General features: G+C 69.1%; 54 protein-coding genes and 1 tRNA gene (1 of these 55 only partly in view). 18 read left to right on the forward strand and 37 right to left on the reverse strand.

The features are described 5' to 3' along the window. Positions 1–221: 221 nt before the first annotated feature. From uvrA to Q4I23_RS00465, 5 genes are all read left to right on the forward strand, one after another. Positions 222–3,074 (forward strand): excinuclease ABC subunit UvrA, encoded by a 2,853-nt coding sequence (gene uvrA / locus Q4I23_RS00445; RefSeq protein ID WP_498524962.1) that lies wholly within the window; start codon positions 222–224, stop codon positions 3,072–3,074. A 115-nt stretch (positions 3,075–3,189) separates the two neighbouring features. Continuing rightward, positions 3,190–3,390 carry a hypothetical protein gene (locus Q4I23_RS00450; RefSeq protein WP_454017856.1) on the forward strand — a complete coding sequence of 67 codons (201 nt, stop codon included), beginning with the start codon at positions 3,190–3,192 and terminating at the stop codon, positions 3,388–3,390. A gap of 185 nt (positions 3,391–3,575) precedes the next feature. Then, positions 3,576–4,052 (forward strand): SRPBCC family protein, encoded by a 477-nt coding sequence (locus Q4I23_RS00455; RefSeq protein WP_498524963.1) that lies wholly within the window; start codon positions 3,576–3,578, stop codon positions 4,050–4,052. Positions 4,053–4,194: 142 nt separating this feature from the next. Next, on the forward strand, positions 4,195–5,559 hold the full coding sequence (gene trmFO, locus Q4I23_RS00460) for a methylenetetrahydrofolate--tRNA-(uracil(54)-C(5))-methyltransferase (FADH(2)-oxidizing) TrmFO (protein ID WP_498524964.1): 1,365 nt from the start codon (positions 4,195–4,197) through the stop codon (positions 5,557–5,559). A 137-nt stretch (positions 5,560–5,696) separates the two neighbouring features. After that, positions 5,697–7,757, forward strand: coding sequence for a methyl-accepting chemotaxis protein (locus Q4I23_RS00465; RefSeq protein WP_498524965.1), 2,061 nt, complete (start codon positions 5,697–5,699; stop codon positions 7,755–7,757). Between the two features lie 10 nt (positions 7,758–7,767). Here the strand turns inward: Q4I23_RS00465 and Q4I23_RS00470 are convergent, their stop codons facing one another. Then, complete coding sequence (locus Q4I23_RS00470) at positions 7,768–8,622, reverse strand: phytoene/squalene synthase family protein (protein WP_498524966.1); 855 nt, start codon at positions 8,620–8,622, stop codon at positions 7,768–7,770. A gap of 120 nt (positions 8,623–8,742) precedes the next feature. On the opposite strand from Q4I23_RS00470, the gene Q4I23_RS00475 reads away from it, so the two are divergent. The 4 genes from Q4I23_RS00475 (at position 8,743) to Q4I23_RS00490 (ending at position 12,590) form a co-directional block, all read left to right on the forward strand. Continuing rightward, positions 8,743–9,615, forward strand: a complete 873-nt coding sequence (locus Q4I23_RS00475; protein WP_014197277.1) for a squalene/phytoene synthase family protein — start codon at positions 8,743–8,745, stop codon at positions 9,613–9,615. Positions 9,616–9,654: 39 nt separating this feature from the next. Continuing rightward, the gene (hpnD, locus tag Q4I23_RS00480) at positions 9,655–10,590 is read left to right on the forward strand and encodes a presqualene diphosphate synthase HpnD (protein WP_498524967.1); all 936 of its coding nucleotides are present in this window, start codon (positions 9,655–9,657) and stop codon (positions 10,588–10,590) included. A gap of 9 nt (positions 10,591–10,599) precedes the next feature. Further along, positions 10,600–11,916, forward strand: a complete 1,317-nt coding sequence (gene hpnE / locus Q4I23_RS00485) for a hydroxysqualene dehydroxylase HpnE (RefSeq protein ID WP_498524968.1) — start codon at positions 10,600–10,602, stop codon at positions 11,914–11,916. A 68-nt stretch (positions 11,917–11,984) separates the two neighbouring features. Then, positions 11,985–12,590, forward strand: a complete 606-nt coding sequence (locus Q4I23_RS00490) for a superoxide dismutase (RefSeq protein ID WP_035676248.1) — start codon at positions 11,985–11,987, stop codon at positions 12,588–12,590. Between the two features lie 88 nt (positions 12,591–12,678). On the opposite strand, the gene Q4I23_RS00495 is transcribed toward Q4I23_RS00490, so the two are convergent. The 5 genes from Q4I23_RS00495 to Q4I23_RS00515 all read right to left on the reverse strand — a co-directional run bounded on the left by Q4I23_RS00495 (position 12,679) and on the right by Q4I23_RS00515 (position 16,908). Continuing rightward, positions 12,679–13,056 (reverse strand): Mth938-like domain-containing protein, encoded by a 378-nt coding sequence (locus Q4I23_RS00495; RefSeq protein ID WP_454017850.1) that lies wholly within the window; start codon positions 13,054–13,056, stop codon positions 12,679–12,681. Positions 13,057–13,083: 27 nt separating this feature from the next. Beyond that, positions 13,084–14,037 (reverse strand): protein translocase subunit SecF, encoded by a 954-nt coding sequence (gene secF / locus Q4I23_RS00500; protein ID WP_454017849.1) that lies wholly within the window; start codon positions 14,035–14,037, stop codon positions 13,084–13,086. A 12-nt stretch (positions 14,038–14,049) separates the two neighbouring features. Further along, complete coding sequence (gene secD, locus Q4I23_RS00505) at positions 14,050–15,648, reverse strand: protein translocase subunit SecD (RefSeq protein ID WP_498524969.1); 1,599 nt, start codon at positions 15,646–15,648, stop codon at positions 14,050–14,052. 36 nt (positions 15,649–15,684) lie between these two features. Further along, the gene (gene yajC / locus Q4I23_RS00510; RefSeq protein ID WP_014197284.1) at positions 15,685–16,056 is read right to left on the reverse strand and encodes a preprotein translocase subunit YajC; all 372 of its coding nucleotides are present in this window, start codon (positions 16,054–16,056) and stop codon (positions 15,685–15,687) included. A gap of 111 nt (positions 16,057–16,167) precedes the next feature. After that, positions 16,168–16,908, reverse strand: a complete 741-nt coding sequence (locus Q4I23_RS00515) for a hypothetical protein (RefSeq protein WP_498524970.1) — start codon at positions 16,906–16,908, stop codon at positions 16,168–16,170. Positions 16,909–17,046: 138 nt separating this feature from the next. Between Q4I23_RS00515 and Q4I23_RS00520 the strand changes: the two genes are divergently transcribed. Continuing rightward, positions 17,047–17,904 carry an ATP-binding protein gene (locus tag Q4I23_RS00520; protein WP_014197286.1) on the forward strand — a complete coding sequence of 286 codons (858 nt, stop codon included), beginning with the start codon at positions 17,047–17,049 and terminating at the stop codon, positions 17,902–17,904. Here Q4I23_RS00520 and Q4I23_RS00525 read toward each other — a convergent pair. From Q4I23_RS00525 to serS, 4 genes are read right to left on the reverse strand one after another with little or no spacing between them, the layout of a single operon-like run. Next, positions 17,861–19,141 (reverse strand): peptidoglycan DD-metalloendopeptidase family protein, encoded by a 1,281-nt coding sequence (locus Q4I23_RS00525; RefSeq protein WP_498524971.1) that lies wholly within the window; start codon positions 19,139–19,141, stop codon positions 17,861–17,863. The genes Q4I23_RS00520 and Q4I23_RS00525 overlap by 44 nt on opposite strands. A 26-nt stretch (positions 19,142–19,167) precedes the next feature. Then, a complete protein-coding gene (locus Q4I23_RS00530; RefSeq protein WP_454017845.1) occupies positions 19,168–19,821 on the reverse strand; it encodes a protein-L-isoaspartate(D-aspartate) O-methyltransferase in 654 nt (217 codons plus the stop codon). A 28-nt stretch (positions 19,822–19,849) separates the two neighbouring features. Further along, positions 19,850–20,632, reverse strand: a complete 783-nt coding sequence (surE, locus tag Q4I23_RS00535; protein WP_040134020.1) for a 5'/3'-nucleotidase SurE — start codon at positions 20,630–20,632, stop codon at positions 19,850–19,852. After that, positions 20,632–21,897: a serine--tRNA ligase gene (gene serS, locus Q4I23_RS00540; protein ID WP_498524972.1), complete on the reverse strand. Its 1,266-nt coding sequence runs from the start codon at positions 21,895–21,897 to the stop codon at positions 20,632–20,634. The genes surE and serS overlap by 1 nt, the downstream gene beginning before the upstream one ends. A gap of 128 nt (positions 21,898–22,025) precedes the next feature. Between serS and Q4I23_RS00545 the strand changes: the two genes are divergently transcribed. Beyond that, positions 22,026–23,246: a GGDEF domain-containing protein gene (locus Q4I23_RS00545; protein WP_498524973.1), complete on the forward strand. Its 1,221-nt coding sequence runs from the start codon at positions 22,026–22,028 to the stop codon at positions 23,244–23,246. An 11-nt stretch (positions 23,247–23,257) separates the two neighbouring features. Here the strand turns inward: Q4I23_RS00545 and tatC are convergent, their stop codons facing one another. The 11 genes from tatC to Q4I23_RS00600 form a co-directional block, all read right to left on the reverse strand. Next, a complete protein-coding gene (gene tatC, locus Q4I23_RS00550; protein WP_237906031.1) occupies positions 23,258–24,061 on the reverse strand; it encodes a twin-arginine translocase subunit TatC in 804 nt (267 codons plus the stop codon). 22 nt (positions 24,062–24,083) lie between these two features. Next, on the reverse strand, positions 24,084–24,605 hold the full coding sequence (tatB, locus tag Q4I23_RS00555) for a Sec-independent protein translocase protein TatB (RefSeq protein WP_454017842.1): 522 nt from the start codon (positions 24,603–24,605) through the stop codon (positions 24,084–24,086). Positions 24,606–24,653: 48 nt separating this feature from the next. Continuing rightward, positions 24,654–24,947, reverse strand: coding sequence for a twin-arginine translocase TatA/TatE family subunit (locus tag Q4I23_RS00560; protein ID WP_454017841.1), 294 nt, complete (start codon positions 24,945–24,947; stop codon positions 24,654–24,656). Positions 24,948–25,046: 99 nt separating this feature from the next. Further along, the gene (locus Q4I23_RS00565) at positions 25,047–26,357 is read right to left on the reverse strand and encodes an ABC transporter ATP-binding protein (protein WP_498524974.1); all 1,311 of its coding nucleotides are present in this window, start codon (positions 26,355–26,357) and stop codon (positions 25,047–25,049) included. A gap of 124 nt (positions 26,358–26,481) precedes the next feature. Further along, positions 26,482–27,135 carry an SMC-Scp complex subunit ScpB gene (scpB, locus tag Q4I23_RS00570; RefSeq protein WP_498524975.1) on the reverse strand — a complete coding sequence of 218 codons (654 nt, stop codon included), beginning with the start codon at positions 27,133–27,135 and terminating at the stop codon, positions 26,482–26,484. Beyond that, positions 27,132–27,938 carry a segregation and condensation protein A gene (locus Q4I23_RS00575; protein ID WP_454017838.1) on the reverse strand — a complete coding sequence of 269 codons (807 nt, stop codon included), beginning with the start codon at positions 27,936–27,938 and terminating at the stop codon, positions 27,132–27,134. Before Q4I23_RS00575 ends, scpB begins: the two co-directional genes overlap by 4 nt. A 4-nt stretch (positions 27,939–27,942) precedes the next feature. Continuing rightward, positions 27,943–28,629: a site-2 protease family protein gene (locus Q4I23_RS00580; RefSeq protein WP_109072618.1), complete on the reverse strand. Its 687-nt coding sequence runs from the start codon at positions 28,627–28,629 to the stop codon at positions 27,943–27,945. A 54-nt stretch (positions 28,630–28,683) separates the two neighbouring features. Further along, positions 28,684–29,688, reverse strand: coding sequence for a beta-N-acetylhexosaminidase (nagZ, locus tag Q4I23_RS00585; protein WP_498524976.1), 1,005 nt, complete (start codon positions 29,686–29,688; stop codon positions 28,684–28,686). Positions 29,689–29,749: 61 nt separating this feature from the next. Next, positions 29,750–30,703 (reverse strand): SPOR domain-containing protein, encoded by a 954-nt coding sequence (locus tag Q4I23_RS00590; protein WP_498524977.1) that lies wholly within the window; start codon positions 30,701–30,703, stop codon positions 29,750–29,752. Beyond that, positions 30,700–32,460 (reverse strand): arginine--tRNA ligase, encoded by a 1,761-nt coding sequence (argS, locus tag Q4I23_RS00595; RefSeq protein WP_454017835.1) that lies wholly within the window; start codon positions 32,458–32,460, stop codon positions 30,700–30,702. The genes Q4I23_RS00590 and argS overlap by 4 nt, the downstream gene beginning before the upstream one ends. Positions 32,461–32,491: 31 nt before the next feature. Next, on the reverse strand, positions 32,492–33,691 hold the full coding sequence (locus Q4I23_RS00600; RefSeq protein ID WP_498524978.1) for a deoxyguanosinetriphosphate triphosphohydrolase: 1,200 nt from the start codon (positions 33,689–33,691) through the stop codon (positions 32,492–32,494). 219 nt (positions 33,692–33,910) lie between these two features. Between Q4I23_RS00600 and erpA the strand changes: the two genes are divergently transcribed. From erpA to Q4I23_RS00625, 5 genes are all read left to right on the forward strand, one after another. After that, positions 33,911–34,279, forward strand: coding sequence for an iron-sulfur cluster insertion protein ErpA (erpA, locus tag Q4I23_RS00605; RefSeq protein ID WP_145623718.1), 369 nt, complete (start codon positions 33,911–33,913; stop codon positions 34,277–34,279). A gap of 45 nt (positions 34,280–34,324) precedes the next feature. Next, positions 34,325–35,110: an exodeoxyribonuclease III gene (locus Q4I23_RS00610; protein ID WP_498524979.1), complete on the forward strand. Its 786-nt coding sequence runs from the start codon at positions 34,325–34,327 to the stop codon at positions 35,108–35,110. Positions 35,111–35,183: 73 nt separating this feature from the next. Continuing rightward, positions 35,184–35,756: a hypothetical protein gene (locus Q4I23_RS00615; protein WP_498524980.1), complete on the forward strand. Its 573-nt coding sequence runs from the start codon at positions 35,184–35,186 to the stop codon at positions 35,754–35,756. A 206-nt stretch (positions 35,757–35,962) separates the two neighbouring features. Beyond that, positions 35,963–36,052 (forward strand) — tRNA-Ser (locus Q4I23_RS00620). 143 nt (positions 36,053–36,195) lie between these two features. Continuing rightward, positions 36,196–37,092, forward strand: coding sequence for a diguanylate cyclase (locus Q4I23_RS00625; protein WP_454017831.1), 897 nt, complete (start codon positions 36,196–36,198; stop codon positions 37,090–37,092). Positions 37,093–37,118: 26 nt separating this feature from the next. Here the strand turns inward: Q4I23_RS00625 and leuD are convergent, their stop codons facing one another. The 14 genes from leuD to dcd all read right to left on the reverse strand — a co-directional run bounded on the left by leuD (position 37,119) and on the right by dcd (position 52,423). Continuing rightward, positions 37,119–37,715, reverse strand: a complete 597-nt coding sequence (leuD, locus tag Q4I23_RS00630; RefSeq protein ID WP_498524981.1) for a 3-isopropylmalate dehydratase small subunit — start codon at positions 37,713–37,715, stop codon at positions 37,119–37,121. 2 nt (positions 37,716–37,717) lie between these two features. Further along, positions 37,718–39,139, reverse strand: coding sequence for a 3-isopropylmalate dehydratase large subunit (gene leuC, locus Q4I23_RS00635; protein ID WP_498524982.1), 1,422 nt, complete (start codon positions 39,137–39,139; stop codon positions 37,718–37,720). Beyond that, the gene (locus Q4I23_RS00640) at positions 39,136–40,545 is read right to left on the reverse strand and encodes an FAD-dependent oxidoreductase (protein WP_498524983.1); all 1,410 of its coding nucleotides are present in this window, start codon (positions 40,543–40,545) and stop codon (positions 39,136–39,138) included. The genes leuC and Q4I23_RS00640 overlap by 4 nt, the downstream gene beginning before the upstream one ends. Further along, on the reverse strand, positions 40,542–41,156 hold the full coding sequence (locus tag Q4I23_RS00645; protein WP_498524984.1) for a cysteine hydrolase family protein: 615 nt from the start codon (positions 41,154–41,156) through the stop codon (positions 40,542–40,544). Before Q4I23_RS00645 ends, Q4I23_RS00640 begins: the two co-directional genes overlap by 4 nt. Then, entirely contained in the window at positions 41,153–43,225 is a 2,073-nt protein-coding gene (locus Q4I23_RS00650) for a hydantoinase/oxoprolinase family protein (protein WP_498524985.1), read from the reverse strand. The genes Q4I23_RS00645 and Q4I23_RS00650 overlap by 4 nt, the downstream gene beginning before the upstream one ends. A gap of 19 nt (positions 43,226–43,244) precedes the next feature. Then, a complete protein-coding gene (locus Q4I23_RS00655; RefSeq protein WP_498524986.1) occupies positions 43,245–44,990 on the reverse strand; it encodes a hydantoinase B/oxoprolinase family protein in 1,746 nt (581 codons plus the stop codon). Then, positions 44,987–45,889 carry an isocitrate lyase/PEP mutase family protein gene (locus Q4I23_RS00660; protein WP_498524987.1) on the reverse strand — a complete coding sequence of 301 codons (903 nt, stop codon included), beginning with the start codon at positions 45,887–45,889 and terminating at the stop codon, positions 44,987–44,989. The genes Q4I23_RS00655 and Q4I23_RS00660 overlap by 4 nt, the downstream gene beginning before the upstream one ends. 95 nt (positions 45,890–45,984) lie before the next feature. Beyond that, a complete protein-coding gene (locus Q4I23_RS00665; protein WP_498524988.1) occupies positions 45,985–46,698 on the reverse strand; it encodes an ABC transporter ATP-binding protein in 714 nt (237 codons plus the stop codon). Further along, a complete protein-coding gene (locus Q4I23_RS00670) occupies positions 46,691–47,437 on the reverse strand; it encodes an ABC transporter ATP-binding protein (protein WP_498524989.1) in 747 nt (248 codons plus the stop codon). Before Q4I23_RS00670 ends, Q4I23_RS00665 begins: the two co-directional genes overlap by 8 nt. Further along, the gene (locus Q4I23_RS00675; protein ID WP_498524990.1) at positions 47,424–48,422 is read right to left on the reverse strand and encodes a branched-chain amino acid ABC transporter permease; all 999 of its coding nucleotides are present in this window, start codon (positions 48,420–48,422) and stop codon (positions 47,424–47,426) included. The genes Q4I23_RS00670 and Q4I23_RS00675 overlap by 14 nt, the downstream gene beginning before the upstream one ends. Next, positions 48,419–49,291, reverse strand: coding sequence for a branched-chain amino acid ABC transporter permease (locus tag Q4I23_RS00680; protein WP_498524991.1), 873 nt, complete (start codon positions 49,289–49,291; stop codon positions 48,419–48,421). Before Q4I23_RS00680 ends, Q4I23_RS00675 begins: the two co-directional genes overlap by 4 nt. A 110-nt stretch (positions 49,292–49,401) precedes the next feature. Next, positions 49,402–50,646: an ABC transporter substrate-binding protein gene (locus tag Q4I23_RS00685; protein WP_498524992.1), complete on the reverse strand. Its 1,245-nt coding sequence runs from the start codon at positions 50,644–50,646 to the stop codon at positions 49,402–49,404. Positions 50,647–50,724: 78 nt separating this feature from the next. Beyond that, positions 50,725–51,519 (reverse strand): GntR family transcriptional regulator, encoded by a 795-nt coding sequence (locus Q4I23_RS00690; protein ID WP_498524993.1) that lies wholly within the window; start codon positions 51,517–51,519, stop codon positions 50,725–50,727. A 319-nt stretch (positions 51,520–51,838) separates the two neighbouring features. Then, a complete protein-coding gene (gene dcd / locus Q4I23_RS00695) occupies positions 51,839–52,423 on the reverse strand; it encodes a dCTP deaminase (protein ID WP_040134349.1) in 585 nt (194 codons plus the stop codon). Positions 52,424–52,564: 141 nt separating this feature from the next. On the opposite strand from dcd, the gene Q4I23_RS00700 reads away from it, so the two are divergent. Next, positions 52,565–53,455 carry a hypothetical protein gene (locus tag Q4I23_RS00700; protein WP_498524994.1) on the forward strand — a complete coding sequence of 297 codons (891 nt, stop codon included), beginning with the start codon at positions 52,565–52,567 and terminating at the stop codon, positions 53,453–53,455. A gap of 10 nt (positions 53,456–53,465) precedes the next feature. On the opposite strand, the gene Q4I23_RS00705 is transcribed toward Q4I23_RS00700, so the two are convergent. Continuing rightward, positions 53,466–53,870 (reverse strand): four-helix bundle copper-binding protein, encoded by a 405-nt coding sequence (locus tag Q4I23_RS00705; RefSeq protein WP_498524995.1) that lies wholly within the window; start codon positions 53,868–53,870, stop codon positions 53,466–53,468. A 160-nt stretch (positions 53,871–54,030) separates the two neighbouring features. Here Q4I23_RS00705 and Q4I23_RS00710 point away from each other — a divergent pair, with 160 nt between their 5' ends. Then, complete coding sequence (locus tag Q4I23_RS00710; RefSeq protein WP_498524996.1) at positions 54,031–54,780, forward strand: sulfite exporter TauE/SafE family protein; 750 nt, start codon at positions 54,031–54,033, stop codon at positions 54,778–54,780. Here Q4I23_RS00710 and Q4I23_RS00715 read toward each other — a convergent pair. Beyond that, a protein-coding gene (locus Q4I23_RS00715) for an SDR family oxidoreductase (protein WP_454017814.1) crosses the window boundary here: on the reverse strand, positions 54,770–55,560 show its 3' portion. 250 nt of this gene lie beyond the right edge of the window; only the last 791 of its 1,041 coding nucleotides appear in the window; its start codon lies beyond the right edge, outside the window; it ends in the stop codon at positions 54,770–54,772. The two genes, Q4I23_RS00710 and Q4I23_RS00715, sit on opposite strands and share 11 nt — an antisense overlap.

The raw sequence follows: 55,560 nt of genomic DNA on the forward strand, positions 1-55,560 counted from the left end.
CGAGATAGCTGTTATAGTCTCGTGGGCTCGGAGATGTGTATAAGAGACAGATCGTCTCCCCGGCACGCCCCGGCGTTCCCGCATCCCGCCCCTGCGTCCCACGCGGCCGGAAAGGGACGCGCGCCGGTGGCAAGTCGCCTGCGCGTGGCACATATCTGTCCGGGCTTTCGGAGCTTTTTTGGCGCCTTCCCTTCCCCTCCGGTTTCGGCTAAGAACACTCCATGAACAAGCACATCAGTGTCCGCGGCGCGCGGGAGCACAACCTCAAGAACGTCGATGTCGATCTGCCTCGGGACGAGCTGATCGTCATCACCGGCTTGTCGGGATCGGGCAAGTCATCGCTGGCGTTCGACACGATCTACGCGGAAGGCCAGCGGCGCTACGTCGAGAGCCTGTCGGCCTACGCGCGCCAGTTCCTGGAGCTGATGCAGAAGCCGGACGTCGATTCGATCGAGGGGCTGTCGCCGGCCATCTCCATCGAGCAGAAGACGACCTCGAAGAATCCGCGCTCCACCGTCGGCACGGTGACGGAAATCTACGACTACATGCGCCTGCTGTGGGCGCGGGTCGGCATCCCCTACTCCCCGGCCACCGGCCTGCCCATCGAGAGCCAGACGGTCAGCCAGATGGTCGACCGCATCCTGGCGATGCCGGAGGGCACGCGCCTGCTGCTGCTGGCGCCGATCATCCGCGGCCGCAAGGGCGAGTACAAGAAGGAGATCCAGGACCTCCGCAAGCGCGGCTTTCAGCGCGTGCGCGTCGACGGCACGATGCACGAGATCGACGAGGTTCCGGCGCTCAACAAGAAGCTGAAGCACGACATCGACGTGGTGGTGGACCGCATCGTCGTGCGCGAGGGGCTGGGCAACCGGCTCGCCGATTCGCTGGAGACGGCGCTCGGCCTCGCCGACGGAATCATCTTCGTCGAGAACGCCGAGTCGCACGAGCAGACCGTCTTCTCGCAGAAATTCGCCTGCCCGGTGTCCGGCTTCACCATCCCGGAGATCGAGCCGCGGCTGTTCTCCTTCAACAACCCGTTCGGCGCCTGCCCGGCCTGCGACGGGCTGGGCAGCAAGATCTACTTCGACCCCATGCTGGTCGTCCCGGACGAGCGGCTGTCGCTGAAGAAGGGCGCCATCGCCCCCTGGGCCGGCTCCTCCTCCCAGTATTATGTGCAGACGCTGGAGAGCATCGCCCAGCATTTCGGCGTCGCCATGGACACGCCGTGGGAAAAGCTGCCGGAGAAGGTCCGCCAGACCATCCTCTACGGCTCCGACGGCGCGCCGATCACGATGACCTACGACGACGGGCTGCGCAGCTACCAGACGAACAAGGCCTTCGAGGGCATCGTCAACAACCTGGAGCGCCGTTACCGCGAGACGGAAAGCGCCTACATGCGGGAGGAGCTGTCCAAGTACCAGTCCTCCCAGCCCTGCGAGACCTGCAAGGGCGCCCGCCTGAAGCCGGAGGCGCTGGCCGTCAAGGTGCACGGCCAGCACATCTCCCAGGCGGCGGAGATGTCCATCGCCGACGCGGCGACGTGGTTCAGCACGCTGAACGACCATCTGCGTCCGAAGGACAAGGAGATCGCCTACCGCATCCTCAAGGAGATCAACGAGCGGCTGGGCTTCCTCAACGCCGTGGGGCTGGAATACCTGACGCTCAGCCGCGGTTCCGGATCGCTGTCCGGCGGCGAGAGCCAGCGCATCCGCCTCGCCTCGCAGATCGGGTCCGGCCTGACCGGCGTGCTCTACGTGCTGGACGAACCGTCGATCGGCCTGCACCAGCGCGACAACGACCGGCTGCTGGCGACCCTGAAGCGGCTGCGCGACCTCGGCAACACCGTGATCGTGGTCGAGCATGACGAGGACGCCATCCGCACCGCCGACTATCTGGTGGACATGGGCCCCGGCGCCGGCCAGCACGGCGGCACCGTGATCGCCCAGGGCACCCCGGCGGAGGTCCAGGCCAACCCCGACAGCGTCACCGCCCAGTTCCTCAACGGCACCCGCTTCGTTCCGGTGCCGGACCAGCGCCGCCCCGGCCACAAGGGCCAGTTCCTGGAGGTGAAGGGCGCACGCGCCAACAACCTTCAGAACGTCTCGGCACGCATCCCGATGGGCACCTTCACCTGCGTCACCGGCGTGTCGGGCGGCGGCAAGTCCACCCTGATCATCGAGACGCTCTACAAGGCGGTGGCTCGCAAGCTGATGGGAGCGCGCGAGCATCCGGCGGAGCATGACGAGCTGCTGGGGCTCGAGAATCTCGACAAGGTCATCGACATCGACCAGTCGCCGATCGGCCGCACCCCGCGTTCCAACCCGGCGACCTACACCGGCGCTTTCACCCCGATCCGCGATTGGTTCGCCGGCCTGCCCGAGGCCAAGGCCCGCGGCTACGGCCCTGGACGCTTCTCCTTCAACGTGAAGGGCGGGCGCTGCGAGGCGTGCCAGGGCGACGGCGTCATCAAGATCGAGATGCACTTCCTGCCCGACGTCTACGTCACCTGCGACGTCTGCCACGGCAAGCGCTACAACCGCGAGACGCTGGAAGTCACTTACCGCGACAAGACCATCGCCGACGTGCTCGACATGACGGTCGAGGAGGGCAAGGAGTTCTTCAAGGCGGTGCCCGGCATCCGCGACAAGATGGAGACGCTGGAGCGGGTGGGCCTCGGCTACATCCACATCGGCCAACCGGCCACCACCCTGTCGGGCGGCGAGGCGCAGCGGGTGAAGCTGTCCAAGGAGCTGAGCCGCCGCGCCACCGGCCGTACCCTCTACATCCTCGACGAACCGACCACCGGCCTGCATTTCGCCGACGTGGAAAAGCTGATGGAGGTGCTCCACGCGCTGGTCGATCAGGGCAACACGGTGCTGGTTATCGAGCACAATCTGGAAGTCATCAAGACCGCCGACTGGATCATCGACCTCGGCCCCGAGGGCGGCACCGGCGGCGGCGAGATCGTCGCGGAGGGCACCCCGGAAGACGTGGCGAAGGTCAAGCGGAGTTACACCGGCCAGTATCTGGCCCCCTACCTGAAAGCGAAGCCGAAAAGCCGGAAGAGGGCATGAAGACCGGCCGGGGTTATCCCCGGCCCTTTTCTTTTCGACCAACTTTTGTCTCGGAAACAAACCCGCATCGGGGGCGTTTTCTCTCCATCGTTCGCCAACAGGATGGAGACGGAGTATGTCCAGGACCATGATATCCGGTGTGGCGCTGGCTTTCGGCGCGGCCTTGCTGGTCAGCGCCTGCGGAACCGACGAGTCCACCAGCACCACGACCACCACCACGACCACCTCGCCCGGCTACGGCAACTCCAGCCTGACCACCCCTCCGACCGGCGGCTCGACCACCACCGAGCGCACGACGACGACCAAGAGCGAATAAGGACTTTTCGTTTCGCTCCCAAATGAAACGGCCGGCTCCGCACAGGCGGGGCCGGCCGTTGTCTTGCTGGTCCTTCCCCTGTTCGTTCTACCAACGTACAAGTTTCAAGCCCTCCCCGCTCGGCTAGGATTTCAAGGCGCGCCCAATGAAGCGCGCCGGAACAGCCGAACAACGGAGGGAACCCCATGCGCACCCAGTTCGCGATCACGGCCGCCCTGCTGGCGCTGGCAAGCCCGGCCCTGGCCGTTGAGGTCACGGAATCGGCCACCTTGCCATACCCGGTCGAAAAGGTCTGGGAACAGATCGGACCCTTCTGCAACCTCGGTACCTGGCATCCGGCGGTGGAAAGCTGCACCCTGCGCCGCAAGGACGGCGCGCAGGAACGCGTGCTGGCCCTCAAGGGCGGCGGCGCGATTGAGGAGCGGCTGCTCTCCTCCTCCGCCAGCAGCCACCGCATCCGTTATTCGATCCTGACCAGCCCGCTGCCGGTCAAGGACTACGCGGCCTCCCTGTCGGCCGAGCCGGCGGGCAAGGGCACGCGCGTGGTGTGGAAGGCGCGCTACACCTCCAACGGCGCCAGCGACGAGGAAACGCGCAAGGTGATCTCCGGCATCTTCACCTCTGGCTTCGACGGGCTGAAGCAGAAGCTCGCCGCCCAGTAAGTCACCGCTGTTCGGCGGAGCGACCAGGATCGCCAGACCGCAGGGGCGATCCTGGCCGCGATTCCGCGCCGTGGTCCGGGTTGGCCTTGCCGTGGCGACAGTGACGGTCTACTTGTTCGGCAACTTTGCGAAAGTTGCTGATATGGTCGACACGTCCCTTTTCCCCGTTCACGTCATCGGCGGCGGTCTCGCCGGGTCCGAAGCCGCGTGGCAGCTCGCCCAGCGCGGCGTTCCCGTCGTGCTGCACGAGATGCGGCCCGTCCGCCCGACCGAGGCGCACAGCACCGACCAGCTCGCCGAACTGGTCTGCTCCAACTCCTTCCGATCGGACGACGCGGAGTACAACGCGGTCGGGCTGCTGCACGAGGAGATGCGGCGCTGCGGCTCGCTGATCCTGCGCTGCGCCGACGCTCACAAGGTGCCGGCAGGCGGCGCGCTGGCCATGGACCGCGACGGTTTCGCGGGCGCGGTGACCGAGGCGATCACCAGCCATCCGCTCATCACCGTGGAGCGCGGCGAGGTCGCCGGCCTGCCGCCGGAGGCGTGGGACAGCGTCGTCATAGCCACCGGCCCTCTCACCTCCCCACCGCTGGCCGAGGCGATCCGCAGCTTCACGGGCGAGGAGTCGCTGGCCTTCTTCGACGCCATCGCCCCCATCGTCTATCTGGAGAGCGTGGACCTGTCCAAGGCGTGGTTCCAATCGCGCTACGACAAGCCCGGCCCCGGCGGCACCGGCAAGGACTACATCAACTGCGCCTTCGAGAAGGACGAGTACCGCGCCTTCATCGACGCCCTGCTGACCGGCGAGACGGTCGACTTCAAGGAGTGGGAAAAGAGCACGCCCTACTTCGAAGGCTGCCTGCCCATCGAGGTGATGGCGGAGCGCGGGGTGGACACGTTGCGCTACGGCCCGATGAAGCCGGTCGGCCTGACCAACCCGCACAAGCCGGAACGCCGTCCCTACGCGGTGGTCCAACTCCGCCAGGACAACGCGCTCGGCACGCTCTACAACCTCGTCGGCTTCCAGACCAAGCTGCGCCACGCCGAGCAGGCGCGGATCTTCCGCATGATCCCCGGCCTTGAAAAGGCGGAGTTCGCGCGGCTGGGCGGCCTGCACCGCAACACCTTCCTGAACAGCCCGCGCCTGCTGGACGGCGCGCTGCGGCTGAAGGCGCAGCCGCGCATCCGCTTCGCCGGGCAGGTGACGGGCTGTGAGGGCTATGTGGAAAGCGCCGCCGTCGGCCTGCTCGCCGGTCGCTTCGCCGCCGCCGAGCGGCTGGGCGGCGAGCCGTCCGCCCCGCCGGTTACCACCGCGCTGGGGGCGATCCTCGGCCACATCACCGGCGGCGCCAACGCCGACACCTACCAGCCGATGAACGTCAATTTCGGCCTCTTCCCGCCGGTGGACGAACGCATCCGCGGACGCGACCGCAAACTGGCCTACACCCGCCGCGCGCTGGAGGACCTGGAGGGGTGGCTAAAGGCCGCACCCGCTGTCGCGGTCTAAGGTCCAGCAACTTCAAGAAAATTATCACGGAACGATAATAAAGATCATAAGTAACGCTTAACCAATGCCATGGGACACTTTCTTTCGAATGTGCAAGAAAGTCTTCCAGCAGGATGGTTATGATTAAAACAAAATCATTGGTTGCCAAACAGGTGATCGTCATCGTGACGGTGACGATCATTTCCCTCGCGGTGGGAATTGCGGCCCTGACGACCAAGAGCGGGTCGGACATCGAAACCCTGGCCTTCCAGAGCGGGGAGCAGCTTGGCCACCGCTACGGCGAGATGGTGCACGCCCGGCTGGGCAATGCGATGGAGGCCAGCCGCTTCATCGCGACCTCGCTGGTCGGTCTGAAGGCCGCCGGCCGCACCGACCGGGAGCAGCTCTCCACTTGGCTCAAGAGCATCGCCGACGCCAACCCGGAGTTCCTCGGCGTGTGGGTGGGGATGGAGCCGAATGCCCTGGACGGCCGCGACGCGGAATTCGCCAACAAGCCAGGCTCCGACGCGTCCGGCCGGTTCCTTCCCTACTGGAACCGCGGGTCGGGGGCGGTCGCGCTGGAGTCCCTCGTCGGGTATGACGATCCGGGTTCCGACGGTGCCTATTATCAGATCCCGAAGCGCACCGGGCACGCCATGGTGGTGGAACCCTACAGCTACACCGTCGCCGGCCGGAAGGTGCTGATGATCTCCATGTCCGTTCCGATCGTCGAGAACGGCCATGTCATCGGGGTCGCTGGCGTGGACCTGTCCACCGACGGCATCTGGTCCATGCTGAAGACGGTAAAGCCCTTCGACAGCGGGTCCATTCACCTGATTTCCAACGATGGCGTCTGGGCCGGTCACCCAGACGCCGAACAGATGGGGCAACCGATCGGCAAATTGGACCCGGCGCTTGACGCCGCCAAGCCGGCCATCCGCGCGGGCCGGAGTTTCGAACAGATGTCGGTCGCCGATGGGCAGCCCGTGAAGCAGCTGTTCCTGCCGGTGAAGGTCGCGGGAACGGATACGCCCTGGTCCCTGCTGGTCAACCTGCCGCTCGACAAGATCAACGCCCCGGTCCGGGACCTGCGCAACGCCACCATCGTCGGCGGGCTGGTCCTGCTGGCCGCCCTGGTCGCCGCACTCCTGTTCGCCAGCCGCAGCATCGTCGGCCTGCCGTTGCGTCGTACCATCGCGACACTGGACGCCGTGGTCGCCGGGGAGCGCGGCGTGGTCATCACCGACACAGACCGCACCGACGAAATCGGCGCCATCAACAAGGCCCTGAAGCTCTTCCAAGACAACACCACCCGCATGGCGGAGTTGGAGGAGGAACGCCACCGCGAGGAGCAGCGCGCCGCCGAACGCAGCAAACGCGACCTCGCCGACGTCGCCAGCCGGTTCGAGGCGTCGGTGGGCGGTGTCGTGCGCAACGTGTCGGAACAGGCTGGCGCGATGCGCAGCACCGCGCAGAGTCTGTCGGCCATTGCCGCCCAAACCGACCGTCAGGCCGCCGCCGTCTCCACCGCCGCCGAAGAGGCCAGCCAGAACGTCCAGACGGTGGCCGCCGCCACCGAGGAGCTGAGCTGCTCCATCCGCGAGATCAACGAGCGGATCGGCCGCTCCTCACAGATGGCCACGGAGGCGGTCGCCGAGGTGGAGCGCACCAACAGCACGCTGGAAGGGCTGGCCACAGCCGCGCAGAAGATCGGCGACGTGGTGAACCTGATCCAGGGCATCGCCGGGCAGACCAACCTTCTGGCGCTCAACGCCACCATCGAGGCCGCCCGCGCCGGCGAGGCCGGAAAGGGCTTCGCCGTCGTCGCCAGCGAGGTGAAGAATCTCGCCAACCAGACCGCCAAGGCGACGGAGGATATTTCCCGGCAGATCGCCGACATGCAGACCGTCAGCGGCACGGTGGTCGGCGTGATCCAGGCGGTAGGGCGGAGCATCATCGCCATCAACGAAACGATCACCGCCATCGCCGCCGCCGCGGAGCAGCAGGGCGCCGCCACCCAGGAGATCAGCCGCAACGTCCAGCAGGCGTCGATGGGAACCGCCGCCGTGTCGGTGAACATCGGCGGCGTGACCCAGGCGGCGAGCTCCACCGGCTCGATGGCCGATCAGGCGCTCAACGCCGCCGGCGATCTGTCGCAGGAGGCCGACCAGCTCCGCCAGGAGGTGGAGCGGTTCGTGGCGATGATCCGCGCCGCCTGACCGACAGGGGTCAGAACCGCCCGCGCAACGCCGCCCAGGCCAGCTTAGCATGGCGCAGCGGGTGGGGCATCAGCACGCGCGCGGCGAAGGGGTCGTTGTCCTCCTTCGCCAGCGCGTCCAGATGCAGCCCGGCCAGCACCGCCGGCAGGAGCGCCGGCAGGGCGGCGCGCGGCACGGAGCGGCGCAGCGCGCGGGCCTTCGCCAGATGGTCGCGCGCGGCCTCCGCCACCTCGCGCGCCACGGGGCGCAGCTCGGTGGTGGAGCGCAGCTCGAACAGGTCGCCCTGCTTGGCGCCGTGCGCCGCCATGCGGTCGGCGGGGAGAAGCTGGCGGTGCTGGCGGGCGTGGAAGGGCACCGCCCGGACGATGCCGGCAAGCGCGTAGCCGATCCCGGCCTGACGGCCGGCCTCCGCCGCCTCCGCCCCCTTCGCGCCGAGGATCTCCAGCGCGAGCTGGACCAGCGGCGCCCCGGTGACCTCCGCATAGTTGACGAGGCAGGACAGGTTGGCCGGCGGAGTGTCGTCCAGGTCGGCCTCCCGCGCGTCGATCAGCCGGTCGAACAGGGCGCGGCTCAACCCGCCCTCCCGCACGGCGGCGGCCAGCGGCTCCATGACAGCGTGCTTGGGCACGGCGGCGCCCTCATAGACCTTGTCCAGCCCGTCGCGCCAGAATTGCAGCCGCATCTGGCCCAGCACCGGCTCGGTCACCACCTCGCGGGTCTTGGCGATCTCCAGGTTGAAGGCGTAGAGGGCGAACAGCGATTCGCGGCGCTCCGCCGGGGCGAAGAGGCAGGTCAGGAAGCGGTCGTTGTCATATTTCCGCACCTCCCGTCCGCAATAGGACAGGTCGGGGGTCGCCTTCGCCATGTGATGCCTGTTCTGGAAAAATGGGGGTGGCACAGTTTGGAAGCGGGGCAAAGCCCGCAAGCGCCTTATATTAGGCAGACAGGCTCTCCACACCAGCCCCGACGCGCAGCAGGCGGAACAATGGCCGATTTCAACGTCGCCCCCACCAAGCCCCGCAAACCCAGCCCGGTCGCCCGCAAGGACGCGGACTCGGAGAATTTTCCGGTCGCCTCGCGCCTGCTCCCGAAACATCTCAGGCCGCATGTCATGGCCTTCTACCGGTTCGTCCGGCTGGGCGACGACATCGCCGACGACCCCGATCTCGAACCGGAGACCAAGCTCGCCTATCTGGAGGCGCTGGAACGCTCGCTGACCACCGGGCAGGCCAAGCACGCCTACCTGAAGCCGGCGCTGGATCTGCGCGCCAGCCTGCAGGCGACCGGCGTCAGCGACCGCCACCCCCGGCAGGTGCTGCGCGCCTTCCGGCGCGACGCGGTGGGGGCGCGCTGCCACAGTTGGAGCGACCTGCTGCTCTATTGCCGCTTCTCCGCCAACCCGGTCGGGCGCTACCTGCTGGACCTGCATGGCGAGGGTGTGGCCGCCGGGCCGGCGTCGGACGCGCTGTGCACCGCCCTGCAGGTGCTGAACCACCTCCAGGATTGCCGGGAGGACTGGAGCCAGCTCGGGCGCTGCTACATCCCGTTGGTCTGGTTCGATGATTCGGCGATCAGCGTCGAGCGGCTGGTCGAGACGGAGAGCGACGCCAAGCTGCGCGCCATCTTCGACCGCACGCTGGAGCACACCGACCGGCTGCTGGAGCGCGCCGCCCCCCTGCCCGGCCTGATCCAGCACCGCGGGTTGCGGATGGAGGCATCGGTGATCCTCAGCCTCGCCGAATCGCTGGCGCAGCGACTGCGCAGCCGCGACCCGCTGAAGAAGCGGGTGGTGCTCGGCACGCATCATAAGCTCTTCGCCACCGCACGCGGGCTGGCGCGCGCCATCGGGAGCAAATAGACTCCGGCCTCTTCGACCGACACCACACAGGACCGACGTATGCCGCAGCCATCGCTGGACTCGACGCAGAGCGACACCGCCGGCAGCCCGGCTGCCGCGGCGGCGGCGGTGACCGGACGGTCGGGCAGCACCTTCTACTGGCCGATGCTGCTTCTCCCCCGCTCCAAGCGGGCGGCGATGTTCGCCATCTACGCCTTCTGCCGGCGAATCGACGACATCGCGGACGAGCCCGGCGAGCCCGTGGAGAAGCGTGCGGCGCTCGACGCCTGGAGGACCGAGATCCGCGGCCTCTACGCCGGCGGCGCGCCGTCCAGCTCGCTGGGAGCGGCGTTGAAGGGCGCCATCGAACGCTACGGCCTGCCGCGGGGCGAGTTGGAAGCGTTGATCGACGGCATGGCGATGGACATCCCGGCGGACGACGGCAACGGGACCGGCAGCAGCGGAGGCATGACCGGCCCGGCGCTGCCGACCCTGCGGCTCTATTGCCGCCGCGTCGCCGGAGCGGTGGGCATGCTGGCAATTCGCGTGTTCGACCGGGCCGATGCCTCCACCGAGGCCTTCGCCCTGGCACTGGGCGAGGCGTTGCAGCTGACCAACATCCTGCGCGACCTGACGGAGGACGCGGAGATCGGGCGGCTCTATCTGCCGCGCGAATTGCTCGACGAGGCCGGCATCGGCAGTTCCGACCCCGCCACGGTGCTCGCCCATCCCAACCTGCCGCAGACCTGCGAAGCGCTGGCGGTTCTGGCCGAGGAGCGCTTCGCCGAGGCGCGCCGTGCGCTGGCCGAGGGGCAGTCCGCCGGGCGGCGCGGCTCGCTGTGGGCGGCGGTCGCCATGATGGTGCTGTACCACCGGCTGCTGGTGCGCCTGCGCGCCCGGGGCTGGCGCGATCTCGACCAGCGGGTGCGGGTCGGCAAGCGCGAATGCGCCCTGGTGGCCGTGCGCTGCGCGCTCGGCTATCCGCCCGCCGCCTGACGGGCCGGCTTGGGCACCGTCCACATCGTCGGCGCCGGCCTTGCCGGCCTGTCCGCCGCCGTCCGCCTGACCGAGGCCGGGCGGCGGGTCGTCCTGCATGAGAGCGCGCCGCAAGCCGGGGGACGCTGCCGCTCCTTTTACGACGCCACGCTGGACCGTGTGGTGGACAACGGCAGCCATCTGGCGCTCAGCGGCAACCGCTCCCTGCTCGGCTATCTGGAGCGTGTCGGCGCAAGCGGAGCCCTGACCGAACTGCATCCCGCTGCCTTCCCCTTCCTGGACCTCAACACTGGCGAGCGTTGGTGCCTCCAGCCCGGCGGGCTGTGGCTGTTCGACAAGGCGCGCCGCGTGCCGGGAAGCCGCCCCGCTGATTACCTCGCCGCCCTGCGGACCCTGACCGCCCGCCCCGACGCGGCGGTGGCCGACGCCCTGCCCCCCGACGGAGCGCTGTATGAACGCCTGTGGCGGCCGCTGGCCGTGTCGGTGATGAACGGAGCGCCGGAGCGGGTGTCCGCCCGCCTGTTCGGGGCCGTGCTGCGGGAAACGCTGCTGCGCGGCGAGGCCGCCTGCCGCCCCCTGTTCGCCGAGAAGGGCCTGTCCGCTGCCCTGGTCGATCCGGCGGTGGCATGGCTGACGCGGAACGGCACCGACCTCCGCACCGGCACGCGGGTGGATGGGCTGGAACGCGCGGGCGATCGCATCGCCGCCCTGTCGGTGGATGGGGAGCGCATCGCGCTTGGCGGCGACGATGCCGTGATCCTGGCGGTGCCGGCCTGGATCGCCGGGCGCCTGCTGCCTGAGGCGCTGCCCGCATCCCCCCCCGCCGCCGGGCGTGCCATCGTCAACGCCCACTTCCGCCCGCCCGCCCCGATCGACCTGCCGGGTGGCCTGCCCTTCCTTGGGTTGGTGGGCGGTACGGCGGACTGGCTTTTCCGGCGCGGCGACGTGCTGTCGGTGACGGTCAGCGACGCCGATGCGCTCGCCGCTCAGCCCGCCGAAGCGGTCGCCACCGCCCTCTGGCGCAACGTGGCGACGGCGCTCGGCACACCCGACGCGGCCCTGCCGCCTTTCCGAATCATCAAGGAGCGCCGGGCGACTCCGGACCAGTCTCCTGTCCATGCGGCGAATCGCCCCGGTGCCCAGACAGCTTTGAAAAACCTCGTTCTGGCCGGCGATTGGACGAAGATGGGGCTTCCGGCGACACTCGAAGGTGCGGTGCGCTCCGGGGAGTTCGCCGCACGCGCGGTCCTGAACGCAAGGATTACCACCTTTTCGCGCCTCGGCCTTTTTCCAGCCTTCACTTTGCCGCGCCGCGGGCCTATTTGAGCGGACGGAGGTGCCGTGCCGCAAGGCGCGGGCCGAGATGGGACAATCCAAGAAGAGAGGGTAACTCAATGGCGTTCGAACTGCCGCCGCTCCCGTATGGCTATGATGCTCTGCAGCCGTTCATGTCGTCGGAGACGCTGCACCTGCACCACGACAAGCACCACCAGACCTACGTCACCAACCTGAACAACCTGACGAAGGACAGCCCGCTGGCCGACGCCAGCCTGGAAGACGTCATCAAGCAGAGCTACGGCGACGCCTCCAAGCAGGGCCTGTTCAACAACGCCGGTCAGGTGTGGAACCACACCTTCTACTGGCAGAGCATGAAGAAGAACGGTGGCGGCGCCATCCCGGGCGAGCTTGAGAAGCGCCTGATCGCCGACTTCGGCAGCGTCGACAAGTTCAAGGAAGAGTTCTCGAACGCCGCCATCACCCAGTTCGGCTCGGGCTGGGCGTGGCTGTACCTCGACGGCGGCAAGCTGAAGGTCACCAAGACCTCCAACGCCGACACCCCGCTGGCCCAGGGCCACTTCCCGCTGCTGACCGCCGACGTGTGGGAGCACGCCTACTACGTCGACTACCAGAACCGCCGCGCGGACTTCGTGAAGGCGTTCCTGGAGAGCCTGGTGAACTGGGAGTTCGTGGCCGAGCGCCTGTCGAAGGCCCCGGCCTGATCCCTTACCGGATCGCCAGAACGGAAAAGGCCCCCGATCCGGGGGCCTTTTTTCGTTTGGTGATTCACAGCGGGGGGCGCGAGCCGGATCACACCGGCAGCAGCGCCGCCCCGACCCGCCGGCCCTCGGCCAGCAGGACGTTGTAGGTGCGGCAGGCCGCCCCGGTGTCCATCACCTCCACCACCAGACCGGCGTCGCGCAGGCTCTGGCGCAGGGCCTTGGGCAAAAGCTGCATCCGTGTGCCGGAGCCAAGCAGAAGGAACTCCACCCGCGGCTCCGCTTGGATGACCGGGGCGAAGTCCTCCGCCGTCAGGGCGGCGAAGTCCTGGGGGCGCCAGGGCTCCGTGCGGTCAGGAAGGACCACCACCGCCCCGGTGCGCCATTGCCCGGACACGCAGAACTGCCCGTCCCCGTACCCGTCGATGACCTGACGGTCCGACGGGATGATCGGCGTGATGTCCGCCATCTCTGATCCGCTTCCTATTCTTTCCGGTCAGGGCGTCGGATTGGCGGCCGGGGCCGCGCTTTCCGCCGGCGCGTTGCGGCGCAGCCGGTTCTCGCCCAGGAACAGCAAGATGGGGGCGGCGATGAAGATGGACGAGGAGGTCGCCAGGAAAATGCCGAAGATCAGCACGATGCCGAAGTCCTGCAGCGCCTCGCCACCGAAGAAGGCCAGCGGCAGGATCGACAGCAGCGTCGACATGGAGGTGCCCAGCGTGCGGTTCAGCGTCTCGTTGATCGAGCGATCGATCAGCTCGCGCAGCGGCATCTTCTTGTAGATGCGCAGATTCTCGCGCATGCGGTCATAGACCACGACCTTGTCGTTGGTCGAATAGCCCATGATCGTCAGGATCGCCGCGATGGCCGTCAGGTTGAACTGCATCCCGGTGATCGCGTAGAAGCCGACCACCTTTGTTACGTCCAGCAGCAGCGTCACGATGGCGCCGAATCCGAACTGCCATTCGAAGCGGAACCAGATGTAGACGAGCATCGCCAGCAGCGCGAGGCCGAGCGCCAGCATGCCGTTGAAGAACAACTCGCCGCTGACCGACGCGCCGACCGCTTCGACGCGGCGCACGGTGGTGCCGGGGATCTCCTGGGCGAGCGTGGCCCTTACCTTGTCGGCGGCCACCTGCTGCGCCGCGTCGTCGCCCGGCTGGCGTTCCAGCCGGATCAGCACGTCCTGTGGCGACCCGAACTCCTGCAACGCCACTTGCCCCATGTTGAGCTGACCGAGCGTGTGGCGCAGCGAGGCGAAGTCGGCGGCTTGCGGTGTGCGAGCCTCGATGACGATGCCGCCACGGAAGTCGATGCCGTAGTTCAGGCCGGGATAGAAGAACAGCACCACCGACGCGATCGACAGGAACGCCGACACGATCAGGCCGGCGTGTCGCCCGCGCATGAACTGGATGTTGGTGTTGTCAGGAACCAGACGAAGCCGGAACATGGGAATGACCTCTTACACCGGCAGGGCGGCCGGCCGCGTCTTGCGCAGCCAACTGACCATCATGAGACGCACGAGCACGGTTGCCGTGAACAGCGAAATCAGGATGCCGAAGGTGATGGTGACGGCGAAGCCCTTGATCGCGCCTGTGCCCAGCACGAACAGGATGGCCATCTTGATGGCGGTGGTCAGGTTGGCGTCCACGATGGTGGAATAGGCGCGGCTGAAGCCGGCCTCCACCGAGCCGAAGACACCGCGGCCCTTCTTCGTTTCCTCGCGGATGCGCTCGTTGATCAGGATGTTGGCGTCGACCGCCAGACCGAGCGACAGCAGGACGCCGGCGATGCCCGGCAGCGTCAGCGTCGCCTGGAGCAGCGACAGCGCGGCCAGCGTCAGGACGGTGTTGACCAGCAGGGCGAAGCAGGCAAAGGCCCCGAACAGGCCGTAGGCGGCGATCATGTAGGCGCAGACCAGCACGAAGCCGATGCCCACCGACATTAGGCCGGCGCGGATGGAGTCGGCGCCGAGGTCGGGACCGACCGTGCGCTCCTCGATCACTTTCAGCGGGGCCGGCAGCGCGCCGGCGCGCAGCAGGACGGCGAGGTCGTTGGCGTCGGCGGCGGTGAAGCTGCCGCTGATCTGGCCGCGGCCGCCGGTGATCGGCTCGCGGATCACCGGAGCGCTGATGACCTTGTTGTCGAGCACGATGGCGAAGGGCCGGCCGACGTTGGCGCGGGTCACGTCGGCGAAGCGGCGGGCGCCGATGCTGTCGAATTCGAAATTGACCACCCATTCACCGGTCTGCGGGTTGCTGCCCGCGGTGGCGTTGGTCAGGTTGGCGCCGTCCACCTCGACCTTCTTGCGGATGACGTAGGCGCTCTGCGCCCGCCCGCCTTCCGACGAGGGCAGGATGTCGGTGCCCGGAGGGGCGCGGCCGGCGCTCGGGTCGGCGTTCATGTCGACCAGACGGAAGGTCATCTTCGCGGTGGTGCCGAGAAGCCGCTTCACGCGGTCGGGGTCCTCGACGCCGGGAAGCTGGACCAGGATGCGATCGGCGCCCTGACGGGCGATGGTCGGTTCGTTGACGCCGGTCTCGTCAATGCGGCGCCGCACGATCTCGATCGACTGTTCGATGGCCTGGGTGGCGCGCTCGCGCAGGGCGATCTCGCTGAGCCGGGCGGTGACGCTGCCACCGCCGGAGGTGACCTCCAGGTCGGGCTGGCCGCCGCCGAGCGGTCCGCCACCGATGGTGTTGGCGAGCTGGCGCAGCGCCCGCACCGCCGTGTCGGCCTGCGCCGGGTCGCGGAGCTGCACGGTGATGCCGCGGTCGCCCGGGTTGATCGCCGTATAGCCGACATTGTCGGTGCGCAGCTGGGTGCGCGCCGAATCGACCAAGCCTTCGACGCGGTCACGGATGACCGCGCCCATGTCCACCTCGAGCAGCAGGTGCGACCCGCCGCGCAGGTCGAGGCCGAGGTTGACCCGGTTGTGCGCGTACCAGTTCGGCAGGGCCGACAACGTCTCACGGCTGAGAAAGTTCGGCAGCGTGAGGATGGTCCCGAGCACGCAGATCGCGACGATCAGAAAAATCTTCCAGCGCGGAAAATACAGCATTCGTAAACCAGTCCCGTTCGCTACCGGAGAACCGCGTTACTTGCGGTCCACGACCTTTTCTTCAGCCTTCTCGTCGGCGCTCTTGGCCGGCTCGGACTTCGACAGCACGAGGTTCACGGTGGAGCGCATGACGCGGACGCGGACGTTCTCGGCGATCTCGACCTGAAGCTCGTCGTCCGGGCCGACCTTGGTGATGGTGCCGATGATGCCGCCGCCGGTCACCACGCGGTCACCGCGACGGATGGACTCCAGCATGCCCTTGTGTTCCTTCATCTTCTTCTGCTGCGGACGGATCAGCAGGAAATAGAAGACGACGAAAATCAGAATCAGCGGCAGGAACTGCACGATCATGTCGGCCCCACCGGCGGCGGGCGCGGCGGTCTGTGCATAGGCCGTCGAAACGAACATCTGGAGGCTCCCTGTGGTTTGGTTCCGAAGGCGCAGCGGGCGCTCGCGGACGCGGCGACTATAACGGTCCGGGCCGTCGATGCAATGGAATAGGGGTACGCCCGCCGGGCTTCAAGGGCCGCGGCTGTCCATGACGGCAAAGAGAAGCAGGAAGCGGCGCATGCAGGGCGTCGTCACCGGCTCCACCCCGTGGAAGGAGCGGTCGGACGGCGCGTAGGCCAGCAGATGGTTCGGCAGGAAGGGCGCGGTGCCGGCCAACTCGAAATCCTCGCGGGGGAACCGCTCCGTCGACCGCCCGGCGTTGGCGGCGAAGGACGGATCGCGGGGCCGGTACAGCGCCGTCCCGAGATCGGGGCGGCTGCCGTCCGCCGGCATGTAGAGCAGCATGGACAGGAAGGTGCCGAACACGTCGGTGTGGGGCAGCATGGCGTGGCCCGCATGGTCCTCGATCAGACGCGCGTAGACCATGGCCGGCCGGGCCCCGACCGGCGTCTCCAGCTTGGCGGCGAGCGAGGGGAAGCGCGGGGCGAGCCGGGCCAGGGTCTCCGGCCCGAACAGGGAATCACGGACCTCCCGCCAGACCGCTTCGGCCTCCGGCTCCATCTCCCTCAGATTGCGGTCGGTCAGCACCATCTGGTAGCGCTGGGGAAGGCTGTCCATCTGCAGGAGGGCCAGCGCCTCGAACTTCGGCCATTGGGCGACGGCGCGGGCGTAGAGGTCCGCCGGCAGGGCGTCCGGCACCACCAGATGCGGAAAGGGGTCCTCGCGAAGCGGCGTCTCCTCCAGCCGCCGCAGGACATGTTCGGCGCTCCCCGCCGGCGTCGGGAGATCGGTGGAGCGTTCTGCGTGCATGGCCGGCCCTCGGTTCGCGTTTGAGGAACCATAGCGGCGCGCACGCCTCTCCCGCAAGCGCGCCTCCTTGTCCGGTGCCGGGCCGGCGGGTTAGGGTCGGCGCAACGAAACCGGAAGAAACGCCTGCGAAGGAACACGATGTCGGACGCCCAATTGCTGCCCCTCCTCACCCGCATCGCCGAGGCTCTGGAACGGCTCGCCCCGCCGCCGCCGGGCCGGCTCGACCTCGGCGCCGCCGACGCCTTCGTCTGGCACGCCGATCCCGACCGGCTGGAGCCGGTGCCCACCGTGAACCGGGTTGAGATCGGCCTGCTGCGCGGCGTCGAACGGCAGCGCGACATCCTGCTGGACAACACCACCCGCTTCGCCACCGGCCTGCCCGCCAACAACGCCCTGCTCTGGGGTTCGCGCGGCATGGGCAAAAGCTCGCTGGTCAAGTCGGTGCACGCCGCGGTGGCCCAGGACCATCCCGGCACGCTGGCGCTGGTGGAGATCCACCGCGAGGACATCCCCACCCTGCCCCGCCTGCTCGCCCGGCTGAAGGACGAGCCGCGCCGCTTCATCCTGTTCTGCGACGACCTGTCCTTCGACCACGACGACGCGCATTACAAGTCGCTGAAGGCCGTTCTGGAAGGCGGGATCGAGGGGCGTCCGGAGAATGTGGTGTTCTACGCCACCTCCAACCGCCGCCACCTGATGCCGCGCGACATGATCGAGAACGAGCGCTCCACCGCCATCAACCCGGCGGAGGCGGTCGAGGAGAAGGTGTCGCTGTCCGACCGCTTCGGCCTGTGGCTGGGCTTCCACAACTGCGACCAGCCGACCTACTTCGCGATGATCGAGGGCTACGCCGCCCGCTTCGGGCTGGACATCCCGGCGGAGCAGCTGCGGGCCGAGGCCGTGGAATGGTCGGTGACCCGCGGCAGCCGCTCCGGCCGGGTGGCCTGGCAGTTCATCCAGGACCTGGCTGGCCGTCTGGAGAAGCCCCTTCGCTGACCCGCGGCTCCATGCGGTCGCGCGGATCGACCGCTTGGCTGCCCTTGCGCAGTTCGAAATGAAGCTGCGGGCTCGTCACCGATCCGGTCTGGCCGACCGTGCCGATGGCCTGCCCGCGCTTCACCGCCACACCCCGATCCACGTCGATGCGGTCGAGGTGAGCGTAGGCGGTGATGAAGCCGTCCGAATGCTTCACCAGCAGCAGGTTGCCGAACCCGCGCAGCTCATTGCCGGCGTAGGCAACCACGCCGTTGTCGGCGGCGACCACCGTTGTTCCCTTGCTGGCGGCGATGTTCAAGCCGTCGTTGTGCAGACCGTCCGGCTTCGGCCCGAAGGTCGAGATCACCTTTCCCTTCACCGGCCAGAGCAGGCGCCCGGTGGCGCGTTGCGGCGTCGCCTGCTCCGCGGCCTTTGGCGGCGGGGGCGGAGCGGCGGCGACCTCCTGGGCCGGTGCCGGCGGCGGTGGCGGGACTGGAGCGGCCTCGACGACACGCGGCGCGGCCGCCGGTTCGGGAACGGCGGGCTTCTGGCCAGGCGGACGCAGCGAGGTCGGGGCCTGCCCCGGCTGATAGGCGGGCGCTCCGGCCGCCACCTCCGGCGCGGCGGACGGTTTGGCGCCGGGGACCGGGGCGAGAACGGTTGCGGTCTGCGACGGGGACTCCACCGGAGCCCTCTCCACCGGTGCCGAGGCGCCCGGAGGCGGCAGCTCCGCCGCCTGGATGGACCCGCGCGACACCTGTTTGACCGGCGCCGAGGCCACCACCCCGCCGACCGCGGCCCCTGCGCTTGAGGACGGCGCCTGGGCAACCGCGGTGCCGCCCGGGGCGTCACCACCCGGCAGACGCAGCGGTTGCCCGGCCTGCACCGCGTAGGGCGCGGTCAGGCCGTTGAGGCGGGTCAGCTCGCTCATGTCCGCGCTGAACATGCGGGAGATGCCATAGAGCGTGTCGCCGCGCTGGACGATGTACTGGCGCGACACCGGCAGGACGAGACGCTGGCCCACCTGCAACTGGTAGGGCGGCGACAGGTGGTTGACCTCCAGCAGGTCGCGCAGCGGCACGTTGTAGCGCCGCGACAACGAATAGGCGGAGTCTCCGCGCTGCACGATCACCGCGCCGCCGATGGAATCCGGGGTGCTGGACACCGAGGTGACCGGCGCCAGATCGCCGGTGCGCTGCTGGCAGGCGGCGAGCAGCGGCAGCACCGCCAGCGCCGCGAGGAGGGCGCGTCCTGTCACGCCGAATGGCACGCCGAACGGGCCGGCTATTCCGTTCCTGGGGGAGACGGAGGGTCGGACAGCAACGGTACGAAGCGGACGGGCCACAAGTCCTCCCGTGTAAGACCGGTTTCGGTCCGCCGGATGCGGACGACCCGCTGGCCGCGGTAGTCGCCCCCCAGCGGGATGACCATGACACCACCAACGGCGAGCTGATCCGTCAAGTCCTTTGGCGCATCGGGACCTCCGGCGGCCGTGACCAGTATGCGCTCGAACGGCGCCTGTTCGGGCCAGCCCTTCGTCCCGTCGCCGTGGCGGGTCGTGATGTTGTTCAGGCGCAGCGCCCGGAATCGCCCCTCCGCCTCGGTCAGCAGCGGGCGCAGCCGCTCGACGGTGTAGACCCGTCGGCACAGCCGCGACAAAACAGCCGCCTGATAGCCGGAGCCGGTGCCGATCTCCAGCACCGTCTGCCGTTCCCCCAGCTCCAGCGCCTGGGTCATCAGCGCCACGATCAACGGCTGGCTGATGGTCTGGCCCAGATCGATGGGAAGCGCCGTGTCTTCCCACGCCTGATCCTGGAAGGGATCGGGGACGAAGCGCTCGCGCGGGATTCGCTCGATCGCGGCCAAAACCCGGGTGTCGGTCACGCCGTTGCGGCGCAACGCCATCAGAAGCCGGATCTTGCGTGCCTCGACCGTCACACCCTACCCATTCACCTCGGAAACCGGATTACTCGAACGCGTGTCGCAAGGTCTGGAGCGTCGGCGTGTGCGTCAGATCCAGATAGACCGGCGTCACCGAAATGCCCCCGTGGAAGACCACATGGATGTCGGTGTCCGGCGCCACGTCGGCCTCGCCGCGCAGGGTCCCGATCCAGATATAGGGTTTGCCGCGCGGATCGACACGCTCCACCAGCTCGTCGCCGATCTTGCGCTTGCCGTGGCGGACGACCTGGATGCCGGTGACCCGGTCCGCCGGACAGGCCGGGAAGTTCACGTTGAGCAGGACGTATTTCGGCCAGGGCGTGGAGACGGCCTTGCGGATCACCTCCGCCCCCCAGCGCTCCGCCGCCGACCAGTCGATCTGGGCACGGTTCTCGTAGTGCTGGCTGAGCGCAATGGCCGGGACGCCCAGCAGGGTCGCCTCCATGGCCGCCGCGATGGTGCCCGAATAGGTCACGTCCTCGCCGATGTTGGAGCCCTGGTTGACGCCGGACAGGACCAGCGTCGGACGGGCGTCCTTCATGATGTGGTTGACGGCCAGCAGGACGCAGTCGGTCGGCGTGCCGTCCACCGTGTAGCGCCGCTCGTCCAGCTGGCGCAGGCGCAGAGGCCGGTTGATGGTCAGCGAGTGGCTGGCCGCCGACTGCTCCATCTCCGGCGCCACCACCCACACGTCGTCGGAGATGGAGCGGGCGATGGCCTCCAGAACTTTCAGGCCCGGCGCGTGGATGCCGTCGTCGTTGGTGACGAGGATGCGTGCGTTCGACAGGTCGAGCGGGAGATCGAACATCAGGCGGTGATCCTTTCCAGCCCGCGCATGTAGGGCCGGAGCGCTTCGGGAACCAGGATGGAGCCGTCGGGCTGCTGATAATTCTCCAGCACCGCGATCAGGCAGCGCCCGACCGCCACGCCCGAGCCGTTCAGCGTGTGGACGAACTGCGTCTGCTTCTCGCCCTTCGACCGGCAGCGGGCCTTCATGCGGCGGGCCTGGAAGTCGCCGCAGTTCGAGCAGCTCGAAATCTCGCGGTACATGTTCTGGCCGGGCAGCCAGACCTCGATGTCGAAGGTCTTGCGCGCCGAAAAGCCCATGTCGCCGGTGCACAGAGTCACCACGCGGTAGGGCAGCCCCAGCCGCTGCAGGATGGTCTCGGCGCATTGGGTCATGCGCAGGTGCTCCGCTTCCGACTGGTCCGGAGCGGTGACGCTGACCATCTCCACCTTCCAGAACTGGTGCTGGCGGATCATGCCGCGGGTGTCGCGCCCGGCCGACCCGGCCTCGGCGCGGAAGCAGGGGGTTAGCGCGGTGTAGCGGTGGGGCAGTTCCTCCGTCGCCACGATCTGGTCGTTGACGAGGTTGGTCAGCGGCACTTCCGAAGTCGGGATCAGATAGTGATCGCCCGTGCGGAACAGGTCCTCCTCGAACTTCGGAAGCTGGCCGGTGCCGAACAGGGCGTTGTCGCGGACCATCAGCGGCGGCGCGATCTCGGTGTAGCCGTGCTCGCCGGTGTGGATGTCCAGCATGAAGTCGGCGAGCGCGCGCTCCAGCCGGGCCAGCCCGCCCTTCAGGACGGTGAAGCGGGCGCCCGACATGCGCGACGCCGCCTCGAAATCCATCAGGCCCAGCGCCTCGCCCAGCTCGAAATGCTGCTTGGCGTCGGCGATGGCCTTCGGCTCGCCCCAGCGGCGGATTTCGACGTTGGCGGTCTCGTCCGGGCCTTCCGGCACGTCGTCGGCGGGCAGGTTCGGGATGGAGGCGAGCAGGCCGTCCAGTTCGGCGCCCAGCGCCTTCTCCTCCTCCTCGACCTGGGGCAGCCGCTCCTTGAGCTGCGCCATCTCGTCCATCAGCGGCTGGGCGTCGCGGCCCTCCCGCTTGGCGAGGCCGATCTCCTTCGCCGCCTCGTTGCGGCGCGCCTGCATTTCCTGCAACTGGGTCTGCGCGGCGCGGCGGCGCGAATCGAGGTCCAGCACCGTTGGCGACATCGCCTCAAGGCCCCGGCGGGCGAGGCCGCGGTCGAAGGATTCGGGGTTCTCACGGATGGCGCGAAGGTCGTGCATGGCTCACGGCGATACGGAATGGGTGGGAGGCTGGTTATAGTCCGCCGCCGGGTGAAGGTCCAGAGGCGGAGCCCCGCCGATGGGAAAGACCATGAAATGATTGGTGTCCTATACTTATCGGTGGCGCCGTGAACACGAATGCGTGCAGAACCCCGGAATCGACCGCTGCCCTCCCCACTCCGGACATGATCCTCGACACCCGCACCCTCGTCATCGTCCTGGTGGGCATCGGCGTTCTGCTGTCCATCGCCGCCTTCCTGACCTGGAGGGCGCACCGCCACATCACCGCGCTGGCCTATTGGGCTGGTGGCGCCTTGGCCGGGGCCGCCGGAATGGCGCTCGTCATGCTTTACGGGGTCTGGCCACCCGCCCTGGTAATCCCACTGAGCAACGCCCTGGTGGCCGTCACCTATCTTCTGAACTGGTTCGGCGTGCGCAGCTTCGCCGGACGGCAGATCCCGTGGAGGATCGGGCTGGCGCTGCTCGCCGCGCTGACCGCCGGCAACGTGTGGTTCGTGGTGATGACCAACGACGTGGCCGCGCGTGTCCTGGTCGGGTCCGCCGGGATCACCGGCCTGTCGCTGCTGGCGGCGCTGGAATTGTGGCGGATGGGACCGTCGGACCGGCCGAGGCGGGCGCAGCGGGTCACAGCCCTAGTGTTCCTGTTCCACGCCCTGTTCGTTGCCGGACGTGCCGTCCTGACGGCGGTTGGCGGGCCTGTGGACGGCATTCTGATGCCAAGTCTGGTGCAGAGCGCCGGGTTCCTTGAGGCCATCCTTGCCGTTACGGGCTGGGGCTTCGGCTTCCTCGCCATGACCAGCGAAAAGCTTCAGGACGATCTGGACCGCATCGGCACCATCGACCCGCTGACCGGCGCCTACAACCGCCGGGCCTTCCTGAAGCACGCCGAGCGGGAGTTGCTGCGGGCGCAGCGGAACGGGGCGCCGCTCACCCTGCTGCTTCTCGACCTCGACCGTTTCAAGCGGGTCAACGACACCTTCGGCCATCTGGCCGGGGACGCGCTTCTCCGCCGCTTTTCCGAGATCGTCGCGGCAAGGCTGCGCCGCACCGACCTGTTCGGGCGCTATGGCGGGGAGGAATTCTGCGTGCTGCTTCCCGACACCGACCGCAGTGGGGCGGCGGCGTTGGCGGAGGCGTTGCGGCGCGACGTGGCGGCGCGGCCGCTGCCCTTCCAGGGCCACGAGATCCCCGCCAGCGTCAGCATCGGCATCGCCGCCTGCCGCAACGGCAAGGATCTCGACGCGGCGCTGGCGGCCGCCGACCTGGCCCTCTATCGGGCCAAGCGGAACGGCCGCAATCAGGTGATGGTCGAAGAAGCGACGGCATAAGGAGAAAGACCTTACGCCTGCTCCGCTTCCGTCTCGTCGGCGTCGCCGCGCGTCTTCTCGATGCGGCGGCCGATCAGGATCGACACCTCGTAGAGCGCCAGCAGCGGGATGGCGAGGCCGACTTGGCTGATGACGTCCGGCGGGGTCAGGATCGCCGCTACGATGAACACGAACACGATGGCGTAGCGCCGCTTGGCGGCCAGAGTCTCCGTCGTCAGCAGCCCGGCGCGGATCAGCAGGGTCAACAGGACCGGAAGCTGAAAGGCCAGACCGAAGGCGAAGATCAGGTGCATCACGAGGCCAAGATACTCGCTGACGCGGGCCTCGAACTCGATCGGGAGGGCGCCGGCGTCCATGCCCGGGTGGAACTCGAACCCCAGGAAGAAGCGCCAAGCCAGCGGGAAGATGAAGTAGTAGACCATCGCCCCGCCCAGGAAGAACAGGATCGGGGTGGCCACCAGGAAGGGCAGGAAAGCCTTGCGCTCGTGCTTGTAGAGGCCGGGCGCGACGAACATCCAGATCTGGCTGGCGACGATGGGGAAGGACAGGAAGCAGCCGGCCCAGAAGGCCACCTTCACATAGGTGAAGAAGGCTTCGGTCAGGCCGGTGTAGATCATCCGCCGCCCCTGCCCGGCCAGGATGTCGGCCAGGGGTTGGACCAGGAAGTTGTAGATGCGGTCCGAGAAAGCGTAGCAGACGAAGAAGGCGATGAGGATCGCCAGCGTCGCGTACATCAGCCGGTTGCGCAGCTCGACCAGATGGTCGATCAGCGGCATCTTGCTTTCTTCGAGCTCGTCGTCGGACTCGCCGGTCATGCGCGTTTCGCCGGACACTGGGTCACGCCTGCTTGTTCGTGGTTGCCGCCGCAGCGGAGTCGGCGGAGGCCGGAACCGGCGGCTGGGCCGGGGCCGGGACGAACTCCGCGGGCGGTGCCGGAGGAAGCGGGGCCGTGACCGGCGGTTCGGTCGCCGGCTGCGGCTGGGCCGCCGTCACCTGCGGCGATCCGACGGTAGGCACGGGAGCGGGACCATCCTCCGGCGGGCTGCCGTGATAGCCGTCGGCCCCGAGGTTGGCCCCCACGTCGAAGGCGCCCTTCAGTTCCCCCTTCGGATCGATCGTGTTCTCGACCATCTTTTGGAGGTTCGTGTCGCGGACCTTCAGGGCTTCCTTGCGAAGCTCGTCAAGCTCCGCCTCGCGCATCATGTCGTCGATGTGGCCCTGAAAATCGCGCGCGACGACGCGCGCCTTCTTCACCCATTTTCCCAGGGTGTAGATGGCCTTGGGCAGGTCCTTCGGGCCGATCACCACGAGGGCGATGACCGCGATGACCATCAGTTCCGACCATGCAATGTCGAACATGGCTCCTCAGCCTTTCGAAGCGGCGCGGGGATGAAGGGCGCCGGACGGTCAGGTGCGGGCCGTCTCGTCCTTCTTCACGCCGGGGTCGGCAGCGGGCGGAACCGGAGCGGGCGGAACCGGATGGACCGAGGACACCGGCTGGGCCGGCGGAACCGGCTGGTTCGGCAGGACCTTGGAGTCGGCACCGGCGGCGGTACCCTCTTCCTCGTCCTTCAGGCCGGCCTTGAAGTTCTTGATGCCCTTGGCGAGGTCGCCCATGACCTTCGGCAGCTTGCCGGCGCCGAACAGGAGCAGGACGATCAGAAGGACGATGACCCAATGCCAGACGCTGGAGAATCCCATGACACACGTTTCCTGAACAGGCAGCCCAATGGCGGGGCGGCACTATGGCAGAAAGGTTCCCCTCCCGCAACGATCGGTCGGGCGAAACCGCTCAAACGACTAAGTGGGTGCACCGGCTGGAAAAACGAAGGCCTGACACAGGTCCATGCACACCGAAACGTGACTTTGTTCGGCGGGCAGGAACTGGCCCGGCATGCGCGAGTGCAGATGCACCGACCCGCCCTTCCCGTCCGGCACATCGAGATGGACCAGGCTGGTGCGACCCAGCAGGCGCGCCGCCATCACCCGCGCCAGAACCGGCAGGTCCCCGGCAGGGACCGTGGCGGCGGGCTGGGCGGACAGCTTCAGCGCTTCCGGGCGGATCAGCACGTCCACGGCGGTGCCGTCGGCGATCTCCGTGGGGATCGGGCCGACCGGGGTGTCCACCGCACCGTCCTGCACGACGCCGGACAGCCGGTTGACCTCGCCGAAGAATTCCGCTGCGAAGGCGTTGACCGGGCGGGTGTAGAGGTCCACCGGGTTGCCCACCTGGACGACTTTTCCGGCGCGCATCAGCGCGATGCGGTCGGCCAGGAACATGGCCTCCTCCGGGTCGTGGGTGACCAGCATGGTCGCAGCGCCGTTCTGCTTCAGCACGTGCAGCGTCTCATCGCGCACCTGCTCGCGCAGCCGGGCGTCCAGGCCCGAGAAGGGTTCGTCGAGGAGCAGGACCGCCGGATTCGGGGCGAGCGCGCGGGCGAGCGCCACACGCTGCTGCTGTCCGCCGGAGAGATGGTGCGGGAAGGAATCGGCGTAGCCGGCCATGCCGACTTGCCCCAGCGTTTCCAACGCGCGCTTGCGCTGCGCCTCGCCGGACAGGGCGGTCAGGCCGAAGCGCACGTTGTCGAGCACCGACAGGTGCGGAAACAGCGCGTAATCCTGGAAGACGAGGCCGACGCCGCGGCGTTCCGGCGGGACCGCGCCGCGCTCGTCCGCCACCACGGTTCCGCCGATCCGGACGGATCCGGTCTGCACCGCCTCCAGCCCTGCCGCGATGCGCAGCAGTGAGGACTTGCCGCAGCCGGACGGCCCGCACAGGCAGACGATCTCCCCTGCCCCGATGGTCACGCTGACGTCGTTGACGGCGACGACGCGCCCGTAGCGGTGGGTGACGCCATTCAGAGCCAGGGCCTCCACCGCGATGGCGGCGCCGCCACCCTGGGGACCGGAGGCGTCGAGATGCCGCCCGTTGGCCGGCAGCGTAACCGGCGCGGCTTCACAGGGAGCGCCCTGCCGCGGATCGGTCCCGCGGCTGAACAGGGCCGACGCTTTGTCGCGCAGCGCGATGCGCAGGCCGGCCGGCCGGGGTTCGGAAACGGCGTCTCCGGTCGCGGAGAAAGAACGGGCGTCGGTGACGGACGGACGATCCATGGCAGTCCCAGTCTATGGCGGTCCCAGTCTGAAGCGGCCCGGGGGTCGTTTGATGGCGGTCGATTGACCTTAGTACCGGTGCGCCGACCCTGATGCAAATGGTTCTTATTTTCGAGCGTTTCGCTCAGGTATCGGAATCGTCAGCGTTTTCCGATGGTTCCGCGTCCTCCAGGCCGGCTCCGCCGATGCCCAGCAGCAAAGGCCGCGAATCGAGCAGGCCGGCGGCGCGCAGGTCCTCCACCCCCGGCAGGTCGCGCAGCGTCTCCAGGCCGAAATGGTCGAGGAAATGGTCGGTGGTGATCCAGGTCAGCGGGCGCCCCGGCGTCTCGCGGCGGCGGCCGGGTCGGATCCAGCCGTTCTCCATCAGGATGTCCAGCGTGCCCTTGCTGGTCGCCACGCCGCGGATCGCCTCGATCTCGGCGCGGGTTACCGGCTGGTGGTAGGCGATGATCGCCAGCGTCTCGATGGCGGCGCGGGACAGCTTCTTGGAGACCTCCTCCTCCTGCCGCAGCAGCGGGGCGAGGTCCACCGCCGTGCGGAAGGACCAGCCGGCGCCGGTGCGGATCAAGTTCACCCCGCGCGCCGCGTAATGGACGCGCAATTCCTCCAGCAGGGCACGGATGTCGGCGTCGCGGGTCAACCGCCTGCCCAGCGTCTCCTCATCCAGCGGGTCCGCGGAGGCGAACAGCAGCGCCTCCAGCAGGCGCAGATCGCGCAGGCGCTGCTCGACCTCCTCCGGGTTGTCGATCTCCTGGATCATGCCGTCGGCACCGCTCATTCCTCGTCGCCTTGCTCATGCCGGCGCGATGCCCGGCGGACGTAGATGGGGGAAAAGGCGCCGTCCTGGCGAAGCTCCACCCGCCCCGCCTTGGCCAGTTCCAGCGTCGCCGCGAAATGGGCGGCCAGCGCCGAGCGGGTCAGCAGCCCGCCGCGCACGCCGTCCGGCAGGAAACTCGACAGGGTGGCCCAGTCCGGCATGCGGCCCAGCAGCTCGGACAGGCGGCGCACCGCGTCCTCGAGCGAATAGAGGCGCACCGGCTCGATGTGCAGGACGCCGCCCTCCTGCCGCTTCCTGTGCTCGCCGTAGGCCTTCAGAAGGTCGTAGAGCGTGACCTGGAAGACCGACTTGCGCAGGATGTCGAGGTCCTCCGGGGCGCCGCGGGCGAAGCGGTCAACCCCGAGCTGCGGGCGGGCGAACAGCTTGGCCGCCGCCCCCTTCATCGCCTCCAGCCGCTGGAGCTGGAAGGCCAGCGCCGCCGCCATGTCCTCGCCCGAGGGCTCCTCGTCCTCGACCTCCGGGATCAGCAGGCGGGACTTCAGATAGGCCAGCCACGCCGCCATGACGAGATAATCCGCCGCCAGCTCCAGACGCACCTTCCGCGCCTCGGCGATGAAGGCGAGATACTGGTCGGCGAGCTGGAGGATGGAAATCTTCGTCAGGTCCACCTTCTGCTCGCGCCCCAGCGCCAGCAGCATGTCCAGCGGCCCCTCGAACCCATCCAGGACGAGGACAAGCTGGTCCGCCGGGCTGGCCGCCTCGGCGCCCTCGTCCTCATGATCCGGGGGTTTCCTGCCGACCATGCCGTCAGTTGCCGCTGAGGATGCGGATCAGCTCGATCATGTAATCCACCGGCGGGCCGAGCACCCAGGAGAAGACGCTGAGGTCCATGCCAAGCTCCCGCCCGATGAAGGGCAGCAGGAAGAAGGCGCCGATCAGGATCAGCATGCCGTACTTCTCCAGCCGGGCTAGCGGGAAGGCCAGAGCGTCGGGCAGGATGCCGACCGCCACGCGCCCGCCGTCGAGCGGCGGCAGAGGGATCATGTTGAAGACCATCAGCACGACGTTGACCAGGACCGACACCTCCAGCGCGGCGCGGACCCACATCTCCGTCGCCCCGCCCTGCGGGCTGGTGAAGCCCCAGATGATCGCCGAGACCAGCGCCAGCACGAAATTCACCCCCGGCCCGGCCAGCGCCACCCACACCATGTCGCGGCGCGGGTGGTGAAGGCGCCCGAAATTCACCGGCACCGGCTTGGCCCAGCCGAAGACGAACCCTGTGGTGAAATACATCACCGCCGGCAGCACCACCGTGCCCAGGGGGTCGATGTGGCGAAGCGGGTTCAGCGTCACCCGGCCCAGCCGCCACGCCGTGTCGTCGCCGCGCCACATCGCCACGAATCCGTGCGCCGCCTCGTGCATCGTGATGGCGAGGATCGCGGGGATGGCGACCGCAAAGATCATCGGTATGCGGTCGATCAGACCTTCCAACACGCGCATCTCTCCCGTTGCGCTCCCCGGACCCGTCCGGGAAGCCTGAGCATGGCTCTAAACCTGGGGCGTTCCCAGCAATTCCGCCAGACGCGCCCGCAAGTCGTCGGCGTCCACCGGCTGCGCAGGGCCGCGCATCGCCTCGGCCCTCGCCCAGCGCCGCACCGCCGCGCCGCTCATCGTCGGAACGCCCTCGGCCACCGCCACCATCTCCTCCATCACGCCGTTGCAGTGGAGCACGACGTCCAGCCCGGCCGCCAGGACCGCCTCCGCGCGTCCACGCATGCCGCCGGCCAGCGCACCCATCGACAGGTCGTCGCTGAACAGCAGCCCGTCGAAGCCGATGGGGGCGCCGCGCACCACGTCGCGCACCACGATTGCCGAGGTGCTGGCGGGCTGGTCCGGGTCGATGGCCTTCATCACCACATGGGCGACCATGCCGAGCGGCATGTCGGCCAGGGCGCGGAACGGCGCGAAGTCGGTGGCCTCCAGCGCCGCGCGCGGGGCGTCCACCACCGGCAGCTCGGCGTGGCTGTCGGTGAAGGCCCGGCCATGGCCGGGCAGATGCTTGACAACCGGCAGAACGCCGCCGGCCATCAGCCCCTCGCAGGTCGCCCGCGCCAGATCGGCGACGCGGACCGGATCGCCGCAGAAGGCGCGGTCGCCGATGATGTCGTGGGCGCCCTCCACCGGCACGTCGCAGACCGGGGCGCAATCCACCGTCACGCCGCAGTCCGCCAGCATCAGCGCCAGCAGCCGGGCGTTGATCCGGGCGGCCTCCCGTCCGGCGGCGGCGTCACGGGCCGCGAGGTCGCCGAAGGCGCGCATCGGCGGGAAGGCCGGCCAGTGCGGCGGGCGCATGCGGGCCACCCGACCGCCCTCTTGGTCGATCAGCACGGGCGCATCGGCACGGCCCAGCGCCGCGCGCATCTCCGCCACCAGCGCGCGGACCTGCTCCGGCGTGTCGCAGTTGCGCCGGAACAGGATGAAGCCCAGCGGGTCGGCGTCACGGAAAAAGGCGCGCTCGTCCGCGGTCAGGGCGGTGCCGGCGGCGCCGAACACCACCGCACGGTGAAGCGCACGATGAGGTCCGGACGCGTTTCGGGCGTTCGGCAAAGCCGGATCAGGGACGGACAACCACACACCCCACATTCTGGGACTTGAGCTGGGCGCAGACCGACTTGGCGCGCTCCTCGTCGAGGCCGACACCCTGGATGCGGTAGAAGATGCCCTTCTCGCCCAGATCGGCCTTGGCGACCTGCATGGACAGCCCGCCGAGCGCCGCGCCGTAGCGGCTGGTCAGGCGCTTCCATTCCGTCGAGGCCTCGGCCTCGCTGCGCACCGCGGCGAGCTGGACGCGCCAGTTCCCTCCACCCGATGCCTTGGCGGGTGCCGGAGGGGGCGCCGGCTGCGGAGCTGGGGCGGCCGCCACCGGCGGCGCGGGCTGCGGCTTGGGCGCCGCGGCAGGCGGCGTCTGAGCCTGCGGCGGAGCCGGAGCCGGCTTGGCCGCGGGCGGCGGGGCGGCCTTGGGCGCCGGAGCCGCCGGTGCCGGAGCCGGAAGGGCGGCCACGGCGGGTGGCGGCGCCGGAGAGGCGACGGGCGGCGGCACGGCGGTCCCCTCCCCGTCCTGGCGCGGCACCGTGGTGGTGGAGCCCGGCGGAGGCGGCGGCAGTTGGGCCACCGCGGGCGCCTCCGGCAGGGTCGGCGACGGCGGCACCTGGGGAGCCACGACCGGCCGCGGCAGCGGCTCCTCCGGCGGCGGCAGCAAGCGTTCGATCTGCGACTTCGACCCGCGGTCGTTCAGCCGCTCGTAGACCAGCTTGTCCTGGTGCGGCACTTCCATGCCGCCGGGCTGCTCCGGGCGGGCCTTGGTCGGCGCGCTGTCAGCCATCAGCAGCGGCGGGCCGCCGTCCGGCGTGCTCTGCCCCTTGCCGCTGTAGACGACGACGATCGCGCCGGCGAAGGCCACGATGCCGACCACCGCCAGACCGAGGCCGAGCAGACCGCGCCGACCTCCCCGCTGCGGCGGCGTGCCGTAGGGATCGCTGGCGTAGTTGGCATCGCCCTCATACCTCATGACCGCATTTCCTCCACCGGCTCCACGCCCATCACGGCAAGGCCGGAGGCGATCACCGTGGCGACCGCGCTGACCAGCGCCAGACGGGCCACCGTCACCTCCTCGTCGCCGTCGATCAGGAAGCGCAGGCTGGTGTCGTCGCGGCCCTTGTTCCACAGCGCGTGGAAGTCGCTGGCGAGGTCGTAGAGGTAGAAGGCCACTCGGTGCGGCTCGTGCGCCTCGGCAGCGGATTCGACCAGACGCGGCCAGGTCGCCATGCGCTTGGCCAGCGCCATCTCCTCCTCGCTGTCGAGGCGGGCGAGGTTGGCCCTGGCGGCCAGCGCCGCCACCGACAGGTCAGCCCCCGGCAGCGCCGTTGCGGCGTGGCGCAGGACCGAGCGGCAGCGGGCGTGGGCGTACTGCACGTAGAAGACCGGGTTGTCCTTCGACTGCTCGACGACCTTGGCGAAGTCGAAGTCCAGCGTCTGGTCGTTGCGGCGGGTCAGCATGATGAAGCGGACGACGTCGCGGCCGACCTCCTCGATCACGTCGCGCAGCGTCACGAAGGTGCCGGCGCGCTTGGACATCTTCACCGGCTCGCCGTTCTTCATCAGATGGACGAGCTGGCAGAGCTTGACGTCCAGCGACGCCTTGCCCTCGGTGATCGCCGTGGTCGCCGCCTGCATACGCTTGACGTAGCCGCCATGGTCGGCGCCCCACACGTCGATCTGCAGGTCGAAGCCGCGGCGGTGCTTGTCGTAGTGGTAGGCGATGTCGTTGGAGAAGTAGGTGAAGGACCCGTCCGACTTCTTCAGCGGGCGGTCGACGTCGTCGCCGAAGTCGGTGGACTTGAACAGGGTCTGCGGGCGCGGCTCCCAGTCGTCGGGCTTTTTGCCCTTGGGGGGCTCCAGAACGCCGACGTAGATCAGGCCGCGGTCCTCCAGCGCCTTCAGCGCCGTGTCCACCGCCCCGGCCTTCACCAGCGCGCGCTCGGAACTGTAGACGTCCATGCGGACGCCGAGGACGCCGAGGTCCTCCCTGATCCATTCCATGATCGTGGCGATGGCGAAGTCGCGGCAGGCCGGCAGCCAGTCGGCCTCGTCCGCGCCGACCCACTTGTTGCCGTCGCGCTCGGCCAGGGCCTGCCCGACCTCCTTCAAATACTCGCCGGGATAGAGGCCCGCCGGAATCTCGCCGATGTCCTCGCCCAGCGCCTCGCGGTAGCGCAGGAAGGTCGAGCGGCCCAGCACATCGACCTGGGCGCCGGCGTCGTTGATGTAATACTCACGGGCGACGGCGTAGCCGGCCTTCTCCAGCAGCGCGGCCAGCGCGTCGCCGAACACGGCGCCGCGGCCATGGGCCGCGTGCAGCGGGCCGGTGGGGTTGGCCGACACATACTCGACGTTCACCGGGCGCTTGCCGCCCAGAGTGCTCTCACCATAGGCGGTGCCGGCGGTCAGCACGTCGCGGATGCGGTCGCGCCAGACGTCGGCCGTCAGGCGCAGGTTTACGAAGCCCGGGCCGGCGATCTCGGCGCTCGCCACGTCGGGGCGGGTCTTCAGCTTCGCCACCAGCAGCTCGGCCAGCGCACGCGGCGGCTTGCCTGCCGGCTTGGCCAGGATCATCGCCGCGTTGGTCGACAGGTCGCCGTGCGCCGCCTCGCGCGGCGGCTCCACCGTCAGGCGCGCGGTGTCGAGCCCCGCCGGGATCTGGCCCTCGGCGGCCATCTCGTCCAGCAGCTTGCGGATGTCGTTCTCGAAGACCTTGAAGATGTTCATCGTTTCAATTCTTGCTTTAGGTCTGGGGCGTTCAGGTCTTGGCGTCCATGTCGAACAGGCGGGCGTATTCGGCGAGCGCGTAGCGGTCGGTCATGCCGGCGATGTAGTCGGCGACCAGCCGCGCCAGCACCGTCCGGTTGCCGTGCCCGCCCTGTTTGGCGATCTCCTCCTGCCACTGCGTCGGCAGGGTGTTCGGCTCGGCCATGAACAGGTCGAACAAGGCGGTGACCACCCGCTTGCACTTGCTCATTTCCCGGTTCACCCGGTAATGGCGGTACATGCGCTGTTTCAGGAAGGCGCGCAAGGGCCGCTGCGCCTCGACCATCGCGGGGGAGAAGCTGACGACTGGCTCCGGCAGGGCGCGCAGCTCGGCGGCGCTTCCCGGGCGGTGGCGGTCCAGCCGCTCCCGCGTTTCGGCCAGCAGGTCGACGATCATGTTGTTGATCATCCGCCGGATCGTCTCGTGGATCAGGCGGGAGCGCTCCAGCCCGGGATAGCGGTCGCAGACCTGCCGCACCACCGGGCCGACCAGCGGCAGCTCCGCCACCTCGTCCACGGTGAACAGGCCGGCGCGCAGCCCGTCGTCGATGTCGTGGTTGTTGTAGGCGATGTCGTCGGCCAGGGCCGCCACCTGCGCCTCGGCGCCGGGGTTGGTGTGAAGCTCCAGGTCGCAGCGTTCCTGGAAGGCGGCCAGAGTCGTCGGCAGCCTTTCACCGCCGCCGAGCGGCAGCAGCGGGCCGTTGTGCTTGACCACGCCCTCCAGCGTTTCCCAGGTCAGGTTCAGCCCGTCGAAGTCGGCGTAGCGGCGCTCCAGCATCGTCAGGATGCGCAGCGTCTGGTCGTTGTGGGCGAAACCGCCGTAGGGCGCCATGCAGGCGTTCAGCGCGTCCTCTCCGGCATGGCCGAAGGGGGTGTGGCCGAGATCGTGGGCGAGCGCCACCGCCTCCGCCAGATCCTCGTTCAGGCCGAGCGCGCGGCTGATCGAGCGGGCGATCTGCGCCACCTCCAGGCTGTGGGTCAGGCGCGTGCGGAAATAGTCGCCCTCGTGATAGACGAAGACCTGCGTCTTGTACTTCAGCTTGCGGAAGGCACCGGAATGCACGATGCGGTCGCGGTCGCGCTGGAAGCACGAGCGCGTCGGGCTTTCCGGCTCCGGGAACAGCCGGCCGCGCGTCTGTGCGGGGTCGCAGCCATAGGGCGCCGGGCGATCCTGGAAGAAGTCCGCCGTCATGGCGCGGACACTACCGACGCAAACCGCGCTGTGCAACGGCGAAGGCGGAGACCGGCCGAGACATCCGGCAGCCGCAAGCAGGCATTCGGGCACAGGCGAACCGCAGGTCAGGCATGAGTTCGCCGGACATGCCTTTGACGAAAGGCGGACACACCCTTACATTCGTCGTTGTGTCGTCTGTCCCGCGAAACACCCCCGCGAAACACCGAGGTCCGTCCCATGCCCGACACCGCCCTTCCCGCCACCGCGCAAGAGGGTGCGCGCGTTCTCGCCGTGTCCGACAGCGCCGCCAAGCGCGTCGCCTTCCTGATCGAGCATGAGGGCGACCCGGCCCTGATGCTGCGCCTGACCGTGTCGGGTGGCGGCTGCTCCGGCTTCCAGTACGGCTTCGCCTTCGACGCCACGGCGAACGAGGACGACCATGTGTTCGAGAAGAACGGCGTGAAAGTCGTCACCGACGACGCCTCGCTGGACCTGCTGGCCGGCTCCACCCTCGACTATGTCGAGGACCTGATGGGGGCCGCGTTCCAGATCAAGAATCCGAACGCAACGGCGTCCTGCGGCTGCGGCAATTCCTTCGCCGCCTGACGGTTCCTTTTTCCCCTGCCCTTTGCCGAACAAGAAGAACACGACGTGAAGATCGCCACCTGGAACGTCAATTCGGCGAAGGCCCGCCTTCCGCTGATCACCGACTGGCTGCGCGCGGAGTCCCCGGACGTCGCGCTTCTGCAGGAGATCAAGTGCGAAACCGCGGCCTTCCCCCGCGCCGCCTTCGAGGAATTGGGCTATCACGTCACGCCGGTGGGGCAGAAGTCCTACAACGGCGTGGCGTTCCTCTCCAAGGCGCCGCACGAGGACGTGCTGACCCGCCTGCCCGGCGAGCCGGAGGACGAGCAGGCCCGCTATGTCGAGGCCTCGGTGGGCGGCGTGCGCATCGCCTCGCTCTATCTGCCCAACGGCAATCCGCTCGGGACGGAGAAGTTCGCCTACAAGCTCCGCTGGATGGACCGGCTGCACACCCATGCCCGCGACCTGCTGGCGCAAGAAATCCCCTTCGTTCTGGGCGGCGACTACAACATCATTCCGGAGCCGCGCGACGTCTTCGACCCGGTGGCCTTCGCCGGCGACGCCCTGTTCCAGCCCGAATCGCGGGCGAAGTTCCGCGCCCTGCTGAATCTGGGCCTGACCGAAGCCTACCGCGCCCTGCACGACGACGACCACGCCTACACCTTCTGGGACTATCAGGCGGGCTGCTGGCCACGGGACCTGGGGTTGCGCATCGATCACTTCCTGCTGTCCCCGCAGGCCGCCGACCGCCTGGTGGAGTGCCGCATCGACCGTCGCCCGCGCGGTGCGGAAAAAGCGTCCGACCACACGCCGGTCCTGCTCGAGCTGCGTAACGGGTCAGACATTTCTTAAATTTTTTCACGCATCCTCAAGGCCGACTCGAAAACCGAGCGAGCGTCCATCCGCGGGGAGAGGCGGCAAGACGATGGTCTGGGGACAGGACAGCGGCCGCAGAGCGATCGAAGAGCTGCTGACGGCCATCGAGCAGCAGGCCGGCGAAGCGGTCGCACTGGGCGTGCGTGCACAGCGCGATATCCAGGAGGACCGTTTCTCCTCGTTCCTCGGCTTCCGCCGGAAGGTGGAGGAGGTGCGCGCCCTCGTCACCCTGACGGAAGAGCGTCTGACGACCGTCGGCACAGCGAAGCTGTCCGACCTGCGCACGGAGTTCGAACGGATCGACCTTCTCCTGACCGGCCTGCTGGCCCGCGCCACCCGGAACTATTTCGAACGGATGCGGGACGATCAGGCGCTCCCCATCGGCGCCCGCGAGCTGTTCGAGCCGGAGTTGAAGATCATCGAGGAGATGCGCAGCAAGCTGGACCGCCCACACTATGCGGGCCGCGTTTCGGCCACGGTGATCGAGGATCTGGAGGCGACCGGCGTCATGATCCGCAAGGTCCTCAGCCGAGCCCCCAGCCTGCCGGATTTCTCCGACTCTCCGACGCCCCCGAAGCCGACGAAGCGGCTGTCGAACCTGGGCCGCCCGATCCGGATGTGACTTCCCCACGTTGAACCAAGACGGCCCCCGCGCGACGAGCATCAAAAGCGAGTTGACCGAAGAACGGGGACACGGCATGTTCCCCCCGCTTCTGATCCTCGGTGAGGGGATAGCCTGAGATCGGGCGCCAATTTCGGGGATCAGGGTAGGGACCAGAGAGCAATGGTTCCCAGACGCGCAAGGCTAAGCCCTTGAAGGCGTTGATTGGATGGGTGGCCGAGCGGTTTAAGGCTCCAGTCTTGAAAACTGGCGTGGGGGCAACTCCACCGTGGGTTCGAATCCCACCCCATCCGCCACCCAATTTCCGCTTGCATTTCTGCGTTTCCCAACCGAATCGGCGCTTACATTCCCTTGATCCCGGTTCATTTGAAAATCCATACGGTTGTAATGTTTCCTTCAGGGCTTTGTGCTTCTCTGAAGCAATGGTCGTGGAGGCCGCATGCGGATTTTGGTGGTCGACGATTCGCGCATGGCGCGCACGGTGCTGTGCCAGCAGCTTGAGGGCTTCGGCCATCAGGCGGCTTTTGCCGAAAGCGGTCAGGCGGCGCTGGCGCGTTGCCGCGACGAGCCCATCGACATCGCGCTGGTCGATTTCCGCGTCGGCGAGATGGAGGGCGTGGAGGTCTGCTGGCACCTGCGTGCGGCGCAGCGGGAACGGCACCTCTACCTCATGCTGATGATCCCCGGCAGCATCACCAACCAGTTCTTCGAGGTCGTGGAGAACGGCGCCGACGAGTTTCTGCGCAAGCCGCTGGACCTGACATGGCTGCGCGCCCGGCTGCTCGCCGCCTCCCGCGTGGTCGACATGCAGCGCCAGTTGGAGCGCCTCGCCACCACCGATTCGCTGACCGGCGCACTGAACCGTGGGCGCTTCATGGCGCGCGCCGCCGACGAGGTGGCTCGGGCGCAGCGCAGCGGCCAACCGCTGTCGGCAATCATGCTGGACATCGACCACTTCAAGAAGGTCAACGACACCTACGGCCACGCCACCGGGGACGAGGCCATCCGCACCGTGGTCCGCGTCTGCCGCTCCATGGTCCGCGGCGCGGACGTCCTGGGCCGGCTGGGCGGCGAGGAGTTCGCCATCCTGCTGCCCGAAACGCCGCCACAGGGAGCGGCGCTGCTGGCGGAGCGGTTGCGCCGGGCGCTTTCCGAAACCGACGTGCGCATCGCCAACGGCGCCGGGTCCGTCCTCTCCTTCACGGTCAGCATCGGGGTCAGCGCGCTGCGACCGGCCGAGACCAGCGTCGCCGCGGTGCTCGCCCGGGCGGACGAGGCGCTGTACCGTGCGAAGAACGGCGGCCGCAACCGCGTGGTGTGCGACGCCGCACCGTGATCCGGTGCGGAGCCGTCAACTACCCGTCAGGCTCCCGGCACCAGCCAGGGCCGCGCCTCGGCGTCGGCGCGGTCGAAGGCATCGATGGCGTCCTGGTGGCGCAGCGTCAGGGCCACGTCGTCGAGGCCCTCGATCAGACATTCTTTCTTGAACGGGTCGATGGCGAAGGTCAGCGGCTGGCCGTCCGGGCCGGTCAGCGTCTGGGCCGGCAGGTCCACGGTGACGGCGGCGCCCGGCGTTTCCTGCAACTGGCGGCGCAGTTCCGCCACCGTCTCCTCCGGCAGGGTGATGGTCAGCAGGCCGTTCTTGGCGGCGTTGGCGGCGAAGATGTCGCCGAAGCTGGGAGCGACAACGCAGCGGAACCCGCCGTCCACCAGAGCGTAAACCGCCCCCTCCCGTGACGACCCGCAGCCGAAATTTCGGTCGGTCACCAGCACGCGCGCCCCGACATAGGCCGGGTCGTCCAGCGGAAAGCTTGGCTTGCGCTCGTCATGGAACAGGAAATTGCCGTAACCGGCGCTGCGCGGCTTCTTCAGGAAGCGGGCAGGCAAAAGCTGGTCGGTGTCGATGTTGGCGATGTCGAGCGGCACCGCCGGCGCGGTCAGCGTGACGAAGGGGTCCATCCTTACGAAGCTCCGAGCTTGCGGACATCGAGCGTCCGGACATCGGTGAGGCGCCCTGTCACGGCGGCGGCGGCGGCCATGGCCGGGCTCATCAGATGCGTGCGCGCGTTCGGCCCCTGACGGCCCGGGAAGTTGCGGTTGGTGGTCGAGGCGCAGCGCTCCCCAGCCGGGACGAGGTCGCCGTTGATGCCGACGCACATCGAACAGCCGGGCTCGCCCCATTCCAGGCCGGCGTCGGTGAAGACGCGGTCCAGCCCTTCCGCCTCGGCCTGACGGCGCACCGGGACCGATCCCGGAACCACCAGCCCCGGCACCGCGGCGCGGCGGCCGCGCAGCACGGCGGCGGCGGCGCGCAGGTCCTCCAGCCGGGCGTTGGTGCAGGAGCCGATGAAAACGCGGTCGATGCCGATTTCTTCCAGCCGCGTGCCGGGGGCCAGCCCCATGTAGTCGAGCATCTTGCGCATCTGGCCGGCGCGCACCGGGTCGCTCTCGGTCCCGGGATCGGGAACCGCGCCGGTGACCGGAACCGCGGTCTCCGGGCTGGTGCCCCAGGTGACCGACGGGGCGATGGCCGCGGCGTCGAGCGACACCTCGCGGTCGAAGGCGGCGTCCGGATCGCTGGGCAGGGTGCGCCAATGTTCGACCGCACGGTCGAACAGCGCACCCTTTGGGGCGTAGGTTCGTCCTTCGATCCAGGAGAAGGTGGTGTCGTCGGGGGCGATCATGCCGGCCCGCGCCCCCGCCTCGATCGACATGTTGCAGACGGTCAGCCGGCCTTCCATCGACAGGGCGCGGATGGCGCTGCCGGCGTATTCGATGACGTGGCCGGCCGCACCGTCGGCGCCGATGAAGCCGATCACCGCCAGGATCAGGTCCTTGGCCGTCACATGCTCGCCAAGCTCCCCATCGACGGTGACGCGCATGGTCTTGGGCCGGCGCTGCCACAGCGTCTGGGTCGCCAGCACATGCGACACCTCGGTGGCGCCGATGCCGAAGGCGAGCGCCCCGAAGGCACCGTGGGTGGAGGTGTGGCTGTCGCCGCAGACGATGGTCAGGCCCGGCAGGGTCAGCCCCTGTTCCGGCGCCAGCACATGGACGATGCCCTGCGCCGGGTCGTGCAGGCCGAAATGGCGCAGGCCGTGGCGACCGGCGTTCGCCTCCAGCATCGTCACCATGTTGGCGATCTCGGGATCGGCGATCGGCTTGGCGCGGCTGTGCGAGGGCACGTAATGGTCGGCGACGGCGAAGGTCAGCTCCGGCCGGCGCACCGGGCGCTTGGCGTGGTCGATCATGCCGAAGGCGTGGAACGAGCCCTCGTGCAGGAAATGGCGGTCGATGGCGAGCAGCGCCTGCCCGTCCGGCCGGGTCGCCACCAGATGGGCGTCCCAGACCTTGTCGAACAGGCTGCGGGGATGCTGCGTCATTGAATGTCCTCCTCCCTCACTGCCTCTGCGGCAGCAGCCCCGGCGATGCGCCCCAGCGCCACCGCGGTCAGCAGCCCGTTGCCGGACAGGTAGCCGGACGCCGTCGATCCCGACACGCCGCAGGCGGCCCCGCCGGCGGCGTAGAGGTTGGGCAGCGGAGCCCCCTCCCCGCTCAAGACGCGGGCATCGTCATCGACGACCAGCCCGCCCTGGGTGTGGAACAGGGCGCCGGTGACGCGGACGGCGCGGTAAGGCGCTGCCAGAGGGGCCGCGCCGGCGAAGTCCCGGCCGAAGCCGTCGGTCTCCCCTGCGGCCTTCAACCGGTCGACCTCGGCCAAGGTGGCGGCCAAGGCGTCCGCGTCGACCTTCATCAGACGGGCAAGGTCCGCCGGGCTGTCGGCGGCGAGCACCGCGCCCATCGCCTCGGCCTGCCGGAAATCCTCGAACTGGCGGGCGACGGCGGCGATGCGCTCGTCGAAGACGGTCCAGGCGACGCCGTCCGGCTGGCGCAGCACGACGGCGGCCTGCTCCGAATAGCCCTGCGCCTCGTTGGAGAAGCGCTTGCCGTCCGTGTTCACCTGCACGCCGCCTTCGGTGACCGTCGCCCAGGTGACCAGGATGCCGGCGGGATGGGCGACCGAGCCGTGGCCCTGGTGCCCCGACAGGTACCGCGTCGCCGCCCCCAGAGCCTCCCCCCAGAGGAGCGCGTCGCCCTGGTTGCCGGGATGGCCGAAATAGAGCGCGTCGGCCAGTTCCGGCACATGACGCTCGACCAGCTCCCGGTTGCCACCATAGCCGTTGCAGGCGAGGACCAGGGCGACGCAGCCGACCCGCTCGACGCTGCCGTCGGGCCGGGTGACCTCCACGCCGCGCACGCGCGGGCCGTCGGCGTGCAGCGCGGTCACATGCGCCTCGCACAGCACGTCGATGCCGGCGGCCTCGACGGCGCCGCGCAGCCGGTCGATCAGTTCCGCCCCCGACCGGCTGGGCAGCCCGTGCATGCGCCGGGCGCTGTGGCCGGGATAGGTGAAGTTGTCGACCACCGAGAACGGCAGGCCATAGCGGTCGGCCAGCCATTCCAGCGCCGGGCCGACCGCGTGGGCGACACGGGACACGTCCGCCGGGTCGGGTTCCCCCTTCGCCTTGGCGATGATGTCGGCGGCGAAGAGTTCCGCGCTGTCCTCGATCCCGGCGGCGCGCTGCCAGCGGGTGCCCGGCGCCGGGATCAGGCCGGCCGACAGGGCGGTGGAGCCCTGGGGCAGCGCGTCGCGCTCCAGCACCAGCACCTCCGCCCCGCGCTCGTGGGCGGCGAGCGCGGCGATCATCCCGGCCGCACCGCCGCCGATCACGACGACGGGCACCGTGAATTCGAACGTCACGCCCTCGGTGGGCAGGATGCGGCTCATGGCGCGGACAGCTCCTCCAGCATCGCCGCGACCGTCGCCACGCGGCAGACCGGGCGCAGGGCGGCGACCGAGACGTCATGGACCTGCGTCGTGAAAGCGGCGCAGCCGTCCTCCAGCAGGATGGTGTCGAAGTCGCGGACATGGGCGTCGCGCACGGTCGAGGCGACGCCGCCGTTGGTGACGATGCCGCAGACCAGCAGACGCTCCACCCCGCATTTGCGCAGCACCCACTCCAGCCGCGACATGTAGAAGGCGGAATAGGCGATCTTCTCGACCTCGACATCGACGGGCTGGAGCGTGTCCACCGTGCGATGCCCCCAGCCGCCCGGCTGGAAGTCGCCCTTCGCCAGGAACGGCCGCAGCGCCTTCAGATGGGGGGAGATCATCGGCTCGCCGCCGCGCCCGGGGACTAGAGTGAAATTGGTGGAGATCACCCAGCCGCCGCGCAACCGCAACAGGTCGGCCAGCGGCTTTACTCGCTCCGGCAGGGCCAGGATCTCCGGCGCCGACTGGCCGGCGCGACCATAGGCCCCCTCGGCGTGCAGGAAATCATTCTGCAGATCGCAGACCAGAAGCGCGGTGCGCTCCAAAGGGATTGCCGCGGCGCTCATCGGGCGCTCCTTTCCACGATGACGTTGCCGTATTCATCGACGCGGGCGCTCAGGTCGGGATCGATGACGGTGGTGGCGTCCGGCTGCTCCAGAATCGCCGGACCCTGGACATGCGCGCCGACCGGCAGGTCGAGACGGTTGTAGACCGCCGTTTCGTGCCACGCCCCATCGAACCAGACGGGCCGCGAACCGGCATAGGCGCCCTCCACCGTCGTGCCGGCGGCCGGGGCCAGGGCGGCGAGGTCGAAGTGCGGGCGGCGGCCGATGGCGGCGGTGCGCAGGTTGACGATCTTGGCACCCACCCCCGGCAGAAGCCGGCTGAAGGACGCCTGATAGGCACGCTCGAAGGCGGCGCGGATGGTCGCCTCGTCGACACCCGTGGTTCCGTTCGCCACCGACACCGGCAGCGGCACGGCGACCGTGTGGGTCTGGCCGATGTAGTGCATGTCGAGTTCGAAGACGAGGTCGATGCGCTCGACGCTGAGGCCGGCGGACTCCACCACGGCGCGGGCGGCGGTCGCCTCCTCCACCATGCGGCGGTCGAGCGACGCGGCGTCGATGCCGGCCAGCGGCAGGTTCACCGTCTGCACCTGATCGTGGCGGATGTCGGCGATGACGCAGCCGAGCGCCGAGGTCACGCCCGGGAAGCGCGGCACCAGCGCCGCCTTCAGCCCGACCTCCTTGATGAGAGCGCCGACATGCAGCGCGCCGCCGCCGCCGAAGGGCACGGCGGCGAACTTGGCCGGGTCGTGGCCGCGCTCGATGGAGACGAGGCGGATGGCGCCGGCCATCTTGCTGTTGGCGATGCGCACCACCGCCTCCGCCGCCGCCATGACGTCGAGGCCCAGCGGCTCGGCGACATGGGTGGCGATGGCGGTGCGGGCGGCGTCAACGTCCAGCCGGGCGAGCTTGCCGCCGATCGGCCGCTCCGCGTTGATGCGGCCGAGCAGCACGTTGGCATCGGTCAGCGTCGGGCGGGTATTGCCCTGGCCGTAGCAGACCGGCCCCGGCCGCGAGCCGGCGCTCTCCGGCCCGACCTGGAGCATGCCGCCGGGGTCGACCCCGGCGATGGAGCCGCCGCCGGCGCCGATGGTGGTGATCTCGATCATCGGCATGCGGACGACCAGACCGAAGTCGATGGTGGTCTGGGCGGCCAGCATGGTCTGCCCCTCGACCACCAGCGACACGTCGAAGCTGGTGCCGCCGAGGTCGCCGGTGATGACGTTGGGGAAGCCCGCCGCCTTGGAGATCGCCGCCGCGGCGATGACGCCGGCCGCCGGCCCCGACAGGGCGGTGCGCACCGGCAGGCGCCGCGCGGTGTCGGTGGACATCACGCCGCCGTTCGACTGCACGATGTGGAAGCGGCCGCCGAACCCCTCCCCGGCCAGCGCGTTGTCGAGCTTGGCGAGGTAGCTGCCGACCACCGGCTGGAGATAGGCGTTCAGCGCGGTGGTCGAGGTGCGCTCGAACTCGCGGATTTCCGGCAGGATGCGCGACGAGCATTCGAGGTTGGCGTTGGGCCAGACCTCGCGCGCCGCCTCCAGCGCCGCCAGCTCGTTGGCCGGGTTGGCGTAGGCGTTGATGAAGACGATGGCCAGCGCCTCCGCCCCCATTTCGGCCAGCCGGCGGGCGCAGGCGCGCACCTCGTCGGAATCGACGGCGGCGCGGACGGTGCCGTCGGCCAGCGTGCGCTCCGCCACCTCCAGCCGCAGGTCGCGGTCGACCACGGGGACGAAGTCGCCCCACAGGCCCCAGGTCTGGCGGCGGTCGCGGCGGCGCATCTCCAGCACGTCGCGGAAGCCGGCGGTGGTGATCAGCCCGACCTTGGCGCCCTTGCGCTCCAGCAGAGCGTTGGTGCCGACCGTGGTGCCGTGGACGATGGAGCCCAGCTCGGCGACCGGGCCGAAGCTCTGCAGGCCGGCAAGGAAGCCGACCGCCTCGTCGCCGCGGTTGGACGGGACCTTGGCGGTGCGGAAGCTGCCGCGCGCCTCGTCGTAGTGGAACAGGTCGGTGAAGGTGCCGCCGACGTCGACGCCGACGATTGCACCCGTGGAGATGCCGTTGCTCATGGTCTTGCTTCCGGATTCGTCAGGCGGCGGAGGTTTCGCGGAGCGCCGCGGTGGCGGCGACGTCGAGCGCGCCGTCGTCGGTCAGCGCCACGCCGTAGGCGCTGCGCGCGGCCTCAGCGCCGAGGTAGCCGAGCCGCACGTCGCGGGCCACGGCCTCGGCGTCGCGGCGGCGCGGATCGCCCCAGCCGCCGCCACCCGGAGTCTCCAGCCGGACGCGCTGGCCGTCGCGGATCTTCACGTCGGTGACCTTGGAGGCGAGCGGCGGCGACTTTTCGCCCTCGTCGCTCTGCCAGACGAAGCGGTTCAGCGCCGCGGGCGTGCCGCCGGCCACCCCGAAGGGCGCGAAGACACCGCGCTCGCCCAGCAGGAAGACGTCGGCGGCGGTCAGCGCCTCAATCTCGTAGACGGCCCCCAGCCCGCCGCGGTGCAGTCCGGCCCCGGCGGAATCCGGACGCAGCGCCCATTGGGTGAACATCACCGGATAGGCCGCTTCGAGGATTTCCACCGGCGGGATGGTGGCGGTCGAGATCGGGTTGTTGGCGTGGTTCAGCCCGTCGCTCTCCGGGTTGCCGCCCAGGCCGCCGCCGAAGAAGGAGAACATGACCCAGCGCGAGCCGTCCGGACGGTGGCCGGCCAGCGACAGCGCGTTGATGGTGCCGAAGGGCGCGGCGGTGGCGCGGGACGGGTCGGCGAGCGCCACCGCGCCGAACACCACGCCGATGACGCGCAGGATGGTCTCGGTGTAGCCGCCGACCGGTTTGGGCGGCTTCACCGCCAGCAGAGTCGTCTCGGGGATGACGAAGGTGATCGGGTTGAGGCAGCCGGCGTTGGCCGGCACGTCGGTGAAGACATGCTTCAGCGCGACGTAGCAGCAGGCGACCGCCGTGGAATAGGCGATGTTGAGCGGCCCGGCGCAGGGTGCCGAGGAGCGGGAGAAGTCCAGCACCATGCGATCACCCGCGATGGTCAGGTCGAGCGCGATCCGCAGACGGTCGGCGGTGATGCCGTCGTTGTCGAGATAATCCTCGAAGCTGTAGGTGCCGTCGGGCAGCTTGGACAGCGCGCGGCGCATCAGCGCCTCGGCCCGCGCGGTGAAGGCGTCGAAGGCCGCGGCGACGGTGTCCTCGCCATGCTCGTCCAGCAGCTCGCTCAGGCGGCGCACACCCAGATCGAGCGCGTTGAGCTGCCCGTTGAGGTCGCCGTAGTTGGACACCGGCACGCGGGAGTTGGCGGCGAGGATCGCCAGCAGGTCGTGGTTCATCACCCCGGCCTTGACAAGCTTCACCGGCGGGATGCGCACGCCCTCTTGAAAGCTGTCGGTGGCCCGCGCGTTGAAGTTGCCGGGCACGTTGCCGCCGATGTCGAGCCAGTGGCCGACCGACGCCATCCAGCAGAACAGCCGGCCCTGGCGGAAGATCGGCCGCACCAGCCGGAAGTCGTTCAGGTGGGTGCCGCCGTCGTAGGGATCGTTGAACAGGAAGATGTCGTCGGGGTGCAGGTCGCCCTCCCGCGCCACCTTGTCGATCACCGCCTTGACCGCGAAGGCCATGGCGCCGACGAAGATCGGCAGGCCGTTGGTTCCCTGCACCAGGGTGGCGCCGGTCTCGGCGTGGTAGAGGCCATGGCAGGCGTCGCGCGCCTCGGCGATGATCGGGTTGAAGGCGGAGCGGTAGAGCGTCGCGTCCATCTCGTCGGCGATCTGCTCCAGCCGGCCCTTCAGGACGGCCAGCGTGACGGGGTCGATTGTGGTGGTCTTGGTGGTCATGCCGCGTCCTCCCGCTTGGCGGAGGTGAAGTCCTTGTAGGTTTCGCCGAGCGCCAGCATCTCCGGCGTGCCGATGAGATCGTTCAGCGCGTTGAAGTCGAACATGCGGTCGCGGAAGGGCTGGGTGGTGCCGTGGGCAGCCAGCGAGGCGTAATAGTCCTGCGCCTGCCGGGCCAGCGCCCGCACGATGCCGCCGGGGAAGATCACCAGCCGGTAGCCCAGCTCGCCCAGGTCGGCGGCGGAGCTGATCGGCGTCTGCCCGCCCTCCACCATGTTGGCGAGCAGCGGTCGGATGCCGCCCAAATCGGAGGCGATGGCGGAGAGCTGCTCACGGCTCTTCGGCGCCTCGACGAACAGCACGTCAGCGCCGGCCTCGACATAGAGCCGGGCGCGGTCGAGCGCCGCCGGGACTCCCTCCACCGCCACCGCGTCGGTGCGGGCGATGATCAGCGTGCCTTCGCTGGTCCGGGCATCGACCGCCGCCTTGATCTTGCCAGCCATCTCGCCGGCCGGGATCACCGCCTTGTCGGTCAGATGCCCACAGCGCTTGGGAAAGCTCTGGTCCTCAAGCTGCAGGGCGGTGGCGCCGGCGCGCTCGAACATGCGCACGGTGCGCTGCACGTTGAGCGCGTTGCCGTAGCCGGTGTCGGCGTCCACCACCAGCGGCGTCGGCACGCGGTCGCGCACCAGCGCGATGGTGTCCGCCACCTCGCTGACCGATACCAGCCCGATGTCGGGCCGGCCGAGCCGGGTGTAGGCGATGGCCGCGCCCGACAGGTACAGCGCCTCGAACCCCGCCGCCGCCGCCAGCGAGGCGGTGAAGGCGTCGTAGACGCCGGGGGCCAGGACGACTCGGTCCTGGGCCAGTCGGTCCCGGAAACTCATGCTGGGGACGGTCATGTCAAGCGCTCCCCCCGGTGCCGGTCCGCGAAGCCGTCGCAGCACCACCGGGTCAGGGTTGGGAAATGTCGGGATAGGGCCGGAGCACGCATCGCTCACAGCCCCAGATAGGTGCGTTTCAATTCGGGGTCGCGTGCGATCTCGTCGGAGGGTCCGGAGAGCGCGAAGACTCCGTTTTCGAGGATGTAGGCGCGGCGGGCGACCTCCAGCGACTGGACGACGTTCTGCTCGACCAGCAGGATCGCCAGCCCGCCCGCGTTCAGCTGGCGGATCAGCCCGAACATCTCCTCCACCACCAGCGGCGACAGGCCGAGCGACGGTTCGTCGAGGATCAGCAGAAGCGGTTCGGCCATCATGCCACGCCCGATGGCGAGCATCTGCTGCTCGCCGCCCGACAGCGTGCCGGCGAGCTGGCCCTCGCGCTCCTTCAGGCGGGGGAAGGTGGTGAAGATGCGCTCCAGGTTCCGCGCCCGGTTCGGCTTGCCGCGCCGGTAGCTGCCCAGCTCCAGATTCTCGCGGATCGACAGGTTGGGGAAGATCTTGCGGCCTTCCGGCACCTGGATCAGCCCCTCCTCGACGATGCGCGCGGCGGAGCGGCCGTCGATACGGCTGCCGGTGAAGCGGATCTCGCCCGCCCAGGGCGGCAGCACGCCCGACAGCACCTTGTTGAGCGTCGTCTTGCCGACGCCGTTGGAGCCGAGGACCGTGACGATCTCACCGTCCTGCACCGCCATGTCGATGCCGCGCAGCACCTCGGTGGCGCCGTAGCCGGTCTTCAGTCCCTGGATGCTCAGAAGCGCCTCAGCCATGGGCCGCGCCCTCCGCCGCCAGACGGGCGGCGGCGCCGTGGCCGAGATAGGCCTCGATCACGCGGGGGTCGGCGCAGACGGCGGCGGGCTTGCCCTCGGCGATCATGCGGCCCTGCGCCAGCACATAGACGCGCTCGCACAGGTTCATCACCGCCTGCATGACGTGTTCGATCATCAGGATCGTCACCCCTTCGTCGCGGATGCCCCGGATCACCGGGATAATGTCGCGGATCTCCGACGGGTTCAGGCCGGCCAGCACCTCGTCCAGCAGCAGCAGCTTCGGCTCGGTGGCGAGCGCGCGGGCCAGCTCAAGCCGCTTGCGCCCGGCCACCGTCAGCCCGCCGGCCGGCCGGTCCAGCTCGGCCGCCAACCCGACCCGGCGGGCCACCTCGCGCGCCTTGGCGATGGCGTCGGCGCGCCTGGCGTGGCGCAGATAGGCGCCGACCGCGATGTTCTCGCACACCGTCAGCCCGGCGAAGGGCTGGACGATCTGGAAGGTGCGGCCGATGCCGCGTTCGGCGCGGCGGTGCGGCTCCTCGCCGGTGATGTCGGTGCCCTCGAACAGGATGCGCCCGTCGCTGGGTGCCACGAAGCCGGAAATCATCGAGAAGAGCGTGGTCTTGCCGGCGCCGTTCGGCCCGATCAGGCCCACGATGCCGCCCGGCTCCAGCGCAAGCGTCGCGCCGTCCACCGCCATCAGCCCGCCGAAGCGCTTGGACACGGATTCAACGGCCAGCATGGGACACCTCCTTGGCGCCGCGCGTCATCATCCCGCGGCCGCGGTCGCGCAGCCGCTCCAGCAGGCCCAGGATGCCGCCGCGGGCGAAGGCGACGGCCAGCACCAGAACGCTGCCGAAGACGATCAGGTCGATGCCGGGGATGCGGCCGGCGAACTGCTTGGCGAGTTCGCCCAGCCCGTGCAGGGTCAGCGCCCCGACCACCGGCCCGAAGACGGTGCCGACGCCGCCGATGATCGGGGCGAGCAGCAACTCCACCGAGATCCAGCTCCCGTAGGCGATGTGGGCGTCGATGTAGAGGAAATACTGGGCGTAGAGGCAGCCGGACAGCGCCGTCACCGCGCCCGACAGGGCGATGGCGCGCAGCTTCACCTTCAGGGAATCGACGCCCAGCGCCTTGGCCGCGTCCTCGTTCTCGCGCACCGCGACGAGCTGCGCCCCGAAGCGGGAGCGCTGAATCCACCGCGTCAGCAGCAGCACGCCGGTGACGAAGGCGAGGACCAGCCAGTAGAAGACGGCGCGGTCGGCGAATTGCAGGTTGGCGGGGTGGACGTCCAGCTTGATCAGCAGGCCGGCGGCGCCGCCGGTGACGGGCGTCGCGTTGGCGAGGATGCGGAACACCTCGGCGAAGGCCAGAGTCACCAGCGCGAAGTAGGAGCCGCGCAGGCCGGAGCGGAAGCTGAGGAAACCGATGGCCCAGGCGACCGCCGCCCCCGCCGCCGTCGCCAGCAGCAGCCCGGCCCAGGCGTTGATTCCATAGCGCAGTTGCAGGATCGCCGTCACATAGGCCCCGGTGCCGAAGAAGGCGGCGTGGCCGAAGCTGAATTGGCCGCCGAAGCCGCCCAGGATGTTCCAGCCCTGCGCGCCCAGCGCCACGATCAGCGTGAAGACGAGGAAGTTCATCACCGGGCTGGACGTCACCACCAGCGGCAGCAGCGCGGCGAGAACGGCCAGGACGGCGATTGGGATCAGGTCGCGCGCGGTCATGCCTTGGCTCCGAACAGGCCGGTCGGCCGCACCAGCAGCACGGCGATGAAGATCAGGAAGATGCCGATCTGCCCCAGGCTGTCGCCCAGCAACAGGCCGCACAGGCTCTCCACCACGCCGATGAACAGGCCGCCCACCAGCGCGCCGGGGAGCGATCCCATGCCGCCCAGCACCACGACTGTGAAGGCGACCAGCACAAAGGCGCTGCCGATGCGCGGGTTCACGTAGAAGGTCGGCATCAGCAGGCCGGCGGCCACGGCGAGGCAGGCGCAGCCCAGCCCGAAGGTGATGGCGTAGACGTGCGGCACGTCGATGCCGACCAGATTGGCGCCCAGCTTCTCCTTGGCGACGGCGCGAATCGCCTTGCCGGTGTCGGTGCGGTTCAGCACCAGCCAGAGCAGCCCGGTCACCACCACCGCCACCCCCAGCCCGATCACCCGCGGGTAGGAGAGCAGCAGCGGCCCCAGCGCGACCACCTGGAAGGAATAATCGGTGTCGAGCGTGCGGGTGTCCGACTGGAAGACCGCCAGCAGCACATTCTCCAGCACGATCGACAGGCCGAGCGTGACCAGCAGGATGTTGCCGTCGTCGCCGTGGCTGGCCGGCCCGATGACGAAGCGCTGCAGCCCGTAGCCCAGCACGAACATCAGCGGCACCAGCGGTACGATCACCAGATAGGGGTCGAGGCCGAGCCAAGCCCAGGCGACCCAGACCGCGAACATGGCGCAGGTCAGCAGAGCGCCATGGGCGAAGTTGATGATGTGGAGCACGCCGTAGATCAGCGTCAGGCCGAGGGCGATCAGCGCGTAGACCGCGCCGGTCATCAGCCCGTTCAGCGCCGCTTCCAGGATGATCTGAGGTGAATACATGGCAGCCCGCGCATGAGGGAAATGGTCCTCTCACCCGTCCGGGCGGCCGCTGCGCGGCGCCGCAGGACGGGCGGGAGGAAAGGCGGGAGGCGCGAAGGCGACGGGACGGATTACGCCGCCGGGAAGTTGACCTTCGCTTCCGCAACGGCTTCGGGGAAGATCACCTTGATGTCCTCGCCCTGGATCTGCGTGTTGATCGGGGTGGCGCCCTCGTTCTGGCCGTTCACGAACTTCGTCGCGCCGTAGGGCATGATGTGGCCGGAGAAGGTGGAGCTGTTCAGCGCCTCGATGATCGTCTTGCGGTCGGCGGAGCCGGCGCGCTCGATGGCGTCGGCCAGCAGCAGCAGGTTCGAATAGTTCAGCGGGACGTTGTAGGCGAAGGACTTGCCCTGCGCCTCCACCGCCTTGCGCAGCGCCAGCGCCTTCGGATTCTTCGGGTCGTGCCAGTGGTTGCAGTCGATGACGTTCTGGGCCGCCTGAGGGAATTCCTTGACGAAGCGCCCGTTCGACGCCGCCCCACCGAGAACCGCGTAGACGCCCTTCGGCTTGATGCGCTGCTGCTGCATGGTGCGGGCGAGCAGAACGAACTCGCCGTAGTAGTTGGACGGGATGACGAGGTCCGGATTCAGCGAGCGGATGCGCAGCGCCACGTTGGACATGTCGCGCGCCGGGGTCGGGTGGGCGATGGTCTCCAGGATTTCGAAGCCGCGCTTGGGCAACTCGGCCTGCAGCAGCTTGGCGAGGCCGGAGCCGAACAGGCCGTCCTCATGCACCAGCACGACGGTCTTCGCCGGCTTGCCGGCCAGCTCGTTGATCCTGGTGAGGTTGTCGAGCGCGACCTGGGTGACCTTGCCGAAGCCGGGGCTGAAGCGGAAGGTGTTGGTCAGGCCGCGCGCCATGATCTGGTCCGACACGCCGACATCGACCAGATAGGGCAGATCGTAGCGCGCCGCCGCCTGGGAGGCGGCAAGGCAGATCGGGCTGGCAAAGCCGCCGACGATGGCGCACACGCCCTCGGCCTGCATGCGCTCGACCTCCTGGGTGCCAGCCTCCGGCGTGGAGCGGGCGTCGCCGAAGACCATCTCGATCTTGGCCCCGCCCAGCGCTTTGATGCCGCCCGCGGCGTTGATCTCGTTGATCGCCATCTCGGCGCCGAGCCGGCCGAGGTCGCCGTCATGGGCGAGCGCGCCGGTCACCGGCTGGAGGATGCCGATCTTCACGGCCGGGGTCTGCGCCCGCAGAATCGACGGGGCGGCCACCGGCACCGTCGCGAAGGCGGCCGCCGCGGCGCCCGCCTTGAGCACCGTGCGGCGGGAGATGCCGGAGAGTGCGGAGTCCTGAACCGAACGTCCCATAACGCTCAACTCCTCTGCTTGATGGCCCGCGAGCCGCGGGTGGGCTTTTCGCCCGCTTTGTTCTTGTCGGTGTTGGCCTTATCGGCCTTTTTTACTGGGCACCCGCGGCCGCCCCAGGGCCGGGCTCCAGCGCCGTTCCCCGTCATCGCCGATGCGCACCAGATCCATGTGGAAGCTGTAGCGGTCGGGCCGGTACAGAGCGTGCAGATGCTCCACTCCACGGCCGGCCGGGTCGTGCACGATGCGCGTCAGCGTCAGCAGCGGCGAACCGATCTCCAGATCGAGCGCCGCCGCCGGCTCCGGCCCGGCCAGCGTGGCGTTGATCGCCTGGGTCGCCCGCTCGGTCTTCACGCCCGACCGTTCGATCAGCTCCAGCAGCGGGCGCGCCGCCAGTTCCGCCTCCGAATAGGTCAGGCCGAGCCATTCCGGCACATGGGTGGTCAGGTAGGAGAAGGGCTCCCCGTCGATCAGCCGAACGCGCACCGACCGCTGGACCCGCTCACCCGGCTTCAAGCCCAGGCTTTCGGCGATCGCTTCCGGCGGCGCGACGTACCCGAAGGAGAGCAGCTTCACGTCGGTGCTGCGTCCCATGTCGATCAGGTGCGACAACACGTTGGAGAGGTCGGCGACGATCGGACGGACGCTGCGGCTGTCATGGACGAAGGTGCCGGAGCCGGCCTTGCGCTGCACCAGCCCTTCCTTCTCCAGCAGGTCGAGCGCCCGGCGCACGGTCACCCGCGACACCGCGTGCTCGGCGGCCAGCGCCGGCTCCCCCGGCAGGCGCCCGCCCGGCGGCAGGTCGCCGGTGACGATGCGGTCGCGCAGCAGCAGATAGATCCTGCGCGCTTTCAGCGGTTCGACCGACGACTTCACAGTGCCCCGCCTCCCTCTCGCTGGAAACCGGTGTCTGTCTCTGCATAAGACAGGAACCTGTATGATCGATGATACAGCTTTGGTCAACAGCGATGTTGGGGACGCGAATGATCCAGGAGCGATCAATCGTGTCCCTGACGAGCCCCTGCGGGCACGCGCGCCGGCACGGGCTCGGTCCGCACCTCAGAAGTGACAGGGATGAGCGACGCCGCCGGTTGCGGCGGGCGGGCGCGGTGGGCGAGGATGGGCAAGCCGGATGCCCAAAAGAAAAAGGCGCCTCGGAAGGGAGGCGCCTTTTCGTCGTTCTCGGCGTTTGCCGTCAGGGCTGTTCCAGATTGATCCGGCTTGGCAGCGGATCGAGCTGGTCGCGGTACTTGGCGTCGGGGCGCGCGGCGTAGGGCTTGGAGGTCGGCGACATCAGCGTCTCGAAGCTGAGGGCGCAGATGCGCATGCCCGGCCGCAGCGCCAGCGGCAACCGTCCGCAATTGAAGAATTCCAGCGTGATGCGGCCATTCCAGCCTGGATCGATGGTGTGCGCGGTGGCGTGCACCATCAGGCCCAGACGGGCGAGGCTGCTGCGGCCGTCCAGACGGCCGGCGATGTCGTTGGGCAGGCCAATGCGCTGGACGGTGATGCCAAGCACCAGCTCGCCCGGATGGAGGAAGAACGGCTCGCCGACGGGAACCTCGACCCGGTCCATCAGCTTGTCGGGAACCTGGCTGGGATGACCCTCGGGCGGGGCGAGGTCGACGAAGGCCGCCTTGCCCGGCGGGAAGACCTGGAAGGCACTCCCGAGTTGCAGGTCGACCGACATGGCGCCGATCTGGCTCTCGGCCGGCAACGGGTCGATCTCGATGCGTCCTTCGGCGAGGTATCGGCGAATATCGACGTCTGACAGCTTCATTCTTTCCGACCCTCCTGTCGAAACCGCAAGCGGCGCGGCTCCGGTCGCTTTCCTGGCGCACTCTATAGCCGGATCGACGCCTCTCGACAACACAATCACCAGTCCCTTAGATGAGGCTCGTCAGCACAAGGGGTGATGGGAATGGCGGTATCCTCGATCGACGCGGCGGCAACGGACCCATCGGCAACAAACCACGAGGCCGAGTTGCGGCGTCTGTCCGTCATCCTGGGCGATGTCCCGCCCGCGGACGCCCGGCCGGACGCGGTTTCGCTGTTCCGGACTCGCGTCGCCGAACATGGGGAGCGGGTCCGACATCTGCGGGACTCCGTGTCGCCGCTGTTCGTCGAGAATGGTGACCTCAACGCCTATGCGTCCGCCGACGGGCCTCTGCCGACGTTGATCCTGGTCGGCGACAATCCGGGGCGCCGGGAGTATGAGCAGTCCGTCTATCTGTGCGTCCAGGGGCGCGCGGGGTCCATGGCGCACAGCTTCTTCGACGGCATCTTCGGCGCCGGGTCCTTTCGCAGCAAGGTGATGGTGCTGAACAAAAGCTCCTTCCACACGCCGCGCACGGTGGGGCTGACCGAGGCGATGCGCGACGATCCGGCGCTCGCCGAGGCCATCCGGCGCGACCAGGAGGAGAACGCCCGCCTGATCGCCGACTCGGTGGCCCTGCTCGGCGTGCCGGTCGTCACCATCGGCATGGAGAGCGGCGGGACATCCTTCCAGAGCTTCCGCAAGACGCTGGAGTCCCGTTACCGCGCCCACGGCAACCCGCCGGCGGTCTTCCAGGGGAAGCGCCTCGCCAGCCCCTTCCGCAAGGTGCCGCATTTCTCGCTGTCGAAGATCTTCTGCCGCAACGCCGACGCCGCCTGGAATGCCGGGCTGGACGGCTTCCTCACGCGCCACGCCGCGGTTCCGGGCCTGCGGACGGAGAACGGCAATGTCTCGTCCAAGCTGCTGCTCGGGCTCGGCGATGGCCCGCTGCTCGCCGATTACCTGGACAGCGTGATTCTCGGCAACGGCGGATAAACCGCCGCGGTCAGTGGCTCAGGGTCTGCCGAGCCTTGCGGCAGGCGTCCTCGCAGGCCCGGCAGGCCTCGGCGCAGATGCGGCAATGCTGGTGCATGCCGGCGTGCCGCTCGCACTCCTCGGCGCACAGGCGGCAGGCGGTGGCGCAGGCTTCGAGCATGGCGCGGATCACCACCTCGTTGGAGCCGCTGCGCCGGGTGGCGACGGAGCCGGCTGAAGTGCAGACGTCGGCGCAATCCATGTTCAGGCGGATGCACTGGACCAGTTCGGCCACCTGATCCTCGCCCAGGCAGGCGTCGGCGCAGGTGGTGCAGGTCTGCGCGCAGTCATAGCAGGCCTCGATGCAGCGGATGAGCGTGTCGTTGGTGTTTCCGCGGACCTGCGGGTGCGTGTTGATCATTTCGCGGGCGTGCATGGGCAGCCTCCGAAGGACAGGGATGAGGGGGTATGGGCATTGACGCCCTCCCCCGCCAACAGCGCCACGCCGCCATGGTTCGGAAAATCTCCGCCCTTTCTCTGGTCCCGCCCGCGCCCCCGGTTTACAAGCGACCGGTACGGCTTGAGAGGAAACACGGGTGTTCAACGAGACGGTCGGTCTGACGGCGCTGATCCTGACCGTCGCCACGCTGTACGCGGCGGTCGGGCAGGCCGGAGCCTCCGGCTATCTGGCGGTCATGGGCATCGTCGGGCTCGACCCGGCGACGATGAAACCGACGGCGCTCGCCCTCAACCTCTTGGTGGCGGCCATCGGCACCGTGCGCTTCGCCCGCGCCGGGCTGTTCACGTGGCGGGCCTTCTACCCATTCGGCGTTCTGGGGATGCCCTTCTCGTTCCTCGGTGGCACGATGCACCTGCCGCCCCATCTCTACTACCCGCTGGTCGGGGCGATCCTCCTTCTGGCGGCGCTGGAACTGGCGCGTTCCACCTGGGCGACCCGCGGAACGCCCGAACGGGCGGACACAACCGCACCACCCTTTCTCCCGGCGCTCGTCGCCGGGGCCGCGGTGGGCTTTCTGTCCGGGATGACCGGCACCGGCGGCGGCATCTTCCTGGCGCCGCTGATCCTGCTCATGGGCTGGGTCGAAACGAGACGCGCCGCCGCCGTCTCGGCCGCCTACAACCTGCTGAACTCGGCGGCGGCGCTGGCCGGCACCTGGACGGCCGCGACCACCCTGCCCGCGGCCTTGCCCTGGTGGCTGGCCGCCGCCGGCATGGGCGGGGCGGTCGGTGCCTGGCTGGGCAGCCGCCACCTGCCGACCGCGGCGCTGCGCTATCTGCTGGCGACGATCCTCGCTTTGTCCGGCCTCAAGATGCTCACGGCCTGACCCTCGACTCCCCCCACCCCCGCCGCTCCCAGACATGGGCGGGCAGACGGCTCATCAGTCCGATGGGCAGCAAAAACAGGGCGACGTTGGTCCAGCACAAGGCGCGGCGACCTTCTACCCGGCCCTGCGGCGCCTGCGCTGCCGCACGCTCCATCCAGCCGCCGCTCGCTTCGCGATAGTCCGGCATGGCCTCCAGAACGCCGCCGGAGGTGTCGTGGGCCGGGCGGTTGTCGAACATGTCGCGGTCCATCCGGTGGGCCAGCATGCGGTCCGCCAGCGCCGGCGCCACCACATGCGGCAGGGCGGCGGAGCGCCCCGCGGCGCCGACGAACAGCTCCGGCCGGGGATTCTCGGCCAGGCGCAGGATGGCCTCGGCCACCTCCTCCGGCGGGCGCAGCGGCGTCATCGCCTTGACGGCGCGGCCGGTGTAGTTCGCGCCATGTTGCCACAGCGGCGTGTCGATGGGGCCGGGCAGCACGGTGCAGACCTGGATGCCGGGATCCTCCACCAGCTCCTGCCGCAGCGTCTCGGAGAAACCGCGCACCGCAAATTTGCTGGCGGCGTAGGCGGCGGCGTAGCGCTGCCCGACGATCGAGGCCAGCGAGGCGACGTTGATGACCGTGCCCTCCCCCCGCTCCAGGAAATGCGGCAGCACGGCGCGGCAGCCGTTGGCGGTGCCGAAGAAGTTGGTGCGCATCACCTCCTCGAAGACGTCCTGCGGAGTCTCCTCGAAGCGCCCGAAGGCGATCACGCCCGCGTTGTTCACCCAGACGTCGATCC

This window comes from Azospirillum sp. UFLA03-27 (assembly GCF_059803775.1).

Bases quoted from the DNA above. Each gene is read 5' to 3' on its own strand.
- uvrA (WP_498524962.1), top strand. From the start codon at position 222: ATGAACAAGCACATCAGTGTCCGCGGCGCGCGGGAGCACAACCTCAAG.
- Q4I23_RS00450 (WP_454017856.1), top strand. From the start codon at position 3,190: ATGTCCAGGACCATGATATCCGGTGTGGCGCTGGCTTTCGGCGCGGCC.
- Q4I23_RS00455 (WP_498524963.1), top strand. From the start codon at position 3,576: ATGCGCACCCAGTTCGCGATCACGGCCGCCCTGCTGGCGCTGGCAAGC.
- trmFO (WP_498524964.1), top strand. From the start codon at position 4,195: ATGGTCGACACGTCCCTTTTCCCCGTTCACGTCATCGGCGGCGGTCTC.
- Q4I23_RS00470 (WP_498524966.1), bottom strand. From the start codon at position 8,622: ATGGCGAAGGCGACCCCCGACCTGTCCTATTGCGGACGGGAGGTGCGG.
- Q4I23_RS00475 (WP_014197277.1), top strand. From the start codon at position 8,743: ATGGCCGATTTCAACGTCGCCCCCACCAAGCCCCGCAAACCCAGCCCG.
- hpnD (WP_498524967.1), top strand. From the start codon at position 9,655: ATGCCGCAGCCATCGCTGGACTCGACGCAGAGCGACACCGCCGGCAGC.
- Q4I23_RS00490 (WP_035676248.1), top strand. From the start codon at position 11,985: ATGGCGTTCGAACTGCCGCCGCTCCCGTATGGCTATGATGCTCTGCAG.
- Q4I23_RS00495 (WP_454017850.1), bottom strand. From the start codon at position 13,056: ATGGCGGACATCACGCCGATCATCCCGTCGGACCGTCAGGTCATCGAC.
- secF (WP_454017849.1), bottom strand. From the start codon at position 14,037: ATGTTCCGGCTTCGTCTGGTTCCTGACAACACCAACATCCAGTTCATG.
- secD (WP_498524969.1), bottom strand. From the start codon at position 15,648: ATGCTGTATTTTCCGCGCTGGAAGATTTTTCTGATCGTCGCGATCTGC.
- yajC (WP_014197284.1), bottom strand. From the start codon at position 16,056: ATGTTCGTTTCGACGGCCTATGCACAGACCGCCGCGCCCGCCGCCGGT.
- Q4I23_RS00515 (WP_498524970.1), bottom strand. From the start codon at position 16,908: ATGCACGCAGAACGCTCCACCGATCTCCCGACGCCGGCGGGGAGCGCC.
- Q4I23_RS00520 (WP_014197286.1), top strand. From the start codon at position 17,047: ATGTCGGACGCCCAATTGCTGCCCCTCCTCACCCGCATCGCCGAGGCT.
- surE (WP_040134020.1), bottom strand. From the start codon at position 20,632: ATGTTCGATCTCCCGCTCGACCTGTCGAACGCACGCATCCTCGTCACC.
- serS (WP_498524972.1), bottom strand. From the start codon at position 21,897: ATGCACGACCTTCGCGCCATCCGTGAGAACCCCGAATCCTTCGACCGC.
- tatC (WP_237906031.1), bottom strand. From the start codon at position 24,061: ATGACCGGCGAGTCCGACGACGAGCTCGAAGAAAGCAAGATGCCGCTG.
- tatB (WP_454017842.1), bottom strand. From the start codon at position 24,605: ATGTTCGACATTGCATGGTCGGAACTGATGGTCATCGCGGTCATCGCC.
- Q4I23_RS00560 (WP_454017841.1), bottom strand. From the start codon at position 24,947: ATGGGATTCTCCAGCGTCTGGCATTGGGTCATCGTCCTTCTGATCGTC.
- Q4I23_RS00565 (WP_498524974.1), bottom strand. From the start codon at position 26,357: ATGGATCGTCCGTCCGTCACCGACGCCCGTTCTTTCTCCGCGACCGGA.
- scpB (WP_498524975.1), bottom strand. From the start codon at position 27,135: ATGAGCGGTGCCGACGGCATGATCCAGGAGATCGACAACCCGGAGGAG.
- Q4I23_RS00575 (WP_454017838.1), bottom strand. From the start codon at position 27,938: ATGGTCGGCAGGAAACCCCCGGATCATGAGGACGAGGGCGCCGAGGCG.
- Q4I23_RS00590 (WP_498524977.1), bottom strand. From the start codon at position 30,703: ATGAGGTATGAGGGCGATGCCAACTACGCCAGCGATCCCTACGGCACG.
- argS (WP_454017835.1), bottom strand. From the start codon at position 32,460: ATGAACATCTTCAAGGTCTTCGAGAACGACATCCGCAAGCTGCTGGAC.
- Q4I23_RS00600 (WP_498524978.1), bottom strand. From the start codon at position 33,691: ATGACGGCGGACTTCTTCCAGGATCGCCCGGCGCCCTATGGCTGCGAC.
- erpA (WP_145623718.1), top strand. From the start codon at position 33,911: ATGCCCGACACCGCCCTTCCCGCCACCGCGCAAGAGGGTGCGCGCGTT.
- Q4I23_RS00615 (WP_498524980.1), top strand. From the start codon at position 35,184: ATGGTCTGGGGACAGGACAGCGGCCGCAGAGCGATCGAAGAGCTGCTG.
- Q4I23_RS00625 (WP_454017831.1), top strand. From the start codon at position 36,196: ATGCGGATTTTGGTGGTCGACGATTCGCGCATGGCGCGCACGGTGCTG.
- leuD (WP_498524981.1), bottom strand. From the start codon at position 37,715: ATGGACCCCTTCGTCACGCTGACCGCGCCGGCGGTGCCGCTCGACATC.
- leuC (WP_498524982.1), bottom strand. From the start codon at position 39,139: ATGACGCAGCATCCCCGCAGCCTGTTCGACAAGGTCTGGGACGCCCAT.
- Q4I23_RS00640 (WP_498524983.1), bottom strand. From the start codon at position 40,545: ATGAGCCGCATCCTGCCCACCGAGGGCGTGACGTTCGAATTCACGGTG.
- Q4I23_RS00645 (WP_498524984.1), bottom strand. From the start codon at position 41,156: ATGAGCGCCGCGGCAATCCCTTTGGAGCGCACCGCGCTTCTGGTCTGC.
- Q4I23_RS00650 (WP_498524985.1), bottom strand. From the start codon at position 43,225: ATGAGCAACGGCATCTCCACGGGTGCAATCGTCGGCGTCGACGTCGGC.
- Q4I23_RS00655 (WP_498524986.1), bottom strand. From the start codon at position 44,990: ATGACCACCAAGACCACCACAATCGACCCCGTCACGCTGGCCGTCCTG.
- Q4I23_RS00660 (WP_498524987.1), bottom strand. From the start codon at position 45,889: ATGACCGTCCCCAGCATGAGTTTCCGGGACCGACTGGCCCAGGACCGA.
- Q4I23_RS00665 (WP_498524988.1), bottom strand. From the start codon at position 46,698: ATGGCTGAGGCGCTTCTGAGCATCCAGGGACTGAAGACCGGCTACGGC.
- Q4I23_RS00670 (WP_498524989.1), bottom strand. From the start codon at position 47,437: ATGCTGGCCGTTGAATCCGTGTCCAAGCGCTTCGGCGGGCTGATGGCG.
- Q4I23_RS00675 (WP_498524990.1), bottom strand. From the start codon at position 48,422: ATGACCGCGCGCGACCTGATCCCAATCGCCGTCCTGGCCGTTCTCGCC.
- Q4I23_RS00680 (WP_498524991.1), bottom strand. From the start codon at position 49,291: ATGTATTCACCTCAGATCATCCTGGAAGCGGCGCTGAACGGGCTGATG.
- Q4I23_RS00685 (WP_498524992.1), bottom strand. From the start codon at position 50,646: ATGGGACGTTCGGTTCAGGACTCCGCACTCTCCGGCATCTCCCGCCGC.
- dcd (WP_040134349.1), bottom strand. From the start codon at position 52,423: ATGAAGCTGTCAGACGTCGATATTCGCCGATACCTCGCCGAAGGACGC.
- Q4I23_RS00700 (WP_498524994.1), top strand. From the start codon at position 52,565: ATGGCGGTATCCTCGATCGACGCGGCGGCAACGGACCCATCGGCAACA.
- Q4I23_RS00705 (WP_498524995.1), bottom strand. From the start codon at position 53,870: ATGCACGCCCGCGAAATGATCAACACGCACCCGCAGGTCCGCGGAAAC.